48 protein-coding genes and 2 tRNA genes (1 of these 50 only partly in view) are annotated in these 57,671 nt (G+C 62.1%); 24 read left to right on the forward strand and 26 right to left on the reverse strand.

Translation table 11 applies throughout. The annotated features are described in order from the left end of the window. Positions 1-116 precede the first annotated feature (116 nt). Both DV707_RS13085 and DV707_RS13090 read left to right on the forward strand, forming a co-directional pair. Positions 117-1,742, forward strand: coding sequence for a BCCT family transporter (locus DV707_RS13085; protein ID WP_103992750.1), 1,626 nt, complete (start codon positions 117-119; stop codon positions 1,740-1,742). A gap of 132 nt (positions 1,743-1,874) precedes the next feature. Further along, positions 1,875-3,350, forward strand: a complete 1,476-nt coding sequence (locus DV707_RS13090) for an HAL/PAL/TAL family ammonia-lyase (protein WP_103992751.1) — start codon at positions 1,875-1,877, stop codon at positions 3,348-3,350. 203 nt (positions 3,351-3,553) lie between these two features. Here the strand turns inward: DV707_RS13090 and DV707_RS13095 are convergent, their stop codons facing one another. Then, the gene (locus DV707_RS13095) at positions 3,554-4,642 is read right to left on the reverse strand and encodes a tyrosine-type recombinase/integrase (protein ID WP_136361879.1); all 1,089 of its coding nucleotides are present in this window, start codon (positions 4,640-4,642) and stop codon (positions 3,554-3,556) included. 1,199 nt (positions 4,643-5,841) lie between these two features. On the opposite strand from DV707_RS13095, the gene DV707_RS13105 reads away from it, so the two are divergent. Continuing rightward, complete coding sequence (locus DV707_RS13105; protein WP_136361880.1) at positions 5,842-6,849, forward strand: DUF5797 family protein; 1,008 nt, start codon at positions 5,842-5,844, stop codon at positions 6,847-6,849. Between the two features lie 5 nt (positions 6,850-6,854). Here DV707_RS13105 and DV707_RS13110 read toward each other — a convergent pair whose 3' ends face one another. From DV707_RS13110 to DV707_RS13165, 12 genes are all read right to left on the reverse strand, one after another. Next, positions 6,855-7,337, reverse strand: a complete 483-nt coding sequence (locus DV707_RS13110; protein ID WP_136361881.1) for a hypothetical protein — start codon at positions 7,335-7,337, stop codon at positions 6,855-6,857. Next, positions 7,334-9,397, reverse strand: a complete 2,064-nt coding sequence (locus DV707_RS13115; protein ID WP_103992755.1) for an AAA family ATPase — start codon at positions 9,395-9,397, stop codon at positions 7,334-7,336. Before DV707_RS13115 ends, DV707_RS13110 begins: the two co-directional genes overlap by 4 nt. Positions 9,398-9,401: 4 nt before the next feature. After that, complete coding sequence (locus tag DV707_RS13120; RefSeq protein WP_103992756.1) at positions 9,402-9,611, reverse strand: DNA modification system-associated small protein; 210 nt, start codon at positions 9,609-9,611, stop codon at positions 9,402-9,404. Next, the gene (locus DV707_RS13125) at positions 9,608-11,764 is read right to left on the reverse strand and encodes a DEAD/DEAH box helicase family protein (protein WP_103992757.1); all 2,157 of its coding nucleotides are present in this window, start codon (positions 11,762-11,764) and stop codon (positions 9,608-9,610) included. Before DV707_RS13125 ends, DV707_RS13120 begins: the two co-directional genes overlap by 4 nt. 26 nt (positions 11,765-11,790) lie before the next feature. Beyond that, positions 11,791-12,972, reverse strand: coding sequence for a cysteine desulfurase family protein (locus DV707_RS13130; protein WP_103992758.1), 1,182 nt, complete (start codon positions 12,970-12,972; stop codon positions 11,791-11,793). Next, complete coding sequence (dndE, locus tag DV707_RS13135; protein WP_103992759.1) at positions 12,969-13,382, reverse strand: DNA sulfur modification protein DndE; 414 nt, start codon at positions 13,380-13,382, stop codon at positions 12,969-12,971. Before dndE ends, DV707_RS13130 begins: the two co-directional genes overlap by 4 nt. Next, on the reverse strand, positions 13,379-15,406 hold the full coding sequence (gene dndD, locus DV707_RS13140; protein ID WP_103992760.1) for a DNA sulfur modification protein DndD: 2,028 nt from the start codon (positions 15,404-15,406) through the stop codon (positions 13,379-13,381). Before dndD ends, dndE begins: the two co-directional genes overlap by 4 nt. A 17-nt stretch (positions 15,407-15,423) precedes the next feature. Continuing rightward, positions 15,424-16,905: a DNA phosphorothioation system sulfurtransferase DndC gene (dndC, locus tag DV707_RS13145; RefSeq protein WP_103992761.1), complete on the reverse strand. Its 1,482-nt coding sequence runs from the start codon at positions 16,903-16,905 to the stop codon at positions 15,424-15,426. Between the two features lie 72 nt (positions 16,906-16,977). Continuing rightward, positions 16,978-17,403: a hypothetical protein gene (locus DV707_RS13150; protein WP_103992762.1), complete on the reverse strand. Its 426-nt coding sequence runs from the start codon at positions 17,401-17,403 to the stop codon at positions 16,978-16,980. Between the two features lie 139 nt (positions 17,404-17,542). Next, a complete protein-coding gene (locus tag DV707_RS13155; protein ID WP_160113964.1) occupies positions 17,543-18,226 on the reverse strand; it encodes a rhomboid family intramembrane serine protease in 684 nt (227 codons plus the stop codon). 165 nt (positions 18,227-18,391) lie between these two features. Further along, entirely contained in the window at positions 18,392-19,360 is a 969-nt protein-coding gene (locus DV707_RS13160) for a hypothetical protein (RefSeq protein ID WP_136361882.1), read from the reverse strand. A 179-nt stretch (positions 19,361-19,539) separates the two neighbouring features. Further along, positions 19,540-20,262, reverse strand: a complete 723-nt coding sequence (locus DV707_RS13165; protein ID WP_235010839.1) for a hypothetical protein — start codon at positions 20,260-20,262, stop codon at positions 19,540-19,542. Between the two features lie 83 nt (positions 20,263-20,345). On the opposite strand from DV707_RS13165, the gene DV707_RS13170 reads away from it, so the two are divergent. Next, on the forward strand, positions 20,346-21,056 hold the full coding sequence (locus DV707_RS13170; protein ID WP_103992764.1) for a hypothetical protein: 711 nt from the start codon (positions 20,346-20,348) through the stop codon (positions 21,054-21,056). Between the two features lie 291 nt (positions 21,057-21,347). On the opposite strand, the gene DV707_RS13175 is transcribed toward DV707_RS13170, so the two are convergent. Then, a tRNA-Val gene (locus tag DV707_RS13175) sits at positions 21,348-21,420 on the reverse strand. A gap of 87 nt (positions 21,421-21,507) precedes the next feature. Here DV707_RS13175 and DV707_RS13180 point away from each other — a divergent pair. The 3 genes from DV707_RS13180 to DV707_RS13190 all read left to right on the forward strand — a co-directional run bounded on the left by DV707_RS13180 (position 21,508) and on the right by DV707_RS13190 (position 24,410). Then, positions 21,508-22,035, forward strand: a complete 528-nt coding sequence (locus tag DV707_RS13180) for a DUF192 domain-containing protein (protein ID WP_103992765.1) — start codon at positions 21,508-21,510, stop codon at positions 22,033-22,035. Positions 22,036-22,086: 51 nt separating this feature from the next. Beyond that, entirely contained in the window at positions 22,087-22,365 is a 279-nt protein-coding gene (locus tag DV707_RS13185) for a DUF7538 family protein (RefSeq protein ID WP_103992766.1), read from the forward strand. Between the two features lie 101 nt (positions 22,366-22,466). Then, positions 22,467-24,410, forward strand: coding sequence for an ABC transporter ATP-binding protein (locus DV707_RS13190; protein ID WP_103992767.1), 1,944 nt, complete (start codon positions 22,467-22,469; stop codon positions 24,408-24,410). Positions 24,411-24,571: 161 nt separating this feature from the next. Here DV707_RS13190 and DV707_RS13195 read toward each other — a convergent pair whose 3' ends face one another. Next, positions 24,572-25,378, reverse strand: coding sequence for a shikimate dehydrogenase (locus DV707_RS13195; RefSeq protein WP_103992768.1), 807 nt, complete (start codon positions 25,376-25,378; stop codon positions 24,572-24,574). Positions 25,379-25,525: 147 nt separating this feature from the next. Here DV707_RS13195 and DV707_RS13200 point away from each other — a divergent pair, with 147 nt between their 5' ends. From DV707_RS13200 to DV707_RS13220, 5 genes are all read left to right on the forward strand, one after another. After that, complete coding sequence (locus tag DV707_RS13200; protein WP_103992769.1) at positions 25,526-26,848, forward strand: sodium:calcium antiporter; 1,323 nt, start codon at positions 25,526-25,528, stop codon at positions 26,846-26,848. 156 nt (positions 26,849-27,004) lie between these two features. Further along, entirely contained in the window at positions 27,005-28,417 is a 1,413-nt protein-coding gene (locus DV707_RS13205) for a D-aminoacyl-tRNA deacylase (RefSeq protein ID WP_103992770.1), read from the forward strand. A gap of 118 nt (positions 28,418-28,535) precedes the next feature. Continuing rightward, positions 28,536-29,702: a cell division protein FtsZ gene (ftsZ, locus tag DV707_RS13210; protein WP_103992771.1), complete on the forward strand. Its 1,167-nt coding sequence runs from the start codon at positions 28,536-28,538 to the stop codon at positions 29,700-29,702. Between the two features lie 170 nt (positions 29,703-29,872). Then, on the forward strand, positions 29,873-30,046 hold the full coding sequence (locus DV707_RS13215; RefSeq protein WP_103992772.1) for a protein translocase SEC61 complex subunit gamma: 174 nt from the start codon (positions 29,873-29,875) through the stop codon (positions 30,044-30,046). Position 30,047: 1 nt separating this feature from the next. Then, on the forward strand, positions 30,048-30,500 hold the full coding sequence (locus DV707_RS13220; RefSeq protein WP_103992773.1) for a transcription elongation factor Spt5: 453 nt from the start codon (positions 30,048-30,050) through the stop codon (positions 30,498-30,500). A 232-nt stretch (positions 30,501-30,732) separates the two neighbouring features. On the opposite strand, the gene DV707_RS13225 is transcribed toward DV707_RS13220, so the two are convergent. Then, on the reverse strand, positions 30,733-31,035 hold the full coding sequence (locus tag DV707_RS13225) for a DUF7565 family protein (protein ID WP_103992774.1): 303 nt from the start codon (positions 31,033-31,035) through the stop codon (positions 30,733-30,735). Positions 31,036-31,277: 242 nt separating this feature from the next. Here DV707_RS13225 and DV707_RS13230 point away from each other — a divergent pair, with 242 nt between their 5' ends. Continuing rightward, a complete protein-coding gene (locus DV707_RS13230; RefSeq protein ID WP_235010844.1) occupies positions 31,278-32,006 on the forward strand; it encodes a PHP-associated domain-containing protein in 729 nt (242 codons plus the stop codon). A gap of 23 nt (positions 32,007-32,029) precedes the next feature. On the opposite strand, the gene DV707_RS13235 is transcribed toward DV707_RS13230, so the two are convergent. Continuing rightward, the gene (locus tag DV707_RS13235; protein ID WP_103992775.1) at positions 32,030-32,596 is read right to left on the reverse strand and encodes a metal-dependent hydrolase; all 567 of its coding nucleotides are present in this window, start codon (positions 32,594-32,596) and stop codon (positions 32,030-32,032) included. Positions 32,597-32,690: 94 nt separating this feature from the next. Then, the gene (locus DV707_RS13240) at positions 32,691-33,203 is read right to left on the reverse strand and encodes a CinA family protein (protein ID WP_103992902.1); all 513 of its coding nucleotides are present in this window, start codon (positions 33,201-33,203) and stop codon (positions 32,691-32,693) included. 159 nt (positions 33,204-33,362) lie between these two features. On the opposite strand from DV707_RS13240, the gene DV707_RS13245 reads away from it, so the two are divergent. Then, the gene (locus DV707_RS13245) at positions 33,363-34,484 is read left to right on the forward strand and encodes a pyridoxal phosphate-dependent aminotransferase (protein ID WP_103992776.1); all 1,122 of its coding nucleotides are present in this window, start codon (positions 33,363-33,365) and stop codon (positions 34,482-34,484) included. A 41-nt stretch (positions 34,485-34,525) separates the two neighbouring features. Here the strand turns inward: DV707_RS13245 and DV707_RS13250 are convergent, their stop codons facing one another. Beyond that, on the reverse strand, positions 34,526-35,083 hold the full coding sequence (locus DV707_RS13250; protein WP_103992777.1) for an HD domain-containing protein: 558 nt from the start codon (positions 35,081-35,083) through the stop codon (positions 34,526-34,528). Between the two features lie 82 nt (positions 35,084-35,165). On the opposite strand from DV707_RS13250, the gene DV707_RS13255 reads away from it, so the two are divergent. Then, positions 35,166-36,422: an ArsA family ATPase gene (locus tag DV707_RS13255; protein WP_103992778.1), complete on the forward strand. Its 1,257-nt coding sequence runs from the start codon at positions 35,166-35,168 to the stop codon at positions 36,420-36,422. A gap of 34 nt (positions 36,423-36,456) precedes the next feature. Here the strand turns inward: DV707_RS13255 and DV707_RS13260 are convergent, their stop codons facing one another. Further along, complete coding sequence (locus tag DV707_RS13260) at positions 36,457-37,344, reverse strand: SDR family oxidoreductase (protein WP_103992779.1); 888 nt, start codon at positions 37,342-37,344, stop codon at positions 36,457-36,459. Between the two features lie 171 nt (positions 37,345-37,515). On the opposite strand from DV707_RS13260, the gene malQ reads away from it, so the two are divergent. The 9 genes from malQ (at position 37,516) to DV707_RS13305 (ending at position 52,414) form a co-directional block, all read left to right on the forward strand. Further along, the gene (gene malQ / locus DV707_RS13265) at positions 37,516-39,042 is read left to right on the forward strand and encodes a 4-alpha-glucanotransferase (RefSeq protein ID WP_103992780.1); all 1,527 of its coding nucleotides are present in this window, start codon (positions 37,516-37,518) and stop codon (positions 39,040-39,042) included. 127 nt (positions 39,043-39,169) lie between these two features. Beyond that, positions 39,170-41,191 carry a type II/IV secretion system ATPase subunit gene (locus tag DV707_RS13270; RefSeq protein ID WP_394337415.1) on the forward strand — a complete coding sequence of 674 codons (2,022 nt, stop codon included), beginning with the start codon at positions 39,170-39,172 and terminating at the stop codon, positions 41,189-41,191. Beyond that, a complete protein-coding gene (locus tag DV707_RS13275; protein ID WP_103992782.1) occupies positions 41,178-43,379 on the forward strand; it encodes a type II secretion system F family protein in 2,202 nt (733 codons plus the stop codon). The genes DV707_RS13270 and DV707_RS13275 overlap by 14 nt, the downstream gene beginning before the upstream one ends. Before the next feature lie 172 nt (positions 43,380-43,551). Then, entirely contained in the window at positions 43,552-44,316 is a 765-nt protein-coding gene (locus tag DV707_RS13280; protein ID WP_103992783.1) for a class I SAM-dependent methyltransferase, read from the forward strand. Between the two features lie 170 nt (positions 44,317-44,486). Then, positions 44,487-45,551, forward strand: coding sequence for an NAD(P)/FAD-dependent oxidoreductase (locus DV707_RS13285; protein WP_103992784.1), 1,065 nt, complete (start codon positions 44,487-44,489; stop codon positions 45,549-45,551). 180 nt (positions 45,552-45,731) lie between these two features. Continuing rightward, a tRNA-Gly gene (locus DV707_RS13290) sits at positions 45,732-45,802 on the forward strand. Positions 45,803-46,353: 551 nt separating this feature from the next. After that, on the forward strand, positions 46,354-50,898 hold the full coding sequence (gene gltB / locus DV707_RS13295; protein WP_103992785.1) for a glutamate synthase large subunit: 4,545 nt from the start codon (positions 46,354-46,356) through the stop codon (positions 50,896-50,898). Positions 50,899-51,139: 241 nt separating this feature from the next. Beyond that, a complete protein-coding gene (locus DV707_RS13300; RefSeq protein ID WP_136361883.1) occupies positions 51,140-51,937 on the forward strand; it encodes a DUF7289 family protein in 798 nt (265 codons plus the stop codon). A gap of 99 nt (positions 51,938-52,036) precedes the next feature. Further along, complete coding sequence (locus DV707_RS13305) at positions 52,037-52,414, forward strand: hypothetical protein (RefSeq protein WP_103992787.1); 378 nt, start codon at positions 52,037-52,039, stop codon at positions 52,412-52,414. A 19-nt stretch (positions 52,415-52,433) separates the two neighbouring features. Here the strand turns inward: DV707_RS13305 and DV707_RS13310 are convergent, their stop codons facing one another. The 6 genes in view from DV707_RS13310 to DV707_RS13335 are tightly spaced (each overlapping or abutting the next) and all read right to left on the reverse strand, a layout consistent with a single transcriptional unit that may run on beyond the window. Beyond that, a complete protein-coding gene (locus DV707_RS13310) occupies positions 52,434-53,918 on the reverse strand; it encodes a DUF7289 family protein (protein ID WP_103992788.1) in 1,485 nt (494 codons plus the stop codon). Continuing rightward, positions 53,915-54,478, reverse strand: a complete 564-nt coding sequence (locus DV707_RS13315; RefSeq protein ID WP_103992789.1) for a DUF7266 family protein — start codon at positions 54,476-54,478, stop codon at positions 53,915-53,917. Before DV707_RS13315 ends, DV707_RS13310 begins: the two co-directional genes overlap by 4 nt. Continuing rightward, positions 54,475-55,449 carry a hypothetical protein gene (locus DV707_RS13320; RefSeq protein ID WP_136361884.1) on the reverse strand — a complete coding sequence of 325 codons (975 nt, stop codon included), beginning with the start codon at positions 55,447-55,449 and terminating at the stop codon, positions 54,475-54,477. The genes DV707_RS13315 and DV707_RS13320 overlap by 4 nt, the downstream gene beginning before the upstream one ends. Continuing rightward, complete coding sequence (locus DV707_RS13325; RefSeq protein WP_103992791.1) at positions 55,437-56,021, reverse strand: DUF7288 family protein; 585 nt, start codon at positions 56,019-56,021, stop codon at positions 55,437-55,439. The genes DV707_RS13320 and DV707_RS13325 overlap by 13 nt, the downstream gene beginning before the upstream one ends. Beyond that, complete coding sequence (locus DV707_RS13330) at positions 56,021-56,590, reverse strand: DUF7287 family protein (RefSeq protein WP_103992792.1); 570 nt, start codon at positions 56,588-56,590, stop codon at positions 56,021-56,023. The genes DV707_RS13325 and DV707_RS13330 overlap by 1 nt, the downstream gene beginning before the upstream one ends. Then, on the reverse strand, positions 56,587-57,671 hold the 3' portion of the coding sequence (locus DV707_RS13335) for a type II secretion system F family protein (RefSeq protein WP_103992793.1). 964 nt of this gene lie beyond the right edge of the window; 1,085 of the gene's 2,049 nt are visible here — the last part of the coding sequence; its start codon lies off the right edge, out of view — the gene reads right to left on this strand; it ends in the stop codon at positions 56,587-56,589. Before DV707_RS13335 ends, DV707_RS13330 begins: the two co-directional genes overlap by 4 nt.

Consider the following 57,671-nt stretch of genomic DNA (forward strand, 5'->3'; position numbering starts at 1 on the left):
GGATCCCGATGAGGAATTCAGATAAAGCAAACAATCAGGATCAGTTGTCGAGACGAATAGTCAGGAAGGCGGCGGAAGCAACACACCGTCTAGGATACATTCAGAGGTAATCACAAATGAGTACAGACGATAGAAACTATGTAGAAAAGTTCCGTTCTGAAACCAATCCCATAGTTTTCGCAGGGGGCGTATTACTGACAGTCGCGATAATCGCAGCACTGGGCGCAAAGCCGGCTGTCACCGGAGAATTCCTTTCATCGGCCAATTCTTGGGTTGTCTCGAACCTAGGTTGGTTCTATCTCTGGGTGATTTTCCTAGCCTTCGTGTTCGCAATATTCCTCCTCTTAGGTCCGTGGGGACAAATCAAGCTGGGGTCTCCAGATGAAGAACCGGAGTTCTCTTACTGGAAGTATTTCGTAATGATGTTTACAGCCGGAATGGCTGGCGGCCTCGCCTTCTGGGGACCAGGGGAAGGTCTCGTCCATTATAGTACAGCACCACCATTACTGGAGGCAGGTGCTGGGACACAGGAGATTATGCCCGGTGCGTTACAGTATGCGATCTTCCACACCGGCCTCTCTCCGTGGTCTGTATACGTGGTTTTTGGAGTAGTAATAGCGTTCTTCGCGTACCGCCGAGGAGCCTCACTCAGACCTGCAGTCCTCTTAGCACCATTCATCGGTGCTGATAATTTAGATGGCTTCCTCGGAAAATCCGTTGACATCCTAATCACGGTGATTTCTGTCGCTGGTATCACCGTATCATTCGGAGCGGGCATCACACAACTCCTGTCAGGACTCGGTTACAACTGGGGAATTGAGGTAGGAGACATCGGCACGGTCGTGATCACATTGTTAGCTACGATCGTTGTCACAACTTCGGCGTCGCTCGGCATCAGACGTGGCATCCGGCGATTAGCCACCTTCAACATCTACCTCTTCATCGGATTGATGCTCTCGGTGCTAATATTTGGTCCACTGACGTTCCTTCTAAACCTTGGAACACTAACAGTTTCAAGCTACTTTACCAACTTCATCGAAATGAGCCTATTTATCGGCTCCAGTCCAGAAGCGGTTCAATGGCTTAGCAGTTGGACGCTGTTCTTCTGGCCCTGGTGGCTCTCATTTGGGCCGATGATCGGGATATTCATCGCCCGCATCTCGCGTGGCAGAAAGATCCGGGAAGTCGTGTTCGCTGCGTTGGTCGTAGCGTTCGCTATAACTGTCCCGTGGTTCGTCACGATGAGTGGAACCTCTATATGGCTTCAATCAACCGGTCAGGCTGATCTAATGGCAGTTTTCGGCGAGTATGGTGTAGAAGCGATAGGATTCAGTCTGTTCGAGGCGTTGATGCCGTTCCCTCAAGTCTTCTCAGCGCTATTTCTTCTACTGGTGTTCAGCTTTTTAGCAACGACTATTGACTCGTCAACACTTAGCGTAGCGATGCTTACTGTCGACGGAAATGAAGATCCATCGACCATCAATCGAGTTATATGGGGTGTCTTGATTGGTCTGCTCACATCGATCTTGATGGTAGTTGGTGGGTTCGGAGCGCTTCAAGCCTTCATCATCCTTGTTGGCCTCCCGTCTGCTATTCTCTGTGCTGTTGCATTAATCGGAATGACAATCGAATTCGAACGAGAATTCCCGGTCATTCTGTCGAGTAAAACATGGGAAATGCAAAGTGAAGAAGTGAGTACAGAGGCAGGAGAACAGAAATTAGCTGGTGAGGCTGATGATTGAAGAGCTATATGTCTTGGAAAACCGAAAGGAGGCAGACCAAGCAAACTTATTTTCTATCTAAATTTCTGAACCACCACTTCATCCTCTCCACGAACAGCCCTATAAAACAATGAACCAGAGAATTAAATTACAATGATTACCGTAAACGGCAGTCTGACAATCCAAGACGTAGTTGCAGTAGCGCGTAATGAGGAACGGGTCAAATTAGCCTCCAAAGCAGTGGATCGGATGGCTAATTCTCGTAAGGCGGTTGACGATATCGTCAACTCGGATGACCGACGAGTGTACGGAGTGAATACGGGATACGGTGAGCTGAACGATAAAGAGATCTCACCGGAAATGATGACCCAGCATGAAGAAAACGTCATCAGATCCAACATCACAATCGGAGATCCGCTAGAAACTGACGTAGTTCGGGCAACAATGCTTGTCCGGGCAAACGCGTTTGCAGTGGGTCGATCTGGTGTCCGTCCAGTCGTTGCGGAACGGTTATTGGAATTATTGAACGCCGGAATCCATCCCATAGTTAGATCTCAAGGGAATACCGAAGATTACGGGTATTCGTCGGCGGTTGGTCGGGCTCTGATCGGTGAAGGTGAAGTGACGTACAAAGACGAGACAATGTCTGCAGGTGAGGCTCTATCCAAGGAGGGAATTGACACCTTGTCTCTCCAGCCTAGAGAGGGACTTGCTTTGATGAGCGGGACTTCCTATACTCCCGGCCGGCTCGCACTACTGGTCAAGGATGTCAGAAGACTAGTAGAAGCTGCCGATGTCGCAGGTGCACTTTCGTTTTCGCTCGTCGGAAAAGAACCGGGAGCATTCTCTAGTCGAATTGGTGAGGTTCGTCCTTACGAGGGGTTCAAAGAAAGTGCTAGCATCATTAGAGAAGTAACTGGTATTGATGCGACTAATCGCCGGCAGACCTCACAAGACCCCCTCTCACTCCGCTGTATGCCACAGGTCCACGGGTCTCTCCGCGAATTCTTGTCGACTGCCGAGTCATTGATTAGAACTGAACTTCAGAGTGCAACTGATAACCCCCTTATTTTCCCAGATGGTGCGGTTTTCTCTTGCGGGAATTTCAACGCCCAACACCTATCGACGGCCGCTGACTCGTTAGCGCAATCTGTCACGAAAGTCGGTCGAATCAGTGAACGGAGGGCTGGATTGCTTGTCGAAGGTAACGGAGATCTGCCGTCGGCACTAACCGACAACGTTGGTATTGGTCAGGGAATGGTACGAGCTCATTACTCTGCTGCATCACTGGCGGCAGAGGCATCGACAGTAGATACGGCGAGCACTCAAATCGCTGACGTACCAATGGGGAAGGAAGACATTCAGGGTTTAGGTGCATTAGCAGTCAATAATTTGGCTTCTGTCGTCGAAACTGTAACGTATATAATAGCAATTGAATTATTATTTATTATCCGAGCTCATAAAATGTTGCAGAAACAAAGAGATACAGACTCAACAATTCCAAGGGACTTCTTAGCAGAACTCGATAGAGACACAGTCGAACCCGACAATGAGTGTATTCACGCTATTGCAGAAAGAATCTTAGACGGAACACTACACCGAGTGAGAGATAATTCAAACAAAGTCTAATCACTTAATAATATAATATATTTTAGTTTACATATTATTGTCGGCTGTTAAATAAACGAAGAGGTGATTGAGCCCTTCGCACACTCGTTCTAATGAATGATTCACTAGCGGGTTCGTGAAAACGACACCAAAGATTCCATTCCAAAACAAGGCCAACAATATGACGGCAAGAGAACTATAATCCCTCTTCCGAAACCAACAAACTATTCTTTGGTATCTTCATTCACAGGGGACCCACCGTCCGTCATAGCATACTGGGTGAGGTTAGCTTCGAGAGCTTCCCGTCGACGGCGTGACTTCCGTTCCTCAGTTCGCTGGTCGTAGTGCTTGTCAAGCACGGGAACCGAGACGTCGACTCGGTCACTCAGCAATTCTTTCGGTACACCCTCATCCAACTGGTGCATAATCGACCACTTGCGCATCGGATGAGTGCTAAAACTCGATGGACACTTTGCTGCGCTCGAATTTTGCGTTGCATCACAGTCAGACAGCTCTCTATCGTGCGGACAGTCGTTCGAGTAACCACACGGTCGAGTCATTTTGTAGAAATCACGTCGTATGGTTGTTGTCGAAGGGCGACCAGAAGGCGTTGTGAATAGGGGCTTACGACCGTATTTGTCGACGACTTCGTGCCGTGTGTACTCGATGTAGTCGTCAATAAAGGCCCGTAGTCCGTCGGAGATGTTGACGATCCGTTCACCATCGGAACCGTTCTTGAGCGGCGTTCCGTACTCTTCACGGCTTTCCGGACGGTGGCGGAGGTGAATCACTCGGTTTTCAGGATCGAAATCGTCGAAATCGATAGCACGCACGGCACCCATACGAAGACCGATCTCAGCGATTAACTCGAACTCAACGTGCTGCCTCGATGCGTACTCGAATCGACGGAAGTAGGATCGAATCCCCTCTACTTCATCACTCTCAGGGACGAACTCGTTGACTTCCTCGTTCGGTGGTACGTTCGGCATCGGAACGCGCTCTGAAAGGTCGGCGTGGACCGCATCGATATCCTCACAGAACTGGAGGAAGACACTTAGGATGGCGAGGTTCCCGTTGAGACTGAGCGTATTCAACCCCGTATTGTTCTTCCGCCAAGTTTTGAATTTCATCAGCGTTCGACCGCTGATGTCGTTCATATTATCGACATCGACCTCTTCCGTCCAGTCGATGAACGTACCGAGAGCCGAGGCGTGCTTTCGTCGGGTCGCGGTTCGCAGGTCGTCCACTCGGTGTTCGAGATACCAATCGAGGGCTTCCTGCGGCGCGAGCGGTTTCAGTTCTCTGCCAGCCATCATCGCATCCGATTCAGCGTGGGTATAAATACGGCCCAATTAATTGGGATTGGTGATTGATCGAAATTGGTGGCTGTAATCTGAAAATTGGTGATGAGAGGAGAGCATTAGCTGTATTTTTCATTTCGGTCCTCTTTCAGACCTAGTCATAGTCTCGCGCGCGCTCCGCAGTCCCGTCACGAATTTCGAGCAACCCTTCTCACGAGCTCCAAATATTGATCCTCCTCTATTCTCGGGACAGCTTCATTGGTGGTTTCCCCATCTACAGTGATTGGTAATCCCGAAATAGTACTAATTGCGAATTCCCGTAGCAGACGAATTGGCAATCCCCCGTGTTTAACGAATTAGCCATCCTCAGTATAGCGAATTAGCAATCCCGGGATTGCCGACGTTAGCAATCATCGATTATATACACATTCGACAAGAGAGCGAATATATGGATCGAAGGCTAGAGCTGCGAATTAAAGGCCATCTCTACGAAATACGTGAGGTCAACGATCAAGTGCTCAGTTCGAGACAAGGGTTCCCGATGGCGGAGAAGGGATATCAAAAGACGCTCAAAAGTGTAGCTAGCTGCTCGAATTCTGAATTAGTGGATCGGGTTGCGAACAACATCAAGGAACAGATTCGCTCTCGCGAGGAGCGTCCCAGTAATCGATCTATCCGTCGGGACGCTCGGATGCTTCTCGCCGACGAAGGCATCGTTGCGGATAACTATCTCAACGCGGCCTAATCTCGAAGACAGACAGTCTCCAAACTGCTATTTTCTACCGTATGGAATAGCAGCCTTCGAGCGAGGTGTTGGTCCTTCCAACCTCAGGGCGGTGTGAGTTCGTCTGCGTTGAAGACACGGGTCAGGTCATCGATTATTGCTTTATCAACGGTAGTGATGTTGGTTACCTGGCCTTCGATATAGGGTGAACTGCTGAGATCGTTCAACGTATCATAGTTGACCAAGATGTCCAGATGGTCGGGTACGTTGTCGTATTGGAAGCCTGAAGCCGCTGTCGAGACAATCGGGTTCCACTATACCCAAGATTTTATACAGTTCTTCGACGAGTCGGTGTACAACGAGCCTTGATCAGTTGAGAGATCGAAGTCTGTCGGTCTGTTCCCCATTGCTTACCACAAAACACGATACACCTCGCTGTAATACGGAAGGTAACGAGATTATGCCGCCCTCGAATAATCAGGACTTGATGAGTTATAATGAAGATACGGGACGATTCCAATTTGGACCCGATCTGAAGGCCAATATCGAAGAGAAGCTTAGCGATCTCCCCGATGAGGCATATGATCGGCTGTTAGATCTTGTCCGTCTTGAGCCTACCAGTAACTCTAAGCTGAAGAATCAGTGGAATATGGCTTCGGGAAGCGAGGTCCACCAGTACCTGGAATCAGAACTGAATCCATTCTACTACAGGGGTGATAATAGCTACATCCGCGTGACAAAAGAGGCGAAAGATTTTGTCCGTCAAAATAGTGGTCTAAACCAGTACGTGACAGAAGAGTCAGGCAGCTCCGAGGATGTGTCAGAAAACATCCGCAACCGAGACCTCTTGATGGATCTGGTTACGGTAGCACAGAGCCTTGGCCATCTACCGGACGAAAAAGAAATTGAGGCTAATTCTAGCTACTCTTCTGACCGATTTCGTAATGAGTTTGGAGGCTTGTTTGAGGCTTGCCAGGAGGCAGGTATCGTTCCGGATTCAGTGACGAAGGACGACTATACGGCGGTAACAGAGAATAAAAAGGAGCAGGAGGCATCGCAAGCAGAAGACAGAGAATCGGAATATTCCACAAGTGATCCCTCGGCGGCGGAGCTGGTTGAGGAGTTACAATGGGTCAATCAAAATATTGAGACAGTTCCGTCTCCTAGTGATATGAACGAGTTGGGTATTTTTACTGGTCCTAAATATCAGGATCAGTTCGGGTCTTGGGATGAGGCACTTGATGCTGCGGGAATTGATAAGGGAGAAATGTTGCTACAGGATATGGATCGTGTAGCTGGCGAGGTCGCCAAAGACTTGACCCAGTCAGAAATGAATGAATACGGACGACACAGCTCAACGATGATAGCCCGTTACTTTGGGGGGTGGACTGAAGCTAAGGAGAGACTTCAAGAGTGGCGAAAAGAGAAGGAAAACGATTCATCGGAGGAATTTGATAATATGGTCAACGACCGTTTGGACGATATCCTGGGATAGCCTTCTTACTGGTCTACAAGGACGTCTTCTAAACGGTCTTCCCACTTCTGATCAGCTTCGTCGATGAAAGCGAGGAGGTCGAACTCGTCTTTCAAACTAATGTCCTGGTTTATTGCTTCTACGCCAGCATCGGCGTACTGCAGAGCCAGTTCCCAGAGCTCGCTGTCATCCGGGTCCTCGTCGCTGTGTTCCAGTTCGATGAGTTTGTAAATAAACTCGATTCCTTCCCGGTATTCGTTTTCTGAAGAACCGCCGACCCGGTTCACCTGAATGAAGTCTTGGGAGTAGCTGCCTTCGGACTCTGTACGCGGATCGTCTCGTAGAAAACCGAGGACTAGGCCTGCTGTGAAAAGTTCGTAGTTCGTGTCGAAGGGGTAGTCGTTCTTGTCGGTTACTTTGACGTTGTCGTTTTTGCGGGCGGTCCGAAGCACCATATTCCGGTAGATGTCGAATCGGGCTGTTTTGAGCCGTCTAGCAGTAGTACTCATTTGGCAAGCACCCGCTTGAGCTCGGTTTCTGATTCAATAGGGCTAATTTCAGAGGATTCGGGGTCGTCTTTTCGCTGGTGGATCTCTAGGTGGCTGGAGATGTTGTCGCCCATTTGCTCGATATCCTCTTTATCAAGTTCCCCGGGCTGGTAGAGGATGATAACTTGGTCACGGAAGTTGGGGAAGTAGTCGATCAGGTTCTCTTTGTGTTCTGGGTCGAGCCTGCCGATTGGCGTGTCGATGACGACCGGTGCTTCCCGAGCAGTGAACTTGTTGAGTCCAGCTATGAAGGAGTAGGCAATAATCTGACGAGCGCCTTTGCTGGGGTTCTGTTCTTCGATGTCTCGGTTGCCGGAGATTGTCTTAACGTCGAGTTCGTAGTCTTTGCTAATGGTAAGACCTTCGTAGACGTCGTTTTTGTTGGTGAGTTCTTGGAAGATTTTGGAGGCGTGTTTTTCGACGCTTTCACGTTGGGTTTCAACGTATTTGTCCCGAATTTCTTCCCAGGCATCAGCGCACTCGTCGGAGAGTTTCATCAGGGTGCGGTAGCGCTGTTCCTCTTCGTCGGCGGCTTCCATCGAGTTGACTGTCTGTTCCAATTCTCGCTTCTCTTCCTCAAGCTCGCTGATATCGTCTTCCAGGGTATCGATTGTGGTCTTCAGACCGCCGATCTCTTCGTCGAGAGTCTCCTTCATGTCTCGCAGAGATTCAGCTTCTTTGGCAGTGACGGTTGCTTTCTCGATATCGTCTTCCAGAGATTCTTTTTCGTCTTTGAGGGCGGTGATATCCTCTTTCAGGCTCTCGATATCCTCTTGAATGGAGACGTACTCGCTCTTAGCCTGGTTGACGTTCAGGTTCTCTGGGTAGTCGCCAGAGGTGAGACACTCAAGGTGGTCTGAGGCGAATCCTTGGAGTTCGGAGATGGTACTCATCTCGTCGTTCCGCAGCTGTTCAAGAGTGTGTTCTAAGGTCTCCTCGGCTTCTTCATCGATATCGGCTCCGCAGAGGCAGTTGTCCCGGCCAATAAGGTACTCAATGGTATCTTCCATCCCGGAGACGATGGAGACATCGTAGTTATCGATGGTGTGTTTTGCACCGATACCGATCATTAGTGGGCCGAGACGGGAGTGGAGTTCACGGCGTTCCCCACGTTTCTCGTCCAGTTTGTCCTGTAGCCCGTCTTCTTGATCGGTGCCTTCGATTTCTTCTTTGATTTCGTTAACTCGATCCTGTTTGCCGGCTACACCAGAGGCTTCTGCAAGATCATCTTCGATTTGACTGCGGCGTTTCTCCTTCTGGCGAAGTTCGGTTTCGGCTGAGTCCTTCTCGGTCTTCTTCGCCTCGATGTCGCTCTTGACGCTACTGATATCCTCTGAAAGGCCTTGCAGTTCCTCTACGTCCTCTGCTTTGTCCTTCCATTCATCCTGGTAGTAGTCCTTCCCATCATCCCTGAGGTCGTGAATCGCGTTCTGAATCTCCCGAATCCCGAGAACAGTTTCAATTGCTTCTCGGACATCGGCTTCGGAGTCATTGTAGGATCCGGCGTATCGGTCGAGTTCCTCGCCGTCGAAGAAGAAGAAATCTGAGGCGCTTTCTGGGAGGATGCCATTGATGAACCGGTTGTACTTCTTGGCAGGGTCTTCGTTCGGTGCCTGATCGATTACTGTTTCCTTGCCTTCGCTGACGCTGGGCTTTTTGACGTTGACGTAGCAGGAGTTCCAATCCCGCTGATCAGGGTCATCGACTTGGTCGAACTCGATAACCCGCTCAATTTCGTAGACGTTCTGGTTATGGGTGAATTCGAGAGTGACGCTGGCTTCTCCTAATCCTTCTTTTGCGGCTTTCCGGTTGATTGCTTGCCGGCGTTTCTCTGATTTCTCTGCGTTACCGCCCTCGAATCCGTAAAGGCAGAAACGCATCGCAGTGAAAAACGCAGTCTTCCCTCGGTCGTTTTTCGCTCCCATAAGGATTAGAGGAGAGTCACTGCTGGTTTGGAGGTCGACGGTGACCTCCTTGTAGAAGGGCATAAAGTTCTTGATAATCGCTTTCTGAACTTTCATAGTGCTAATCCTCCATACTCCACCCGTTGTCGACGTAGTTCTCTAGTATCTGTCTTAATTCCGATGGAAGCCCCGCCCTCCGGTCCATCGTCACCATTTCTTTTTCGAGGACGTAGATCTCTTTCAGTAAACCCTCAGGGATATTCCGCTCGTCGGCCTGTTCAGCGATTAGTTTCTCAATCTCTGGGTCGATTTCCTCTTCGTCAGTACTCATATTAGTGCTAGATGCCCCAGTCCGTACGGCTCAAGTTGTTCTCTAAGCATCTGTCGGATCTTTTCTTGATTGTCGGCAGAGTCCATAAGAACTCGACTTCGATGGAGTTCCTTCTTCACAAATTCCCTGGCCATGTTGTTACCCTGCTCTGCGATGAGGCCAGGCAACGTGATCATATCATAGACCGATGCTTTCGATTTATCTTCACTTTTTCGAAGAACACGTCCCCGTCGTTGAATGAATTGTCTCTCATTACTTGAACTGGCGATGATAATCGCTGTCGGACAATCGGGTACATCTACCCCTTCATCCAGGCAGTTAATTGCCAGCAGGTAGTCTACCATCCCATTATTGAACTGGTGGAAGGCACTGGCTTTCTTGTCATCGTCCATATCGGAGACGAACACTGCGTAGGAGTCCTCGCCCTTCTTCCGGTTCAGCTGGTCTTTGATTTGGTCAACCTGCTGATTGTCCTCGCAGAAGATGATGGCAGGGGTGGGATGGTATGTCTCAAGGAAGCGACCGAATCGGTGAGGCTTGTTCTCTGCTTTCTTCAGAATCTTGGCCCTATCTCTGGAGAGTCGTTCTTGTTTCTCCCTAAGTTTTTGAACCGACTTACTCGGGTTGTTGCTGTTTAGTTCGCTGGTGACTTGGCCGATTCGCTGGCTGTAGCTTTTGTATCTCTCGTATTCTTCCTCGTTGAGATCGCAGATTATGGGGTAGTAGTCGTAGCTGGATAGGTAGTTGTTCTCGATGGCTTCGGCGGTTTCGAACCGGAAGATGATATCGTCAAAGTAGTTCATAATCTTCCGGTTGCCTGCGTCGTCGAATCTGCGTTCAGGAGTCGCGGAGAGGCCGATACGTCGTCCTGCGTCTATTTCGAAGAGTTGGCTGAAGGTGTCTGCTCCGTATCGGTGGACTTCGTCAGCGACTATTTGCAGGCGGTTGGGGGGGACTCCGCGGAGGAAGCTTCGGAATGCGTCTCCGACTGCTGTGTGGATTGTCGTTAGAATGAACTGCTTAGGCCGGTCGTGGATTACATCCGTGCTTTCGGTTCGGTATGGATTGACCAGGCCAAGCATCTCTTGTCGCCAGTCCGTTTCTCCGCTGCAGACGAGGATTTCGGAATCTTCGATCAACTCTTCGATGTCCTCTTTCCATTGATTGAGTAGAGTGGTTGTGGGGACAACGACCAGAGTTACTCTATTGTCGGCATCGAGATTGGCGGCCGCTATTGCAGCTCGGGTCTTTCCAGTCCCAGTCGCTAATGCGAAGATACCGTGATAGTCGTTTGCGATCCATTCGTCTATGGATTGTTCCTGGTGTTCCCAGAGCGGGATTTCCTCTTCTTCGCTTTCCCCGGTGTCCTCCTTGTTGAACAGCTCGAGGTCTGGACGACCATCGACGGTTTCTGGACTGTGTTCTTTCAGCCCAGATTCTACTGCGTCAGGTAGCTCTTTGACGGTTACTCGGGATTCCTCGTTGTTCCAAAGTTTGTTGAAGGATTCCCGTTTCTCGGAGGTCCGCATGTCGAGGCCAGGCCACCAGTTGGTGTAGACGTCGAAGGACTCGAAGTTGTCTGTCCAAGCTAATTCGGTCTCGTTGATGGAACCAAAGAAGGCCACCTGGTTACCGTGGTCGTCTGAAAAAACTCCCAATTTCTCGTGGTAGTGGCTGAACGGGTTGAGATCATCCGCATCGGTCATATAGGCAATACGGATTTCCAGCATCTCTTCTTCGAGCATCCAGGCGAGGCATTTGAAACGATCCCGTTTCAGGTAGTCCTCGAATTGTTCAGTTGAAAGCCCTCGGTGGAGGGCGTTCTCTATGACTTCGTTCTCGTCGAGATCGGTTTCTGGTTCTGAGGCTTGCTCCAGTACTTCGATGTCTTCGGGTTTGAGACGAGGGCTGACGATCAGCCGCATTTTACCATCGTTCAGAACCAGTTTGGATATCCCCTGAGCTGCGAGGACTAGTGATTTGCTGTCAAAGTAGCCAGCTGCCCGGTCGTATTGGTTCGCATTTCTAAGGCAGGGGATGTAGAAATCGTTCAGGATATCGTCGTTACCCGACCGATAGCTGTTTTGGAGGGAAAGAACTCTAAGACCTTGTTTTTCTTCCTCGGTCTGCTCAGAAGTTGTTCCGTCACCCATTGCTTGGATATGTGTAGGAATGTTTGTCAGCTTATTTGTAGCTTCCGCAGGCGGGAGACGCTCTGAATAACCTGATCTGTGGCGTGCTCGATTTCTTCCTTGGTGTTGTCTTTCCCAAGGCCGAACCGGACTGCTGAGTGCCAGCGTTCTTCGTCGCCGCCTATGGCTTGGAGTACGTGTGAGGCTTCGACCTTGCCGGTTGTACAGGCTGAGCCGGCTGAGACGGCTAGCTCTGGTTGTAGATTCTGAACGAGAGCTTTGTTTTCGACGCCGAGGAAGCTGACGTTCAGGTTGTTGGGGATCCGCTTCTCCGGGTGGCCGTTGAGCACGACATCGTCGAGTTTGCTGTTGAAGCGGTCCCACATATAGGACGTGAGTTCGTCGACGTGCTGACGGCGTTCATCCATCTCTTTGTCGGCCAGCTGTACAGCCTTCCCAAGTCCGACAATGGAGGGGACATTCAGGGTGCCGGAGCGCCAGCCTCGTTCGTGGCCACCGCCGTGGATGAGTGGGTCGAGTTTGACTTTGGGGTTGCGTCGGCGGACATAGAGAGCTCCGATGCCTTTTGGTCCGTAGATCTTGTGGGCAGAGATCGACATCAGGTCAATCCCCATCTCTTCGACGTCGATGGGGACGTAGCCCACTGCTTGGACTGCGTCAGTGTGGAAGAAGACCTCGTTGTCTTTGGCGACTTTCCCGATTTCTTTGAGAGGTGCGATAGTTCCGATCTCGTTGTTGGCGGCCATTATCGAGATCAGGAGTGTATCGTCTCGGATGGCCTCTTCCACGTCATCAGGGTTGATCAGTCCGTTTTCGTCGACGGGGAGGTAGGTAACGTCGAAGCCACGTTCTTCTAACACCTCACAGGCTTCGAGAACAGCTTCGTGCTCGGTTTCTCCGGTGATGATGTGGTTGCCTTTGTCTTTTCTCTCAGCGTAGTCAGCGACGCCCTTGGTAGCTAAGTTGTCGGACTCTGTTGCGCCGCTTGTGAAGATGATTTCTTCCTTTCGACAGTTGAGCACCTCCGAGATCTGTTCCCTGGCCTGTTCGACGCCTTCCTTTGCTTTGGCTCCGTAGAGATGATCGTCGCTGGCTGGGTTTCCGAAGTTCTCCGTGAGGTACGGCGTCATCTCTTCGGCTACCCGCTCATCTACCGGTGTAGTGGCGTGATGATCGAGGTACACCGCGTCGTCAAGAGCCGGAGTCATGGTAGCCCACTATCCGGTTCCACATCGGTATCTTCTTTCAAGCTATTGGGGATCAAGGCTTGGAAGTCGCTGAGGTCGCTGATGTTTCCGTGAACACGGATCACTCCACGGTTCAGATGGGCTACGAACTCGTCGTATAGATCTTCCTCCGGGTCTTTGTCCTCCTGAATCAGCCGCTCTTTCAGGAGGGCCATATAGAGTGCGTCGTGTTCTCCCAGTAGGGTGTACCGGTTGAACGTCTGACCGTCGTTATCGTATTCCTGTGGGTTTGGCGGCCGTGGTTCGTTCAGGGAGTAGCAGAGGCCGATTCTGCAGAGGTAGTTCGGTGTGAGTCCGGTATTCCCTTTCAGCATTCGTAGCCGATTCGTGGCGTCTGTCCCGATCTGGATCCGGTTGAACTCTTTGCTCATTGGGGAACACCTTCTAAGTCGATTTCCTCGGCTTGGTCAGGGCTTGACCAGAAGTAACCTCGACTGACGGACGTGTAGCCTTCTTGCTGGTTGTAGTCCAGGTGGTAGGACTGAGTAACGTCGTCGTTCAGCTGGTCGTAGTATTCGTCGTCGATTTCCGTGTCGGTGGAGAAGACTAGGACTTGGTGTGCTGCTTCCGGGAAGAAGTTCTCCACGAGGTTTTCTCGGTGTGCTTTGTCGAGGCGTCCGAGCGGAGTGTCGACGATGAAAGGAAGTGGTCTGCCAGAGATCTCTGCCAGTGCCCAGAGCAGAGCAGTTGCGAAGATCTGGCGTTCGCCGGCGGAGAGTTCCGACTGGGGTTTGTGGTTCCCGTGTTTGGTTTTGACCTGAATGTTGAGTTCTTCTTCGTCGACTTCGATACCTTCGTAGAAGTCGCTCTTGTTAGACAGGGCAAGATATCGTTCAGTAAGGGCGTCCTCCAGATTTCGGAGTTTTTCCTTAGCCAGGTCTTCCCGGTATTCGCTCAGAACATCTTGAACGTCGGAGGCAAGGTCAGCCCGTTCTGAAATGGTTTCCTCGTCTTCCTTACGGTCGAGTTTGTTGTCGATTTGGTTCCCAAGGCGGGAGGTCCGGGTTTCGAGTGTACTCAGTTCCTCTTCGATATCCTCGAGATCGGATTTGAGGGATTCTTTCTCTTCTATCAGTTCGTTCAGTTCTTCGATTAGAGGGGAGATGTCCTCTTCTTCGGGAGCACGTCCGAGCTGTGATTCGATATCCTGCAGCTCTCGAACCATGCTCTCGAGTTCACTGGATTTGGAGCCGAGGTTTTCAGGTACTTCGTTCAGTGCTTGGTCGACGACACCATACATCTCTCGGCGCTGGGATTCAGAGAATTGGTGGAGGAGTTGAGTGTCCTCATCGTCGACTTGGAATCGGTTCTTGATCTCTGACTGAAGTCGCGTCTTGATCTCTTCAGCTTGGTCGTCAGGGACATCAAGGTCACTGAAGACTTCGCCATTCAGTGCTTCGTCAAGTTCGCTGTCCAGTCGTTCGCGGGCGGCAGCAGTTTCCTGCTTCTCGCTTTCTTCTTTCAACCGGTTAACTACGCTTTTGCAGAGGTCAGGTGCTAGTGCGAAGGGGTATGCATCGGTGGCGATTTCACGGATGTCTTCTTCGACGTTCTCGATTTTCGCGTTGAGTTCTGCTCTACGTTCTTTCAGCTCTTCGCGTTTGTCGGCGTAGGCACCTCCCTCTTGGGCGATATCTGCTTCCTTGCTGTCAATCTCTGTTTCCAGTTCAGCAAGGCGGCCTTCTTTGTCCTCTTTTTCATCTTTTAGCTCCTGACGGCGGTTTTCCAGTTCTTCTTTTTCTTTACGGAGCTCTTTGATCTCATCGTTGAGGCCTTCAAGACCGCTTTCGTCGAGTTTTCTGGAGCGGTAGATGGAGAGGTCAGCGTCAAGTCGGTCAACGAGATCGAGGCCGAGCAGGGAGAAGAGTGAGTCCTCGAAGCTTTCGTCATCTTCGATAGCGGTAGCCAGCTCTTGGACTTTCTCCCCGTCGAAGAAGAATAGTTGGGATACTCCCGGCGGGATCAGCTCTTTCAGGAAGTCTTCCCACTGGTCTTTGTCTAGGTCGGACGGAAGTTTTCCGTTTCGCCGTACCTCAAGGTTCTCGACGATGCTCTTGCCGCGGTCGCGCCAAGATCGTTCTACGCTGTAGTGGTCGACCTCGCCCATGTAGGCGTACTCAAATTCGAGGCGGATCGATGCTTCATCAGCAGAGTGGTCCGAGTATTCGTGGAGTTTCCCTCTGATGTGTTCTTTGTAGTCCGATTCGCTGACTCGTCGACCTAACGCGCTTCGACCGTGTAGACAGATCTGGATTCCTCGGAACAGGGTGGTTTTCCCGGCTCCGTTTGAACCGCCGAAAAGGATGATCGGGGATTCCTGTGAGGTAGAAAGTTGGAACTCGTTTCTGCCGCGATATGGTCCGAAATCGTTGATGACCAGCTTTGTCAGTTTCATTGATGAGAGGTGGGGGATCAGGTCTGCGACTCAGACGTATACTGCCAGTTTTCAACGTTCTCTTCGCCTTCGATATCAGCTACGATCTCTTCCATCGGACGCCAGTCCTCTCGCATAACCTTGTCAATCTCGTTGTAGATAGAGGCCCGGCGCTTCATACCATGGTGCTGAAGCTCAGTGTCCAGGAGGCGCTGCACCAGTTCGGGAGGAACGTCGTGCTTGTCTGCGATTTCTTTGAGCAGTTTAGCTTCAGTTTCTCCGAACGCTCCGTAGTCGTCTTGGACCCAGCCGATGTCCTCTTCCATCGCCTCTCTGTAGATTTTGGGAACGGAGTCTTCCCAGTCTGCTCGTTCCTCTCTCCAAATCCGGCGGATTTCCCGTAGTTCCTCATCCCGGATCAGATCCATCTCTTCGTCGTCCGGGATCTGTTCGTTGACCTCTTTCTGGGTTTCCAGCAGCTTTCTCAGTAGGTCTTTGCAGAACTCAAACTTGTGGGCTCGGGGGATGATCCCGTTGTCGCCGTTGGTTTTGGTTTTGACGTAGCCGTGTTGCCGGCCTTTGACCTGCCTGTATTTTGGTTTCTCGTCAGGGTCTTGAGTAGATTTCAGGAAGTCTCGGAACTCGAGGAGTGGTTCCATCCACTCATCGCCTTCGTCGATCATATTCTGCATCGCCTTGTCTTCGGAGACGACGGTGCAGGTCCAGCAACCGAATCGGCTGTTACCGCAGGACGGTGTTTTTGTGTCGATGACCATCGGGCATTCGTCGTCGGCCTCTTGGTACAGGGCTGCGAGGTCGCGGTTTTCCTTGCCCCAGGGACATTCGACTTGGAGGAGGTAGGACCAGACGTCGTCGACGATCCAGTCTTCGATTGGTGTGTAGACGAAGGCGTTGGCGAATTTGTTGTGGCGGGAGAGGATGCTGCCGTCGATGCTGTGCAGATCCATAACCTGCTCTCTCGTTGCACTTTCTGCTTTTCGGACTCCGAGGACGACGATTACTTCGCCGTGTTCTGAGACTTTGTTCTCGATGAAGCGGTCAGCTGGGTCGATTTTTAGGCGTTCGGTACACCAGCGGAAGGTCTGGTTGGGTGCTGGGTAGCCTCGACCGATTAGGTTGACCCAGAATGAGTCGTCAACCTTCGGGGTTACTTTGTGGGCTTCGAAGGGAAGATCTTCTTTCTCGGCGTATTCGTTGATGTTTTCAAGTGTACTGGTGATGTGGTTTACAATCTTGGGAGTTTCAACGAGTGTGTCGCTAGAGATGACGTGTATAGGTTTAGTTTGCTGCTCATCTGGGATTTCTTTGATAGCGTACCAGATGAGTTGTAGGGCGGTGGTCGAGTCTTTACCGCCGCTGTACCCGATTACCCAAGGACGCTCGTCCGCGAGATAGGCTTCCCGAATTTCCTCATAGATATCCTCGAGAGAGCGACTGTCGAATACGGACTCACCTTTCTCCTGACCCGTATTTGAAACGTCGAGATTGTCAGTACTCATTACTTAGACTCTTGTTTATAGTTCCCTCATAGAAGCCACTTGTATCTACCGTTGCGGCACCCACCGGTTCCACTACGATCCGTCGATTTTCCATTGTATACTCACCATATCGAGGTCTGTTTTTTTGAGTGATGACGCACCTTTTTCGATTGCCTGTCGAACTGATATCTCGTCCTTCATCAGGAAGATATCGTAGTTCTTTCTGCGTTGATGTGCTAGTGAGTTTCTGAGTATGTCTGATGAATCTACCTTCTTGTTTTGGACAACGCAGTATTCCTGTGGTTGGTCAGCGACCTCCAGGTCGTAGAAGAAATTATTCAAGATTTGTCTCACTTCCGATAGCTCTTCTCCCGGCACTTCGAACCGGTACTTGTCAGAGTCATAGTATTTGTCGAGTTGCTGGAAGAGGTCATCTTTATCGAAGTACTGTTTGAACAGGTACGTCTGGCCGAACTCAAAGACAGTGATCCGCTCTTGTTCTACATCGAAGGTGGGCATATCTGAATGGGCGGCTGGCGTGTTTGAGTGTAGCACGTCTACTCTCTAATAGTTCATCTAAGCGAAGTGAAAGTGAAATATAAGGAAAACTGTACGGTGAACCCATTGTACGGTAAGGAAGAGATTTTGCCTTGGGTTATTACAGATCGAGGAGTTGGATGTCGTGGTAGTCTAGTACGAACTTCAGTCCGAGGAGTAGTCCGATGAAGGCACCTAGGAAGTGGGTGACGTCGTCAGCACCGGACACCATTCCAAGGATTACAACTGTTTCTCGAGCTTTGACCAAGCCGAAGAAGACGGCAGCCGCGTGGAGAGTTCTCAGGTCGAGCACCCTGTCGTATCCCACCTCCAGCAATCGGCTGATGGAGTGGACGAGCAGCCAGGATGTGAGGCCGAATGTGGCTCCGCTTGCTCCGACTGATCCTACAGATCCTATTGCCAGTGGTGCCCAGGCAGCGAGGTATCCGACTCCAAGGTAGAAGGTGTAGAGGAAGCTGCGGTCGTACTGGTATTCTAGATAGGTCCCAGCGACGAGGAGGACGCCGAGATTATCGGTCAGGTGTCTTGGTCCTTGGTGGATGAACGGCCCAATTGTTGCGGCGAGGAAGATCTTCGCTTCTCTGGAAAGCGATGTAAGCAGTGCCCGTGATGTGGAGTAGTCCAGGGCGTTGGCGGCGATCATTTCTGCTTGGAAGATTGCAACCAAGAGAGCAGTAAGAGTGATCGTTCCGATAACCTGATTTCGGAGCTGGGTGGCCGAGCTTAGAACTTGGAAGAAGAATCTTGTGAGCTGAGATCTGGTTTTTTGATGGTCGGCGGGCATTCTTGTCCTTGTATTGTGGCTTCTGCCGGACCTATTTAAACAGATTTCATCCACCATTTGATATGTGGTGAAACAGTTTGACCTGTAAAGTCGATACTAAGGACGGTTTATTGATCCTGTAGATTGGTCTGATACTTCAACTAATTTCATCTGGACGCTATTGTATCAGAAGTCATCCAATGCCCGTTGGTATATTTTATATCGGTCTGCTACGTGAGCAGCACCTTCTGAAACACCTTCTTCACAGGACTCCTGATAGTACCTAAGCTCTCGCCCAAACTTATCAATACCAAACGCGCAAATGAGTGCGACTTCTGCAGTAGAGATTGCAGAGTAGGCTAACAGTCGGACTGCCCTGTCGATGAACTTGATGTAGCCCGGCCCGTACAGCCGGCTGAATATTCCGCCATGTTCGTAGTTGGCCCATTCTCGGAGTAGCTTGAATACGTGGTAGAAAGTAGAGGTGTCACGCCCATTATCCCATGTGCTGATATTTTTTGCTTTGCTATATACCGCATTCATCTGACGCTCATAGTGATTTGAATATTTTTCCTCACGCTGATTACGGATTTCAGGAATCCATTCTTCGTCTTCAACGCCAATAAAGTACGGAAATGGTTTCCTGAAGTCGAAGAATTGCCCAGAAGAGGGAGCAAAATTAAACGGATACCCATAAAGACCACGGGTTCGTGAGGACATAAACTGATTAGAGTGTTTTCTTAACGTAGCTTGATGCGAATTGGATAACTCAGAATCATCTTTAGTACGGATGATTGCTGAGGCAGACTTGTATAGTGCGTAATAGCACATCGTGATTCGCCATTCAGCAGTTTTCATCCTCTCTTCGGGTCCAGCATCAACCGGGTCACTCAAACAATATTCATCCCTCCAAGCATTAGTCAAATTCCGGAAAGCTTTCTCGGCATAGATTCTATCTGAACCAGAGCGATTGCGAAAAAACCCCAGAAGTTGACCTCGATTTTCCACAGCGAATTCAAGAGTTGCATAAATAATGTGCTCCTTCAGCCGTTCAACGTCACTATCGTTACTTGCCTCAGCTAAATTCAAACCCCAGACGCTCTGCTCATCTGAATTGATTTCAGAGGTCGGTGCAACAGAGTTGTCCAGGCCCATATTCTGGTCTCGACCATACTCATAGGCCCAATAATATCCGTTTGCTATTGTTTTAAAAAATTGACCTACGGGTATCGCCTGCTCCGTAAATCTCCGAGCAGTATGCGACATTTCTCTATACTGTATCCGTACATAACTAATTACTTCCCTTTGTATCTGGAGCTATACTGAATACCAATCTAGGCCGAAATACTCAGTTCTCGTGCCTCCTCGGGATTCGTCTTTATTCGTTTAATACGCTCTGCAGATTCGAGATTTTTTGTTAATGTGAGTAGTTCTCGTCCCCGCAATTCAAGCCACGTCGTGCCAAAATTACTCCGCTCCGCCTCAGTTGCAGGAATCCAATAACAGTCTCCGATGAATTCCTTGCTTCCCTTGGACGCGAACGCGAATGCTGTCGTCTCTTTCGGTATCGAGGTCAACGCGTCCTGAGCAGCAATCAGATACTTGCTCCCTAATACGACGAAGACCAAGTGGTAGCCCTTGGCAAGGATTTGCCGGAGGTCCTGAGGGATATTCTTCTCCCGGCCAACAGCCGCTACTAACTCGTTGTTGGTCATCGCATCTACGTCGAGGTTCATCCGTTCTGCCCGTTGACGAACCTGCTCAATCTCGTTGAATGTACATTCATAGGGCGGAATCTCTGTTCCAGCAGAGAGGACACCAAACCCGGCAGAGATGATACGCCAATCCACATTGGCGAACTTCGAAAGCTGTTGTACAGCTGATTCGATATGTTCGTGTTCGCGTCCCGTGTACATCTCAGCCGCCGAAGCGACAGCACCGGGATACTCTTTCAGTAACTCTGTCCGCTCCCGCGAATCTATCTCTTCGGGGCCGATAACGGCATCAAATCGCTTCGTTCCGGAGCAAGGCGAAATAACGAGAACATCAGTTCCCATTGGTGTATTCTTGTTTCGAATGACTACTCAGAGAACGAAACTCTTTGTGGACGTACCGGAGTAGCATATGTTAAGAGACAACGATGGCACGACGTGAGGATATTGACCGGCTCTATGCACTCCTTGACGAATTAGAGCAGACAGTCGGCGGAAAACAGAAGCTCAAGGACTGCACCGGCTATATGGATTGGCCCGACCGAGGCGTCTACTTCTTCTTTGCATCTGACGAACGCGCCGACGCCGGCGACCAACTTCGAATTACTCGTATCGGGACTCACGCTGTCTCCGAGGGAAGCAGAACTTCACTCTGGGACCGACTCAGAACGCATCGCGGAGCAAATCGGGGAACCTACGAAGGTGGCGGGAACCATCGAGGCTCCGTCTTCCGGAAACGAGTCGGTGAGGCCTTCCTGGCGCGTGATTCCCTGGATGATGAGTATCCCCACTGGGGGGAAGGGTCGAGCGCGAAACGGGACCGACGACGCAGGGAATTGGAGTTGGAGCGCCGAGTGAGCGACTACATCCGGGACCTGCCGTTCCTCTGGCTGAACGTCGACGACGAACCGAGCGCCGAGAGCCGGCGAGCGTATATCGAGCAGAACACGATCGCGCTCCTGAGTAACTACCAGCGAGAGGCCGTCGATGCTCGTTCAGATGGTTGGCTCGGTAACCACAGTCGAAGCGAGAAGATCCGCAAATCGGGACTGTGGAACGTCAACCACGTCGACGAAGAGTACGACGCTGCGTTCCTCGACGACTTCGCAGATGCAGTCGAGGAGACGACTCCTCCGTGACTCACGCAACTCGGTAATTGGTCGACCTCGGCACTCATAGGCAATTCCTCGCTCTAGAAACCAAGTGTTCGCCGTCCAGGCAGCTAACCTGAACACTACCTAGCCGATACCTTGATACGCCAGCGCGCGGTCGGATAACGCAGAACCCCAGACGGAGGCGAGGGCCAGTCGACAACCGATTGGGTTCGGGAAAATCGAACCGCGTCGCTACGCGGACAAAAATTGGGAAAATTGGGCTACATCGCTTCTACGCGATGAAATCGGTGCCTTAGGAACCGTGCGTGATTCGTATGGGCTCGGGCGGATTCGAACCACCGATCTCTTCCTTGTAAGGGAAGCGTCATAACCACTAGACCACGAGCCCGCACGTCGTAGAAATCCGCACGCGGGTAAAACGGTTTCCAATCCCGAACGGCGGAATCCTTACCTCCGCGCGTCCGAACTGCGGGGTATGGTCGATCGGTCGCGACTCGGGGCCGCCGTCCTCGCCGTCGCCCTCCTCCTGGCGGTCGGCATCGTCGCGGTCGCGATAAATCCGGGGCTCCTCCCGACCGGCGAGTACGAGCGAACGACGGTGGACGTCGTCGATGCCGAGGACGGCGAACCGTTGGCGACGGTGACCGTCCGCGTCGCCGACACGCGGTCGAAGCGCTACACCGGGCTCAGCGACACCGACTCCCTCGGCCCGGACGAGGGAATGCTGTTCGTCCACGACGAGGAGGACGAGTACGCCTACGTGATGCGCGAGATGGCGTTCCCGATCGACATCGTCTTCGTCGACGCCGAGGGGAGGATCACGACGATTCACCGCGCGGAACTCCCGTCGGAGGGGACGTCCGGCGACGACCTCGAACGCTACCGCGGCCGCGGGAGGTACGTCCTCGAAGTGCCGTACAACTACACCGACGACCACGGCATCGAGGTCGGCGATCGGGTCCGAATCGACGGCGAATGGGGGCCGCCGTCGAACGGGTCGTGAGACCGTCCCGAAACCGAAAGCCCGAGGGTCCACGCGCGCGTCTCGCGACGTATGAGCGACCAGACCGCCGCGGTCGACGCCCTCGATGTCCTCGACGGCTGGCACGCCGAGGAGTACGCCGCCCGGGCGCACTACCGCGGCGCGGGCGATCGCTACAGCATCGAGTTCTACGGGCCCTCCGAGTGCGTCCTCTACTGGAAGGTGAAGGGCGACGGCGAGACCGCCGTCCCCGTCGGCCGCGACACCGTCCCGGACCCGCTCCGGAGGCGCATCCGCGAGGACCTCGACGACGCCGGCATCGATCCCGCGATAGAGGAGCGATCGGTGTAGCCGTGGGCAGGTGATCGTGTCGCTCGAACAGACGGATCGGCCCGCTCGCACGGCCTGCTTCGATGGAACCCTTTAGTACCGACGAGGCCTGAGACACGGTGATGGACAGTCCCCTCCGGGAGGACGACCCCTTCGAGCGCCAGCGCGAGCGCGCGGAGAACCCGATGCGGCGGCTCTTCGACGAGTACGGCCGGGAGAACGCGTTCGCCTTCGTCGTCGGGCTGACGTCCAGCGTCGTCGCTCGCCTGCTCGACCTCCTCCCGCCGGTCCTCCTGACGGTCGCAGTCGACTCGATCTTCTTCGACGAGCGGCCGTTCTCGCTGTGGATCGTCCCCGACGCGTGGCTGCCGGCGACGGGGGCCGAACAGCTCTTCCTCTCGGTGGGACTGATCGTGCTCGCCTTCTTCGGCGGGGCGGCGTTCCACTGGACGCGGAACTGGGGGTGGAACTCCTTCGCCCAGCACATCCAGCACGCGGTCCGGACCGACACCTACGACAAGATGCAGCGGCTGAATATGGACTTCTTCGCCGACAAGCAGACCGGCGAGATGATGTCGATCCTCTCGAACGACGTGAACAGATTAGAGCGCTTTCTCAACGACGGGATGAACTCGGCGTTCCGCCTCGGCGTGATGGTGCTCGGCATCGCCGCGATCCTCCTCTACTGGAACTGGCAACTGGCGGTCGTCACGCTGACGGTCGTCCCGCTGATCGGCTACTTCACCTACCGGTTCGTCAGAACGATCCAGCCGAAGTACGCCGACGTGCGCTCCTCCGTGGGACAGCTGAACTCCCGGCTGGAGAACAACCTCGGCGGCATCCAGGTGATCAAGTCCTCGAACACCGAGGACTTCGAGTCCGACCGCGTCGACGACGTCTCCCAGGAGTACTTCGACGCCAACTGGGACGCGATCGGCACGCGGATCAAGTTCTTCCCGGGCCTGCGACTCCTCTCGGGGATCGGGTTCATCCTCACCTTCTTCCTCGGCGGAATCTGGGTCCTGACCTACCAGCAGACCGGCAGCGCGCCGCTGTTTTTCACCGGGCGGCTGACCCCCGGGGAGTTCGTCGGCTTCATCCTCCTCACCCAGCGGTTCATCTGGCCGATGGCGCAGTTCGGACAGATCATCAATATGTACCAGCGCGCGTACGCCTCCGCCGCCCGCATCTTCGGGCTGATGGACGAACCCGCCCAGATCGCCGAGGACCCCGACGCCGAGGACCTCGTCGTCGAGGAGGGACGCGTCGTCTACGACGACGTGCACTTCGGCTACGACGAGGACGAGACGATAATCGAGGACGTCTCGTTCACCGTCGAGGGCGGCGAGACGCTCGCGCTCGTCGGTCCCACGGGCGCGGGGAAGTCGACGGTGCTCAAACTCCTCCTCCGGATGTACGACGTGGACGAGGGCTCGATCTCGATCGACGGCACCGACATCCGCGACGTGACGGTGCCGAGCCTCCGGCGGTCGATCGGGTACGTCAGCCAGGACACGTTTATGTTCTACGGCACGGTCGAGGAGAACATCCGCTACGGGACGTTCGGCGCGACTCACGAGGAGGTCGTCGAGGCCGCGAAGGCCGCCGAGGCCCACGAGTTCATCACGAACCTCCCCGACGGCTACGACACCGAGATCGGCGAGCGCGGCGTGAAGCTCTCGGGCGGCCAGCGCCAGCGGCTCTCGATCGCCCGCGCGGTCCTCCGCGACCCCGACATCCTCGTGCTCGACGAGGCGACCTCCGACGTCGACACCGAGACGGAGATGCTCATCCAGCGGTCGCTGGACCGCCTGACCGAGGACCGCACGACGTTCAGTATCGCACATCGCCTCTCGACGATCAAGGACGCCGACGGGATCGTCGTCCTGGAGGACGGCCGAATCGTCGAGCGGGGTACTCACGACGAACTGATCGCGAACGACGGCCTCTACGCACACCTGTGGGGCGTGCAGGCGGGGGAGATCGACGAACTCCCCGACGAGTTCGTCGAACGCGCCAGTCGGCGGGCCTCGCGGACGGAGGTCGAGTCCGACGCCGACGACTGAACGTCGAAATCAATGATCGAGTACCGACGCCGACCACTGAACGCCGACGTCGATGATTGAGTACCGACATCGACCACTAAACGCCGACGCCGACAGTTGAGTACCGACGCCGACGACCGAGTCGTCTTCCGTGTTCGCTCCCAGCCGGTGCGGCACCTCCGCTAGTCGAGTTCCGCCCGGAGCGCCTCGTTCATCGCGTCGACGGGGCCGTCCCGTCCGGTCCACAGCTCGAACGCCTGGACGCCCTGGAACAGCAGCATCCAGGCCCCGTCGATAGTGGTCGCACCCGCCGCCGCGGCCTCTCGCAGGAGCCGGGTCTCGATCGGCGTGTAGACGGCGTCGAGGACCGCGAGGTCGCCGTGGAGATGGTCGGCCGGGACCGGCGTCTCGTCGACGTCGGGTTCCATCCCGACGCTCGTCGCGTTGACCAGGAGGTCGGCGTCGGCGACCCGATCGAGCGTGTCGAGGCCGCCGGCGGTCGCGCCGGGGACGTCGGCGGCGAGCGACTCCGCCCGTTCGACCGTGCGGTTCGCGACGTGGACCGACGCGCCGGCGTCGGCGAGGGCGAACGCGGCCGCCCGTCCCGCGCCGCCGGCACCGACGAGGACGGCGTCGCGGCCGTCGATGGAGACGTCGTGGTGGGCGAACGACCGCTCGACGCCGGCGACGTCGGTGTTGTGCCCCGTCGGTGTCTCGCCGGAGAAGTCGATCGTGTTCACCGCGCCGACGCGCCGGGCGACGTCGTCGAGGTCGACCGCGTCGAGGACGTCCCGCTTGAACGGGATCGTGACGTTCAGTCCCGCGATGCCGAGCGTGTCCGCGGCGGCCACCGCGTCGGCGGCGGCGTCGCGGTCGGGCTCGAAGGTGACGTAGCGCGCGTCGACGTCGAGCGCCTCGTAGGCGGCCTCGTGCATCGGCGGCGACAGCGAGTGTTCGACCGGGTTGCCGAGGAGTCCGTAGACCTGCATACGAACGCGTCGCCCCGCGAGCGAATTAAATGGTGGTTCGGCGGCCAGTCTCGCCCGCCGGTCGGGGAAGCGGTCCGGGACCGCTCTCTCGCCGCCCGCTCGCACCGAACCGCAAGAGATAGGCCGGTCAGTGAGCCACATCGGACAATGACTTCTCGCTTGCGCCACCCGCTCACCGCCGCGGGCGGAGCGCTCCTCCTGACGCTCCCGTGGGTCGTCTCGTGGGCGACGGGGGCGTCCGACGGGTTCGCGCCGCTGACTATCGTGAGCGTCGCCGGGCTCGCCGTCCTCGGCGCGTCGTTCCTCCTGGCGTGGGGCGCGGAGACGGCCGAGAAGGACGTCCCGCGGGCGTTCGCCATCGCCGTCCTCGCCGTGCTCGCGGTCGCGCCGGAGTACGCCGTCGACGCGCTCTACGCGTGGCAGGCGGCGACCGATCCGTCGAAGGCGAACCTCGCGGTCGCGAACATGACCGGCGCGAACCGCATCCTCATCGGCCTGGGCTGGTCGGGGATCGCGCTGTTCTCGATCTACAAGGCCACGTCCGGGTCGCGGGCGGACACGAGCGTCGTGAACCGCGAGGGGCGGTTCCGCGACGCGGTGAGACTCGACCCGAGCATCTCGACGGAGATCCTCTTTCTCTTCCTCGCGACGGTCTTCGCCTTCTTCGTCCCGCTCAACGGCGGCATCGACATCATCGACACGGTCGTTCTCGTGGGGTTGTACGTCACCTACATCGCGATCATCATCCGCGGCGACGTCGAGGACCACGACGAGCAGATCGGCGTCCCCGCGTACTTCCAGGCGAAGCCGCGGGGCGTCCGGGTCCCGATTGTCCTCGCGCTGTTCGTCTACTCGGGCTTCCTGATCTTCACCGCGGTCGAGCCGTTCGCCCACGGCCTGGAGTCGCTGGGACTGCGGTTCGGCATCCCCGAGTTCTTCATGATCCAGTGGATCGCGCCGCTGGCCTCCGAGAGCCCGGAGCTGATCGTGACCGCCTACCTGGTGAACAAGGCGCGCTCGACCGCCGCGTTCAACGCGCTCATCTCCTCGAAGCTGAACCAGTGGACGCTCCTGATCGGGACGCTCTCGGTGGTCTACAGCCTCTCGCTCGGCGCGTACGGCGTCCTCCCGTTCGACTTCAAGCAGGCCGCCGAGATCTGGCTCACCGCGGCGCAGAGCTTCTTCGCGCTCGCCATCCTCGTGAACTTCCGGATCAGCGTCCGCGAGGCGGTGACGCTTCTCGTCCTCTTCGTCTCGCAGGTCGCCATCGAGTTCGTCCTCATCCAGACGTTCCCGGCGGCGCTCGCCGAGCAGTACTCGATCTACCTCTTGCTCGCCTACTCCGCGGTCTACATCGCCCTCGGGGCGGGCCTCCTCGTCAGCCGTCGCGGCGACCTCCGCCTGCTCGCGAAGCACACCGTCGCCAACGTCCGCGGGACCCCGCTGCCGGAGCCCGAGCGGGCCGATTGATGCGGGGCCGTCCGCTCGGATTCGCCACTGCGGGGGTCGCTGCCGAGTCCGACGCGGCGCTCGGGTAGCGTCGCCGACGAACGGCGGTCGAGCGGCGCCGCCGACGGACGTCCGTGCTCCGAGACTCTTTATACCGAGAAGGGCCCACTCCCGGTCGTGATCGGACTGGTCGTCAGCCGCGCGGACTCGGCATCGGTCAACATCGGGGAGGCGCTGCGGTCGCTCGCGGAGTGGGAGCGCCGCGAGGACCCAACGCGGAGCGACGCCGACGGCGGCGGGACGTACTACCGCCACGGCGACTTCGAGCTCCGCGAGTTCGACGAGTGGCACCTCGAACTCGGCGGCGTCGCCGACGCGTTCTCGGAACGCCCCGAGTTCGTCGCCTTCCTCTCCCGGCACGCGGGCGAGACGGGGCCGCTCCTGACGGCGCACTTCACCGGCAACTTCGGCCCGGCGGAGTACGGGGGCGAGCCGGGCGAACTCTCGCGCGCCTGCCCGAACGTCCAGCGCGCGGTCGTCGAGGCGTTCGACCGCCACGCGCCCGACGGCTACGAGGTCGGCATCGAGTGCACGCACCACGGCCCGAGCGACGTGGGCGCGCCCTCGCTGTTCGTCGAACTCGGGAGCAGCGAGTCCGAGTGGGAGGACCTCGACGGCGCGCGGGCGGTGGCCCGCGCCGTGCTGGAACTCTCGGGCGTCGCCGCCGACGCGTCCGAGTCGGTCTCCGGCGTCGCCGACGGCGCACCCGCCGCCGGGTCGACCGGACGACGTCGACAGATCGTCGGGTTCGGCGGCGGCCACTACGCGCCGCAGTTCGAGCGGATCGTCCGCGAGACGGACTGGGCCGTCGGCCACGTCGGGGCCGACTGGGTCCTGAACTCGATGGGGGACCCGTCGGCGAACGCCGACGTCGTCGCCCGCGCGTTCGAGCGGTCGGCGGCCGAGCGGGCGCTCGTCGTCGGCGACCGTCCGGATCTGGAAGCCGTCGTCGAGGACCTCGGCCACCGCGTCGTGGGGGAGCGGTACCTCCGCGAGACCACCGGCGTCCCCCTCGACCTCGCCGCGTCGCTCGAACGCGACCTCGCGTCGATCGACGACGGGCTACGGTTCGGAGCGGACGCGGAGGCAGTCGGAGCGGCCGACACCGAAGGCGGTCTCGGGGCGTCCTACGAGGTCGTCTCCCTCCCCGATGACCTCCTCGCGGAGGCGTCGGGGATCAACCGCGACGCGGCGTTCGAGGCCGTCGAGTCGCACGCAATCGCGTTCGAGACGGTCGAGGGGGGCACAAAGCCGCGCGGGCGGGCCGCCGTCGTCGACGGCGACGCCCGCGACGCGCTCGTCGACGCCGTCGCCGCGGTCCTCGAAGCGAAGTACGACGACGTCGAGCGCGGCGACGGCGAGGTGGTCGCGACGCGGGAGGCGTTCGATCCGGCAGCGGCGGCCGCCGCGGGCGTCCCCGAGGGGCCGGCGTTCGGTCGGTTGTCGTCGGGCGAGCCGGTCGAGGTCGACGGCGACGAGGTGACGCCCGAGGAGGTCACCGCCGAGGAGACGGCTCGGTTTCCGGTGTGAACGCGGTCGCGGCCCCGAATATCGTGAATCCCGCCCGCAAACCGCACGCAGCGTCAGACGCCCGTCAGACGAAAGGGGGAACAATAATGAGGCTGTATTCGGTACGAACGGTCATACTATGGACTCCATCGTCGACGATGCGATTGACGAGGCCGAGGAGACGGGGGATGGGAACACCGTCGACGGAACCGAGGGCGGGGAGATGCCCCGCACCGGGACGATGACCGACGAGGAACTGGAGGAGGTCCTCGTCGACCTACAGACCGACATCACCGTCGTCGGCTGCGGCGGCGCCGGCGGCAACACCGTCAACCGGATGCACGAGGAGGGAATCGAGGGCGCGACGCTCGTCGCCGCCAACACCGACGTTCAACACCTCGTCGAGATCGAGGCCGACACGAAGATCCTGATGGGCGAGCAAAAGACGCAGGGCCGCGGTGCGGGGTCGCTCCCGCAGGTGGGCGAGGAAGCGGCGCTGGAGTCCCAAGAGGAGATCTACGACTCGATCGACGGCTCGGATATGGTGTTCGTCACGGCCGGTCTCGGCGGCGGAACCGGGACCGGTTCGGCACCGGTCGTCGCGAAGGCCGCCCGGGAAGCGGGCGCGCTCACGATCGCGATCGTCACGACGCCGTTCACCGCGGAGGGCGAGGTCCGCCGAACCAACGCCGAAGCGGGCCTCGAACGCCTCCGCGACGTCGCCGACACCGTCATCGTCGTCCCGAACGACCGGCTGCTCGACGCGGTCGGCAAACTGCCGGTCCGGCAGGCGTTCAAGGTGAGCGACGAGGTGCTGATGCGCTCTGTGAAGGGGATCACCGAACTCATCACCAAGCCCGGCCTCGTGAATCTGGACTTCGCCGACGTGAAGACCGTGATGGAGCGCGGCGGCGTCGCGATGATCGGGCTCGGCGAATCGGACTCCGAATCGAAGGCGCAGGATTCGGTCAAGAGCGCCCTCCGTTCTCCCCTCTTGGACGTCGACATCTCCGGAGCCAACTCCGCGCTGGTGAACGTCACCGGCGGGTCGGACATGAGCATCGAGGAGGCCGAGGGCGTCGTCGAGGAGATCTACGACCGGATCGACCCCGACGCCCGCATCATCTGGGGCACCTCCGTCGACGAGGAGATCGACGGCACGATGCGGACGATGATCGTCGTCACGGGCGTCGAGTCGCCGCAGATCTACGGCCGCTCGGACGACGACGAGGCTCAGCCGCAGCCCCAACCGGAACCGCAGGCGCCGCCGCAGGGGCAGGGCACCGAGATCGACTACGTCGAATAGCTCACCGCCGGTCCTCTCCGAACATCCATCGACTCTCAGGAGCCGGAACCGCCGTTCGCGTCGCCGCCGCGGCCGGTCGCGCCGGCCGCGCTCGTCGGAATCGCTGTCTCGTCGCCGACGGGCCCGGTATCAATAGATAGAAAAAGCCCGGCGAACTATCCACACGCAAGATGGACGTCAAGTACGACCTGACCAGCTACGTGCGGGTGCTGAAGCTGGCCAGCACCCCCTCGTGGGAGGAGTTCTCACAGATCGGTCTCATAGCCGGTGCCGGCATCGTTCTCGTCGGCTTCCTCGGCTTTCTCATCTACGCGGTGATGAGCTTCCTCCCGGGAGGTGTCTGACGTGCCGATATTCTCGGTGAAGACGACGGCCAGCCAGGAGCGAACCGTCGCCGACATGATCGCGAACCGCGAGGAGCCGGAGATCCACGCGGTGTTGGCTCCGGACTCGCTGACGAGCTACGTGATGGTGGAATCGGACAACGACGCCGTGATAACGCGAGTCCTCGAGGAGATCCCGCACGCGCGCGGCCTCGTCAAGAGCGGCGGCGAGGCCGGCCGATCGTCGATGGCGGAGGTCGAGCACTTCCTCTCGCCGACGCCCGACGTCGAAGGCATCGCCGAGGGCGACATCGTCGAACTGATCGCCGGGCCGTTCAAGGGCGAGAAGGCCCGCGTCCAGCGGATCGACGAGACGAAAGACCAGGTCACCGTCGAACTGTACGAGGCGACCGTCCCGATTCCGGTCACCGTCCGCGGCGACCAGATCCGCGTCCTCGACAGCGACGAGCGTTGACAGGCGAGCGAAGCGCCTAGACACAGAGCGGCGCCGTTTTTTCGCATGAATCGTGGCGTGGCCCGCGTTGCCGTCCGCGAGCGCGCTCGCTGTTCGTCGAGTGCGAGCGCCGACGGGTCGTGGCAGACTCGACGGCACGAGCGGAGGGGCGGCGGACGGCGGCATCGAAACTGACAGCCGAGCGGAGGGCGGCGGACGGCGGCGTCGAAACTGACGGCAGAGCGGGCGGCGGTTACAGCGCGTCGCGGCGCTTGAGTTCCTCGACGACGGCCCTGAGGTCGGCCTCGTCCTCGATGGCGGCCTTGATGTCCTCGCGGACGCGGACGGCAGTCGAGTCGGCGTCGTAGGCGCGGACGTACTCCGCGCGGGAGTGTTCCTCGAAGGCGTGGCGGATCGCGAAGTAGCCGTCGGGGACGATGCTGCCGCAGACCGTGCACTCGTGGCGGTCGTGTTCGACCGTCTGGTGGATGATCGCGGATTCGACGTCCTCGAAGCGCTCCGCGCAGCCGTCGATGCCGCACTTCCACAGGGACATACCGCAAGCCACGGCCACCGGCGACAAAACCGTTCCGCAGCCGACGGCGAATAGAAATCACTAACAGAACGCCGATCAAACCGGCGGACGTGACCGACACGGCCGCGTCCGGACCGGGATCGGAAGCCGACGCCGAGTCGAGCGAGGCGGTCTCGGCGCCCGGGGACGACACCGTGCCGGGCGAGGCGGTCTCGGCGTCCACGGACGACGCCGTTCCGGGGGAGACCCACGTCGACCTCCACGTGAAGGTGCTGAACGACCGGGTCGTCGACCACGCGAAGGCCCGCGGCCTCGACGTGCTCGTGTACGCACCGCATTTCACCCGGCTCCCGGAGATCCGCGCCCGCGCGGAGTCCTTCTCGGACGAGGACCTGCTCGTCGTCCCCGGTCGCGAGGTCTTCACCGGCACGTGGCGGAACCGACGGCACGTCCTCGCCGTCGGGCTCTCCGAACCGGTCCCCGACTTCATCTCGCTTTTGGGGGCCCTCGACGCCTTCGAGCGACAGGGCGCGGCCGTGCTCGTCCCTCACCCCGAGTTTCTCAACGTCAGCCTCGGCGCCGACGACCTCCGGGCCCACGTAGACCGGGTCGACGCGGTGGAGACGCACAACCTGAAGCTCTTCGCGTATCAGAACCGACGGGCGCGCCGCCTCGCCCGAGAGGCGGACCGCCCGGGGTTCGGCTCCTCCTACGCGCACCTCGGCGGCAGCGTCGGAGAGGTGTGGACGGCATTCGACCGGGAGATCGACTCCGAGGCCGACCTCGTCGCGGCCCTGCGCGAGGGCGCTTCGCGTCGGATCCTGCGACGGAACGGGGCCCGACACACCGCCCGGAAGCTCGCCGAGTTCGCCCACCTGGGCTATGAGAACTCCTGGAGCAAGATCGATCGGCTGTTCCTCTCGGGGATGGAGCCGACGCATCCGGACCACGTCGCCTACCGCGGTCGGTTCGACGACGTCAAAACGTACTGAGAGCCGACGGCCCGGACGGTCAATCAGACCCCGACGAGCGTCCCGATCAGATTCGCCGCGTCCGGCAGCGGCGTGTTGAGCGCGACCAGGTAGTTGTGGACGAGAAACAGGACGAAAAGCTCCATCGCCGTCACGACCACGGTCACCCTCGTCGCCCACTTGCTCGAGGTCGCGACGCCGGTCGGGAACCCGTACTCCGTCGAGGAGAGCGGATACCAGAGGGCGATCCCGCGCTTCGAGCCGACGACGTCGAGGAGGTAGTGCGTCCCGACGCCGATCCAGACGAACTGGAGGTTCCCGAAGAGATACGGGAACGCGAGGAAGATCCCGAGCACCGGGAGGTTGTGAAGCGTCTTGCGGTGCCGACCGAACGCGGTGTCGACGTCGGGGAACAGCGCCCCCAGAATGACCGGCAGCGACAGCGCCGCGACCGAGCGGGCGACCTCACCCGCGAGCGCCGCGACGCCGTCGATCGTGACCCCGCCGCCCTGTCCGCCGACGATCGGACCGGCCGTCGGATCGATCGACAGGATGACCCCCAGTCCGATAGCCAGAAGCGCCCCGTTCAACACGTGCCCGTCTTTGTTCATCGAGTGAGACTGTGGGGGTCAGCCCTACAAACGTTGTGCCTGCGGACGGCGTCGCCGTCGCGGGATCTGTGCCGCGTCGGAAGCGTGGAACCCGTCACCCGTCGACGGCGTCGTACAGCGTCGAGAGCGCCTCCCGGGCGATCCGCTCTTTGATCTGGGTGCGGTCGCCCTCGAACTCGTGGCGTTCGACCCGGGTGTAGGACTCGCCGGACCCCCACTCGCCGCGGTACGCGAGGCCGACGTAGACGGTTCCGACCGGCTTCTCCGGCGTGCCACCCTCGGGGCCGGCGATCCCGGTCGTCGAGACGCCCCAGTCGGTGCCGGCGACGTCGCGGACGCCGGCGGCCATCTCGCGGGCGACCGGTTCCGAGACCGCGCCGTGCTCGTCGAGCGACTCGCGGGCGACGCCGAGCGCGGTCAGTTTCGCGTCGTAGGAGTAGGTGACGAGCGAGCGGTCGAAGTAGTCCGACGATCCGGGCACGTCCGTCAGGAGCGACCCGATCAGGCCGCCGGTGCAGGACTCGGCGACGGCGACGGTCGCGTCCGCGTCGCGAAGCGCGTCGCCGACGCGGGACTCGATCGGCGGGTCGGAGGCGAACTCTCGCATAGTCGTCGGGACGGCGTCCGGCGATAAAAGTCTCGTCGCCACCGCGTCCCGTCTCGCGGCCGCGAACCGCACCGGACGTCGAGCACCGCTCCGTCTATGCGAAAGCCACACCGCCCAGTGCGAAAGACACACCTCCCCGGCGGCCGACGCTGGGGACGAATGACAGACGCGGACGACGCGTACGACGAACCGGTCTTTCAGCGCGTCATCGGGTACGCCGCGGCCGCCGACCGCGACGTCGTGGACATGGTGTCGGGCCACCCCGACTGGGAGCCGCCGACCGCGCTCCGGGAGGGCCTTCGCACCTACGCCGACGGCGACCCCCCGGAGTTCCAGTACCCGCCGAGCGAGGGGCTCAGAGGGCTCCGCGAGGAGATCGCGGCGCGGCGAAACGTCGAGCGGTCGCGCGTGGTCGTCACAAACGGCGCGGGCGAGGCGAACTACCTCGCGATGGCGCGGGCGATAGAGCGCGACGTCGGCTCGGAGTTTCTCCTCACCGACCCCGTCTACCCGTACTACCCCGGGAAAGCGGAGTTACTCGACGCGGACGCCACCCGCGTGCCGGTCCGCGAGGACGGGCACGTCGACGTCGACGCGATGCGCGCGGCAGCGAGCGACGAGACCGCGGCCGTCGTGCTCAACACGCCGAACAACCCGACCGGCGCGGTCTACGACCGCGAGTCGGTCGCGGCGCTGGCCGACGTCGCGAGCGAGGTCGACGCGCTCCTCGTCGTCGACGAGGTGTACGACCACTTCGACTTTTCGGGCGAATTCGAGAGCGCGCTCACGCTCGACCGCGACAACGTCGTCGTCACCACGGCGTTCTCGAAGTCGATGGGGATCACGGGCCTCCGCGTCGGCTACGCCGTCTTCCCCGAGCACCTGATCGAGGGCGCGCTGACACGGCACACCCTTGTCAACGTCGCGACGAGTCGGCCCGCACAGGCCGCGGTCGCGAATGCGCTGAAGGAGACGCCGCCGTCGTACTACGAGTCCGTCCGCGACACCCTCCGCGAGCGGATCGACTCGTTCACCGACGCCCTCGACGACGCCGGCGCGGCGTACACCACGCCGGAGGGCGCGTTCTACGTCCTCGCGCGCTTCGAGGACTTCCCCGGAACGATGGCGAACGTCGAGCGCCTGATCGACGAGGCCGGCGTCGCGGGGATGCCCGGCGAGGTATTCGGCGACGCCTACGGCGAGTGGATCCGCTTTTCGCTCTGTACCGACCGCGCCGACGAGGCGGCCGATCGGCTCGCGGCGTACTTCGAGGGGCGCTGAGAGAGTCGATGTGAGACCGTCCGAACCGGACCGAGTCGACCTCAGACCGTCCGGAGGTCGTCGGTCGCCCGCCACCGGATCGCGGCCGAGGCGACCTCGTCGGCGCGTCTGATGATCTCCGCCTCGATCGTCGCCGGTTCGACCGCCGTCCGGTCGGTGTGCGAGAGGACCACGTGTGCGAGTTCGATCGGGAGACCCGCCCGGGCGACGACGTGGACGCCGTAGTAGGGGTGGCCGAGCAGGTCGTAGACGGCCGTCTCCTCCATCCCGGCGAACTCCGCGAGTTTGCTCACGTCGTGGACGAGCGCTCCCGCGACGAGGGTGTCGACGTCGAGCGCGAGCCTGTCGGATCGCCGCTCGCCCAGCGTCTCCGCGAGCGCGACGGCGCAGGTCGTCACGTCGCGGACGTGGTCGACCAGTCCCTCGTCGTCTAGCCCCAGTTCGCGCTGGGTCGGCGGCAGCCACGGCACGGCGGAGAGGTCCTCGACCTCGTTCTCGGCCGCGGCCGTCGCCCACGCGTCGGCGACGCCCGCGCGCAGGTCGTCGTCCTCGATCGCGTCGACCTCCGGAAACGTCGCTCGGATTGCGTCCGCGTCCATACTCGCGGACAGGCCGTCCCGACAGTATAGCGCTCCGGTTCCGACCGAGAAGTACACAAGTCCCCGTCTCGTCGTGCCGCGTATGTCGAGCACCGACGTCGACGCCGCCGACAGCGACCACGAGCGCGGGGGAGAGACGGGGACGACAGAGGACGACCACGCGGTCGACGTCGAACCGGTCGAGAGCGTCGATTCCGGGGCGGCGGACGGCGAACCGATCGAGGGCGTCGACGCCGCCGGACTCCCCGAGTCCGTCGACGCGCCCGACTACGTCCTCTACGGCGGGAAGGGCGGCGTCGGCAAGACGACGATGGCGGCCGCGACGGCGCTGGCGTCGGCCGCGGCGGGCACCGCGACGCTCGTCGTCTCCACCGATCCGGCGCACTCGCTGTCGGACACCCTCGGCGTCGACGTCCCCGCGGAACCGACGCGGATCAGGGACGACTGGCCGCTGTACGCCGCCGAGATCGATCCCGACGCGGCCGTCGGCCCGTTCGCCGGCGGTCCGGGAGACGAATCGACGGTCACGGAGGACGGCGGGGGCGGCTTCGACCCCGACGCCGACGTGGACGAGAACCCCTTCACGGGGGGCGACGGGGCGGGCGCCGCCGGCGACGACGCAGGCGCCTCGCCGTTCGGCGACCTCGGCGGGATGGAGGACCTCCTCGGCGGCGCGATGGGGCCCGGATCGATGCCCGGGGCCGACGAGGCGGCGGCGATGCAGCAGTTGCTCGAATACCTCGACGACCCGCGGTTCGACCGCGTCGTCGTCGACACCGCGCCGACCGGGCACACGCTCAGACTGCTCGAACTGCCCGAGATGATGGACTCGATGCTCGGGCGGATCGCGAAGATGCGCCAGCAGTTCTCGGGGATGATGGAGGGCGTCAAGGGGATGTTCGGGATGGGGAGCGACGACGCCGCGACGCCCGACCTCGACGAGCTCCGCGAGCGGATCGAGCGGCTGCGGACGGTCCTGCGCGACCCGGCGAAGACCGACTTCCGGGTCGTGATGATCCCCGAGGAGATGAGCGTCGTCGAGACCGAGCGGCTGGTCGAACGGCTCGACGGCTACGGCATCCCCGTCCAGACGCTCGTCGTCAACCGCGTGATGGAGGACCTCGCGGACGTGACGGCGACCGAGGTGGACGAGCGGTGGGTCGTCTCGCCGGACCTGGACAACTGCGAGTTCTGCCAGCGCCGCTGGGGCGTCCAGCAGGACGCCATCGGCCGCGCGACGGAACTGTTCCGGGGCCGAGACGTCAAGCGCGTGCCGCTCCTGGCCGAGGAGGTCCGCGGCGAGGAGGCGCTGCGGGTCGTCGCCGCGTGTCTGGAGTAGGCCTCACCCGGCCGGCACACCCGGCGGCCGGCGACTACAATTTTCGCAGGTACCGGTACGCCGTGTCGAGCCACCGCGCGGGCAGGTGCCGCGCCAGCACGGTGACGCGCGCGGCGGTCCCGGGCTGGTACCGCGCTCGGGGCTTCGTCGAGGAGGCGGCGTCGACGACGTCCTCGGCGACGCGCTCCGGGGAGACGGCGCCGAGTCCGCCGCCGCCGATGAGTTTCGTGTCCGAGAAGAGTTCGTAGAACGACTCGTAGGCGCCCGAGCGCTCCAGTCCGGGGATGTCGCCGTCGTCGCCGTCTCCGCCCTCCGCGGCGTCCCGTGACGCGCTCCCCTCGCTCCCGTTGACCTCGCGCTCTACGCGGTCGGAGAACTGGGTCTCGACGGGGCCGGGTTCGACCACGACGACGTCGACGCCGTACTCGTCGACCTCGTTTCTGAGCGCGTCGCTCATCGCCTCCAAGGCGAACTTCGACCCGGCGTAGACGCCGCCGCCGGGGAAGGACACGCGGCCGGCGGCGCTGGAGAGGTTCACGATGGTCCCCTCCTCCTGCTCGCGCATGTGCGGCAGGACGGCGCGGATCAGCCGGTGCGGCCCGTAGACGTTCACGTCGAACTGCCGGTGGACCTGCGCCGTCGGCACGTCTTCGAGCGGCCCCATCTGTCCGAACCCGGCGTTGTTGACGAGACAGGTGAGGTGGCCCTCCTCGTCGATGATCCGGTCGACCACCCGGTCGACGTCGTCCCCGTCGGTGACGTCGAGCGTCGCGATGCGGCAGCCCTTCTCGCCGAGCGTCTCGACGTCGGCGGGGTTTCTGGCCGTCGCGTAGACGCGCCAGTCCTCCTCGAGGAAGGCGAGCGCCGTGGCGCGGCCGATGCCGGACGAGCAGCCGGTGATGAGGACCGTCTTCGGATGCACAGCTACGGGAACGGTCCGCGCGGTGTTAACTGTGGGCGATTCGTCACCGCGAGATGGCTCCGAGGTCCGCGGCGGGACGCGTCGGGCCGTCCGGTCGGCCCTATGGCAGAGGGTATCGAGCTCCCGCCTCCCGGACCACACGCTTAACTTCCGTCCACGGGTGCATCGAGTATGCGATTCGACCGACGATCAGGCGTCTTCCTCCACCTCACGTCGCTTCCCGGACCGCACGGAATCGGGGACCTCGGCGGCGGCGCGCGGGCGTTCGTCGACTGGCTCGACGCCGCAGAGCAGTCCTACTGGCAGTTCTGTCCCCTCGGGCCGACGGCTCCGGTCCACGGCGACTCGCCGTATCAGGCCTACTCCGCGTTCGCCGGCAACCCGCTCCTCGTGAGCCTCGACCGGCTCGTCGAGGCGGGCTATCTCGACGCGGCGGATCTGGAACCGGTCCCCGACTTCTCCGAACACGAAGTCGACTACGACCGCGTCCGCGAGTACAAGACCGACCGGCTCCGGACCGCCGCGGAGCGGTTCCGGTCGGCGGACGGCGACGACGGCAGCGCGCGGGCGTCCGGAAGCGCCACCGAAGCCGACCGCGAGGCCTTCGAGGCGTTCCGCGAGCGCGAGTCGGGATGGCTCGACGACTACGCGCTGTTTATGGCGCTGCGGACGCGGTACGACGGCGCGTGGACGTCGTGGCCGGAGCCGATCCGGGCCCGCGATCCCGACGCCCTCGACGCCCACCGCGAGGAGTTGGCGCCGGAGGTGCACTACCGCGAGTTCGTCCAGTTCGTCTTCGACCGGCAGTGGCGCGACCTCCGGGAGTACGCGCACGAACGCGGGGTCGACCTCGTCGGCGACCTCCCGATCTACGTCGCTCTCGACAGCGCCGACGTCTGGGCGAGTCCCGAGGCGTTCGATCTCACGCCCGACCGCGAGCCGGCCGCCGTCGCCGGCGTCCCGCCGAACCCGCAGGACGACGGCCAGCGGTGGGGCAACCCCGTCTACGACTGGGAGACCCTCCGCGAGGCCGACTACGACTGGTGGCTCGCGCGCCTCGATCGCCTGTTCGACCTCGTCGACGTCACCCGGATCGACCACTTCAAGGGATTCGACGAGTTCTGGGCGATCCCCGCCGACTCCGACTCGCCGGCCGACGGCGAGTGGCGCGACGCGCCGGGCGCGGACTTCTTCGAGACCGTCGGCGAGCGACTGGGCGAACTCCCGTTCGTCGTCGAGGACCTCGGCTTCCTCGACCAGTCGCTCGTCGACCTCCGCGAGCGCTTCGGCTTCCCCTCGATGCGGGTGCCCCACTACGCGGACTGGTGCCAGGAGGGCGATATGTACCAGCCGATGCACTACCCCGAGAACAGCGTCGCGTACTCGTCGACTCACGACACGAACACCCTCGTCGGGTACTGCGAGAACCTCTCGGACAGACAGCGGAGCTGTCTGGAGTATAACATCGGCGCCGACGGCTCGGAGCTCCACTGGTCGATGATCGAGGCGGTCTGGCGCGCCGATTCCGTCCTCGCGTTCACGACGATGCAGGACGTCCTCGGGCTCGACGAGCACGCCCGGTTCAACCGCCCCGGGACGACCTCGGGCAACTGGTCGTGGCGCTGTACGGTCGAGGCGTTCTCCGAGGCGTTGGCCGATCGGCTCGCACGGCTGACCGACGAGCACATCAGGAACTGACCGGCGGCGGCCGACAGTATAAGTCGCTCCGAACAGAAGGGCCGACAACGCGTCCGAGAACGTAGCTATGGGGGAGCCGAATTCCGAGTCGGAGACGGGGGGTACGTCGGGAGCCGGAGCGGCGGCCGTGCCCGGAGGAGAAACGGAACACACACCGGACGGTGACGAACCGGCCACCGACGGCGGCACCGTCGCCGGCGACGACGCGGCGAGTGACTACGGAGACGACCGCGCGGGGACAGACGACGAAGCCGACCGCACGAGGACGGGCAGCGAAGCCGACCGCACGAAGACGGACAGCGAGGCCGACGGCGACGCGGTCGGGAACGGGGCCGCAGCGGGGAACGGAGCCGCCGGCGAAGACGCGATCGACCGCCTCAGACGGCGGATCCGCCGCGCGATCGAGGTCCTCAGGGGGTCCTCGATCGACGTTCGGCCGTACCGTCCCGGCGACGGCGTCTTCGCCGAGTTCGAGGTGCCGGACGGGGAGGAACTCGTCGACCGCTACTGGGTGAACGCGCCGTACGCCTACGTCGTGATCACCTACGCCGACGAGGAGAGCGAACACTACTACTACGCGGTCGAGCCCGAACTCGACGACTTCGAGGCCGAGCTCCTCGCCAGGACCAGAGTCGACATCCGCGATCCGCTCCTGTACGCGACCGACGCGGAACCGACCGCCGAGGAGACGCTTCGCGACGAGCTCCGGAGCCTGCTCGAACAGTACGGCGTCGACGTCTCGATGCGGACGTTCCACGCGCTCTTGTACTACCTCGCCCGCGACTTCCGCGGGTTCGACCGCATCGATCCGCTGATGCACGACCCGCACATCGAGGACATCTCCTGCGACGGCTACGACCTCCCGATCTTCGTCTACCACGACGAGTACACCGACATCGAGACGAACGTCGCCTACGCCGCCGACGACCTCGACGACTTCGTCATCCGCCTCGCCCAGGAGTCCGGCCGGCACGTGAGCGTCGGCGATCCCGTCGTGGGGACGACGCTCCCCGACGGCTCGCGCGTCGAACTCGCGCTCGGCGAGGAGGTGACGCCGCGGGGGTCGGCGTTCACCATCCGGAAGTACGCCGACGAGCCGTTCACGCCGATCGACCTCATCGACTACGGGACGTTCTCGATCGAGGAGATGGCCTACCTGTGGCTCTGCATCGAGAACAACAAGAGCCTCATCTTCGCCGGCGGGACGGCGTCGGGAAAGACGACGTCGATGAACGCCGTCTCGATGTTCATCCCGCCGCGCGCGAAGGTCCTGACCATCGAGGACACCCGCGAGCTGTCGCTGTATCACGACAACTGGCTCTCGTCTGTCACGCGTGAGCGCCTCCACGAGGGCAGCGACATCGACATGTACGACCTCCTCAGGTCCGCGCTCCGACACCGCCCGGAGTTCATCATCGTCGGCGAGGTCCGCGGAAACGAGGCCGTCACGCTGTTCCAGGCGATGAACACGGGGCACACGACGTTCTCGACGATGCACGCCGACAGCATCGAGACGGTGATCAACCGCTTGGAGAACGAACCGATCAACGTCCCGCGGGCGATGGTCCAGTCACTCGATCTCCTGTGCGTCCAGACGCTGACGCGCGTCGAGGGCGAGCGCGTCCGCCGCTCGAAGACGATCGGCGAGATCGGCGAGATCGACCAGCGGACCGGCGAACTCGACTACTCGCGGGCGTTCAGGTGGAACCCCGGAACGGACTCCTTCGAGGGGGGCGACTCGAACCTCCTCGAGGAGATCCAGCGGGATCGCGGGTGGAGCCGGACGGAGCGAAAGCGCGAGATGAACCGGCGAGAGCGCTTTCTGGAACTGCTCTCGGAACTCGGGACGACCGACTACCGACAGTTCACCGCGCTCGTCAACGAGTACTACGCCGACCCCGAGCGCGTGATGGAACGGCTCGAAGCCGCGCGGGAGGAGGCCTCCGACGACGTGAGAAGTACCGACGGCGCGTCCCCCGATCTCACCGAGGCCGGCGAAGCCGAAGTCGACGGCGGCGGGGGCGTCACGGGCGATCGCGACGGGGAAGACAGCGGCGAGGGCGTCACGGGCGATCGCGGCGGGAAAGATGGCGACGAGAACTCGGAAACGAGAGCCGACGAAGGGGATAGGGCCGATGGCAGCCGTTGAGCTGCTCGGGTACGTGCCGCTGCTACTCGTGACGGTCCTGGCGCTTCCGGTGGCGCTCGTCCCCGTCAGCGACCGCGCGCGGTTGCTCGTCTCCCGGCTCGCGCTCCCGATCTTCGGGCGGTACGTCGCCGAAGACAGCCCGACCCGTCGCCGACAGCGCGAACGGATGCGCGCGGCGTTCGTCGGCGAGAGCCACCGGGTGTTCGCCTCCCAGACGCTCTTTATCGCCGGCGTCGCCGGCGTCGCCGGGAGCGTCTACGGCGTCTACGCGGGAGCGGCGATCCTCCGCTCGCTGGCCGTCGACGTCGACGAACTCCGCGCGTTGCTTCCGACGCCGCTCGAGTTCCTCGCCGCGATCGTCCAGGTGCCGAACCTCTCGCTCCTCCAACTGTTCGGCCTGCTACTCGTCGCGGGCGCGACGGTCGGATCCGCGCTCGCGCTCGGAACCTACTGGGCCCGCTGGGAGTTTCTCGATCAGCGCGCGCGGACCCGCGGAATCGAGATCGACGCGACGCTGCCGCGGACGGTCGCGTTCGTCTACGCGCTCTCGCGGTCCGGCATCCCGTTCCAGGAGGTGCTGCGAACGCTCTCCCGCAATCAGGACGTCTACGGCGAGGCGGCACGGGAACTCGGTGTCGCCGTCCGCGACATGGACACCTTCGGAACCGACATCCTGACCGCCCTCCAGGGGACCGCGAGCCGTACGCCGAGTGAGAACCTCGAGGAGTTCACCGAGAACCTCGCGAGCGTGCTCTCGTCGGGGCAGAGCGTCTCGTCGTTCCTGCGGGACCAGTACGAGCGGTTCCAGGAGGAGGCGCAGGAACAGCAGCGGCAGTATCTGGACCTGCTCTCGACGTTCGCGGAGGTGTACGTCACCGTCCTCGTCGCCGGACCGCTGTTCTTCATCACCGTCCTCGTCGTGGTCGGGCTCGTGATCCAGAACACGCTCACGCTGGTTCGAATCGTGAGTTACGTCGGGATCCCGCTGGCGACGTTCGGGTTCGTGGTCTACGTCGACAGCATGACCGAGGGACTGAACCTCCCGAATCGGGGCGGCGACGACCAGTCGCGACTGGCGTCCGACAGGGGAAGCGAGGACGACGCGAGCGGCACGCAGCCGGTCGCCAGCGCCGGCGAGGCGGCGGGGGTGACCGACGGCGGGATCGTTTACCGGGAGGCTGTCGAGCAGGACGCCCACGCCGAAAACCGGGCACGACTGGCGGTCTACGATCGGATCGGTGCGTTCCGCGAGACGCTCTCGCACCCGCTCGAAACGGTCCTTCGGGCGCCGGCGTACTCGCTGGTGCTGACCGGCCCGATCGGACTCCTCCTGATCGGGCTGTCGATCGGCGGAGACGCCCGGGACGCGATCGGACGGCTGACGCAGCCGTCGACCGATCCCGCCGCCGCGGTCGCGGACCTGGTCGCGGTGGTCGACGGGCCGATCGTGCTCGCGACGATCCTCGCACTCGCCGGGGTCGCCGCCGCACACGAGGTGCAGAAGCGGCGGATACGCGCGATCGAGGCGGACATGCCCGACTTCCTCAGTCGGATGGCGAGCATCAACGAGGCGGGCGTCACCGTCGTCGGCTCGCTGGGTCGGCTCGCCGACGCCGAACTCGGGCGGCTCGGTGACGAGATCGCCCGCGTGTGGCGGGACATCCGGTGGGGGGCGAGCGTCAGCGACGCGCTCACGAGGATGGAGCGGCGAACGAACGCCCCGACGGTGTCCCGGGCGGTGACGCTCGTCCGGAACGCGATGGCCGCCAGCGGCGACATCAGCCCGGTGCTCCACATCGCGGCCGACGAGGCCCAGGAGATCCGACGGCTCCGCCGCGAGCGGCGACAGGAGATGCTCACCTACCTCGTCGTCATCTACGTCTCCTTCTTCGTCTTCCTCGGGATCATCGTCGCGCTGACGGTGTCGTTCATCCCGGCGATCGAGGCGGCGGGACGGTCGACCGGTGGCGCCGTCGGCGGCGTCGGCGGCGTCAACGCCGGCGTGCTCGGGGGGCTGCAGTCGGTCAACACCGGCGCTTACGAACTGCTCTTCTTCCACACCGCGGCGATCCAGGGCGTCTGTTCGGGGATCGTCGCCGGACAGTTGGGGGAGGGCAGCGTCGCGGACGGGCTGAAGCACGCGACGGTCCTCCTGGTCGCGACGTACCTGGTTTTCGCGCTGCTGTGAGCGGAAGATCCGACCGATCGACTTCTCGGACTCGGCCGGTCCGGCCGTCCCCAGGGCGGACGGGTCCGGCCGTCTCGGAATCGACCGTCCCCGGACCGACCGAACAACGGACCGCGCGAGCGATACCACCACGGACCACCGGGGCTTTGTGTCGCGGCCGCCAGCCTCGACTATGGACGACGAGCGGGCGAGTCCGGTCAGAGAGACCTACGACCGGATCGCCGAGCACTTCGCGGCGACGCGTGAGTACCCCTGGCCAGAGGTGACGGCGTTTCTCGGCGGCGACCCCGCCGACGCTGACGACGGCGCTCCCGCGGACGTTCCCTCGGCCCTCGCTGGCGGGGCCGCATCGGCACTCGGCGGCGAACCGGACACCGCAGACGGGCCGGCAGGCCGGTTCGGTCTCGACCTCGGGTGTGGCAACGGTCGCCACGCCGAGTCGCTCTCGGCGGTCGTCGGGCGCGTCGTCGGCGTCGACGTGAGCGCCGGACTCCTCCGGACGGCGGAGAGACGGTCGAGAGAGCGGGGCTTCGCCGACTCGCTCGAACTCGTCCGGGGCGACGCCGCGTCGCTGCCGCTTCGGGCGGACGCCGTCGACGTCGCCGTCTACGTCGCGACGCTGCATCACCTCCGGTCTCGGGAACGGCGAGTGGCCAGCCTCTCGGAACTGGCGCGCGTGCTCGCGCCCGGCGGTCGCGCCCTCGTGAGCGCCTGGTCGACCGCTCACGACCGCTTCGACGAGACGTCGGGCTTCGATACGACCGTCGCGTGGACGCTGCCGGGCGGCGAGCGCGTCCCGCGGTTCTACCACATCTACGATCCCGACGAGTTCGAGGCGGACCTGGCGGCGAGCGACCTCGACGTGGTCGCGAACACGGTCTCCAGCGGCAACTGCTACGCCGTCGTCACGCCCGATACGGCGGGGGCGAGTGACTGATACTGATTACTCTCGTCTCTTCCCGCCGAGCACCGTCAGCGGAGGTGGCGCTCAGCGGGACAAGGTGGGGGCAATCGGTGTGAGAGAGGCGTGGTACCGTTTCCCGGGTGGTCGCTCCCGGCGCACGCGAACTCTGCGTTTAAGTCGTCGCAACTGATATAAAGAGACGAATGAGCGAAACAGCGGAGGTAAACGACTACGAGGTAGTCGTCGTGGGGGGCGGTCCGGCGGGACTCCAGACCGCGCTGTACACGACGCGACTGGGGCACGACACCGCCGTCGTCGACCGCGGCGGCGGCCGCGCGGCGATGATGCTGGAGACGCATAACGTGATCGGCGTGCCGGAGGACACCTCGGGGAACGAGTTCCTCCAGACCGCACAGGAGCAGGTCGAAGCCTACGGTGCGGACGTGGTCCGCGACTTCATCGTCGAGGTCGAGCGGACCGAGGACGGTCGGTTCCGTCTGGTCGGCAACGACGGCGAGTTCCGCGCAGAGCGCGTTGTCCTCGGCGTCGGCTTCAACGACGAACGGCCGGATCCGCCCGTCCCGCGGACGGGGCGCGGACTGCACTACTGTCTGCACTGCGACGCCTACATGTTCGTCGACCGGCCGGTCTACGTGATGGGGACCGGCGAAGCCGCCGCCCACGTCGCGATGATTATGCTCAACTTCACCGACGACGTGGACGTCCTGCTCCGCGGTGAGACGCCCGAGTGGAGCGACGAGACCGACGAACAGCTCCGCGGGCACCCCATCGACGTCGTCGAGGCGGAGATCACCGGGATGCAGAAGGGCGAAGACGGGTGGCTGGAGGCCTTCGAGTTCGACGACGGCTCGGTGCGAAAGTACCGCGGCGGGTTCCCGATGTACGGCTCGAACTACAACACCGCGCTCGCAGAGCAGCTGGGCTGTAAGTTGAACGACGACGGCACCGTCGTCGTCGACGAGAGCATGGAGACGACCGTCGACGGCGTCTACGCCGTCGGCGACATCACGCCGGGGCACAACCAGATCCCGGTCGCGATGGGCAAGGGCGCACAGGCCGGCCTCGACATCCACTACGGCCTCCGGGAGTTCCCGCGGGACCTCGAATCCATTCGGGAAGACGGGCCCGTCTCCCCCGACGAACTGCCGGGGATGGGCGATCGCGTCCGCGCCGCCGCCGCGGAGTTCGAGGAGGCGCGCGCGCCGCCGCTGGAGACGCCCCGGGCGGAAACCGCGGACGACGACTGAATCGACCGAGCCCGGTACACACTTCTCGAAACGGTGTCACGGCACCAACGTCGCGGTTCTCGAAGGGGGACGACCCCAGAGAACGGGTTCGAGTCGAAAGGGTAACACCCTTATTCGGGGACCGGGAACAGGCGAGTGAGGTCGGTGCCGCGTGACTGCGGTGACGACCGGAACGAACGAGCGCCGGTGGTCTAGTGGTAGGACCTGAGCCTTCCAAGCTCATGGCCCGGGTTCAAATCCCGGCCGGCGCACTCCCTACAGTCGTGCTCCGGCCGACGTCCCACTCGTTTCGCTCGCGGGACTCCCGGCCGACGCATTTCTGCTCCGAACGAAGTGAGCAGAGAAATCGCAACGGTGGGATTTGAATCAGGGAGCGGCGCGAGCGCAGCGAGCAGAGCGACCGTGGTTCACAATCCCGGCCGGCGCACTCCCTACAGTCGTGCCCCGCCCGACGTCCCACTCGCTTCGTCGCCGGCGCTACGCGACGCCTTCCAGCGGGACCATCGGTCCCGCCCGGCTCGCGGGACTCCCGGCCGGCGCATTCCTGCCCCGAACGAGGTCTCAAGGGTACCACTGCGGAGGGACTCGTCAGGCCGAGCGGTGACCCGGCCGCGACAGATCAAGTCACTCACCGTCATCACGGGCACCGACGACATCGGACCATCATCTTCGTTCTCGTCGTTCGTCGAACGTCGAATGAGGATTCACTCGGATTTGTATAATATATATTACCTTATATGTGGTTAGTGAACCCTTATGCTTACAGGAGAAAGTCCTTTAGGGGGTAGGCCTAGGGGGACGTATGACCAAGCCACACGAACACACGACTGGCGAGTCCGTCGGACTCGCGGACCCGACGGACGAGCGGTCGAACTGCGGCGTCGGTGCCGTCATCGACCTCGATGGCGGTCGGTCGCACGAAACCGTCGCCGACGGGATCGAGTTGCTGGAGAACCTCGAACACCGCGGCACGACCGGCGCCGAGGAGAACACCGGCGACGGCGCGGGGATCATGATCCAGCGGCCCGACGAGTTCTTCGACGCCGTCGTCGATGCCGACCTCCCCGAGGAGTACGCGGTCGGCTCGATCTTTATGCCGCAGGACGACGCCGCGCGCGAGGGCCTCGTCGCGATCTTCGAACGCGTCCTCGCCGAACACGACCTCGACGTCGTTCACTGGCGCGACGTCCCGACCGACAACGCCGACCTGGGCGCGACCGCGCTCGAATCCGAACCCGACGTCTGGCAGGCGTTCGTCGTTCCCGAGGGCGACCTCGACGACGACGCCTTCGACCGGGCGCTCTACGTCGCCCGCCGCGCCGTCGAGAACGAGGTCGAGAAGCTCGACTCCGAGGGCGCCGCGCGGTTCTACATCTGCTCGCTCTCCCGCCGGACGCTCGTCTACAAGGGGCTGCTGAAGGGCGAACAGCTCGCCGACTACTACCCCGACCTCGACGACGAGCGGCTGCGGACGACGCTGACGCTGGTTCACGCGCGGTTCTCGACGAACACTCTGGGCGCGTGGCACCTCGCGCACCCGTACCGACACATCGTCCACAACGGCGAGATCAACACGATTCAGGGGAACATCAACTGGATGCGGAGCCGGGAGACGGACTTAGAACACCCCGAGTTCGGCGACGACCTCGAGACGCTGAAGCCCGTCATCAACGACCCCGATCAGTCCGACACAGCCTCCGTCGACAACGCGGTCGAACTCCTCCTGCAGGGCGGTCGCGACCTCCCGCACGTCCTCCGGATGCTGATCCCCGAGGCGTACCGCGGGGACGACCGGATGAGCGAGGAACGCCGTGAGTGGTACGACTACCACGCGTCGCTGATCGAGCCGTGGGACGGCCCCGCGCTCGTCGCCGCGACCGACGGCGACCGCGTCGCGGCCGTCCTCGACCGAAACGGGCTGCGGCCCTGCCGCTACGACGTCACGACCGACGACACGCTCGTGATGGCCAGCGAGGTCGGCGCGCTCGACACCGACCCCAGCGAGATCAAAGAGCGCGGCCGGCTCCAGCCCGGCCAGCTGTTCGTCGCCGACCCCGAGGAGGGTCGCGTCATCCCCGACGAGGAGGTCTTCGAGTCGCTCACCGACGAGAAGTACGGCGAGTGGGTCGACGAGGAGCAGCGCCAACTCGACGCGCTCGTCGACGCCGACGACTACGAGCCGCGCGAGGACGTCGACCACCTCCGCGCCTCGCAGGCGGCGTTCGGCTACACGCACGACCAGCTGAGTCACCTGATCGAACCGATGGCGAAAGACGGCAAGGACCCCGTCGGATCGATGGGCGACGACACGCCGCTGTCGGTACTCTCGGATTTCAACCGACCGCTCTTCACCTACTTCAAACAGCTGTTCGCGCAGGTCACGAACCCGCCGCTGGACTACATCCGCGAGGAGCTCGTCACCTCGCTTGAGTCCCGGCTCGGCGCACAGCGGAACCTGCTCGACGAGACGGCCGAACACGCCCGACAGCTCGTCCTCGACTCCCCCGTCCTGACGGACGCCCAGACGGCGGGCATCAAGTCCCTCGGCGAGGAGGCGACGGACGCGATGGATTCGACGATCGTCGATATCACGTACGAGCGTGAGCGCTCGCTCGAAGCCGCCGTCGAGCGCGTTCGCGAGGACGCCGCAGAAGCCATCGAGTCCGGATCGGACGTCGTCGTCCTCTCCGATCGGAACCTGAACCCCGATCGGATCGCCATCCCGAGTCTGCTCGTCACCGGCGCGGTCCACCACAGCCTCGTCCGGAACGGCCTCCGGAACCACGCGGGTCTCGTCGTCGAGTCCGGCGACCCCCGCGAGGTGCACCACCTCGCGACGCTGGTCGGCTACGGCGCGGACGCGGTGAACCCCTATCTCGCCTACCAGACGATCTCGGACGTCGTCGCCGGTCCCGACGGCGCGGACGAGAGCGAGGCGATCGCCGCCTACAAGAAGGCGCTCGAGGACGGCCTGCTGAAGACGATGGCCAAGATGGGCATCTCGACGGTCGAGTCCTACCAGGGGGCGCAGATCTTCGAGGCGGTCGGACTCGACTCAGAGTTCGTCGCCGAGTACTTCGAGGGGACGGAGATCCGCACCGAGGGGATCGGCATCGACGTGATCGAAGAGGACGTCCGGACGCGACACACGGTCGCGTTCGGCGAGGACCCCGACCTCGACCGGCAGGGCGAGTACGAGCACCGCTCGGACGGCATCCACCACCAGTGGAACCCACAGACGGTGGGGACGCTCCAGCAGGCGGTCCGCTCGGGCGACTACGAGAAGTACCAGGAGTTCGCCGACCTCATCAACGATCAGTCCGAGGAGCTACAGACGCTCCGCGGGCTGCTGGAGTTCGATTCCGACCGGGATCCGGTATCGATCGAGGAGGTCGAGCCCGTCGAGGAGATCGTCGAGCGCTTCTCGACGGCGGCGATGTCGCTCGGCAGCCTCTCGCCGGAGGCCCACGAGAACAACTCGATCGCGATGAACCGCCTCGGCGCGAAGTCCAACACCGGCGAGGGCGGCGAACCGCCCGAGCGGTTCGGCACCGAGAAGGAGTGCAACGTCAAACAGGTCGCCTCCGGCCGCTTCGGCGTCACCTCCGAGTACCTCACGAACGCCGAGGAGATCCAGATCAAGATGGCGCAGGGCTCGAAGCCCGGCGAGGGCGGTCACCTCCCGGGCAAGAAGGTCAACGAGATGATCGCTCACGTCCGCTTCGCGACGCCGGGCGTCGGGCTCATCTCGCCGCCGCCGCTGCACGACATCTACTCGATTGAGGACCTGAAGCAGCTGATCCACGACCTGAAGGCGGCCAATCCGGAGGCGGACATCAACGTGAAGCTGGTCTCGGAGGCCGGCATCGGCACCATCGCCGCGGGCGTCGCGAAGGCCAACTCCGACGTGGTCCACATCTCCGGACACGACGGCGGGACCGGCGCGTCGCCGAAGACGTCGATCAAGAACGCCGGCCTCCCGTGGGAACTCGGTCTCGCGGAGGCGAACCAGATGCTGCGGGCGACCGACCTCAGATCCAGGATCCGCGTCACCGTCGACGGCGGGATGAAGACCGGCCGCGACGTCGCCGTCGCGGCGCTGCTGGGCGGCGAGGAGTACGTCTTCGGCACGGCGTCGCTCGTCACCTCCGGTTGCGTGATGGCGCGACAGTGCCACGAGAACACCTGTCCGGTCGGCGTCGCCACCCAGCGCGAGAACCTCCGGAACCGGTTCCCCGGCCAGCCGGAGCACGTCATCAACTACATGACGTTCATCGCCCAGGAGCTCCGGGAGATTATGGCCGACCTCGGCTTCACCTCGCTGGACGAGATGATCGGTCGCCCGTCGCTTCTCACCCAGCGCGAGACCGACCACGAGAAGGCCAGACACCTGGACCTCTCGGACGTCATCGCCGAACCCGCCGGCGGCGCTCGCCACAAGACCGAATCGCAGACTCACGCGGGCGTGGACGCACAGCTCGACCACCAGCTGATCGAGCGCGCAGAGCCGGCGCTCGAAGAGGGCGAACCCGTCGCCATCGACTCGCCCATCTCGAACGTCGACCGCGCGGTCGGCGCGATGCTGTCGAACCGCATTTCGAGCGCGCACGGCGGTGCGGGCCTCCCGGACGACACGATCCGGTGTGACTTCGACGGCGTCGCCGGCCAGTCCTTCGGCGCGTTCCTCGCGAACGGGGTGACGATGGAACTCACCGGCGCGGCGAACGACTACGTCGGCAAGGGGCTCTCCGGCGGGAAGGTGATCGTCGAGACGCCCGACAACGCCGCCTACGAACCCGACGAGAACGTCCTCATCGGCAACGTCGCGCTCTACGGCGCGACCCAGGGCGAACTGTACGTCAACGGCGTCGCCGGCGAGCGCTTCGCCGTCCGCAACTCCGGCGTGAAGGCCGTCGTCGAGGGCGTCGGCGATCACGGCTGCGAGTACATGACCGGCGGCGTCGTCGCAGTGCTGGGCGACACCGGCCGCAACTTCGCCGCGGGGATGTCCGGCGGCGTGGCGTACGTCTACGACCCCGACGACGAGTTCGCGGCGAAGACGAACAAGGGGATGGTGTCGCTGGAGGACGCGCTCGACGAGTCCGACCGGCAGATGCTTCGGCGCCTGGTCGAGAACCACGCGACGTACACCGACAGCGACCGCGCGGCGTGGATGCTCGACGACTGGGGCGAGGTCATCTCGGACTTCGTGAAGGTGATGCCCGACGCCTACGCCGAGGTCATCGAAGAGCGCGCCCGCGACGACGTCCGCAAGGAACTGCCGCCGGCCGCGGCGGCGACGGCCGCCGGCGACAGCGACGCGGTCGCTCAGACCAGCGACGACTGACGCGCTTTTTTGAATACCGTCCGTCGCGGCTCCGCGGCGAACGGATCCGAAGTGGCGAACAGTCGGCACGCTCGCGACGCTTCTCGCGCCGGCGTGCCGAACACCCGCGACCCGGCGCGAGGTCGCTCTCAGATCACGGGGGTTGTGGTCCCGTCATCGTTCATAAACCCTCGCGCCGGCGACGCGTCCCGCAGGGGCGCGCGACAGCACACTTAACTCCGCGACGGTGAAATCCAGGGGTATGCGAGTCGGGGGGGAAAGGAGCGAATCGCGGCGGGGGCGGGAGCGCGACCGGGCGGTGAGCGAGACGATCAGTTTCGTCCTCGTCTTCTCGCTGGTCATCGCCTCCGTCGGGACGGTCTACGCGGTCGGTGTCTCGGAGCTGGAGGCGACGCGCGACGCGGAGCGCGTCGAGAACGCCCAGCGAGCGTTCGACGTCCTCGCCGACAACCTCCGCGACGTGATCGGAGGTGCGCCGAGCCGCGGCACCGAAGTGAAACTCGCCGACGCGACGGTCCGTTCGACCGAGGGCGCCGCGATGAACGTGACGGTCGATCCGGCGGACGGGCCGCCGCAGTTCTGGGCGTTCTCGTCGTCGCCGCTCGTCTACGACGCCGCCACCGGCGGAGAGATTCGACTCAGCCACGGGGCGGTGCTCCGCGACAGCGACCGGGGCGGCGCGTCGGTCGTGCGCGGTCCGCCGCTCGTCGTCGACGACGACCGTATGCACATCACGCTGATCAGACAGGAGCACGTGGGGACCGCCGCGGTCGGCGGATCTCAGACCGTCCGCATCCGGACCGCCGGGAGCAGGACGCGACGCTTCTACGACGACGCCGGCGTCGCTCACGACGTCAGGTTGAACCTCACGACCCCCTACACCGACGCGTGGGCCCGGCAGTACGAGTCCGCCGGATTCGACGACTGCGACACGGTCACCGAGCCGAGTCCCGGTTCGCCCGGGCGGATATCCTGCACCGTCTCGGACGTCGACCGCGTGACGGTCGTCTGGATCCGCGTCACGACCTCCTTCGAGTGAGCGGCGTCGGACGCGAAACTGGAGTGTCACTCGGACCACACTCAAACGCGGATTTGAGCCTTAGGTGGGTATATGTCGACTCGGGACCACGTCTCGTGTATGGTCCCCGAACGAGCGACCCGAGCGCGCCCTCCACGCGCGAGCGGTTCCGCGACTCCCAGCGACAGCGACGCATCGGCGCACAGCGAAGACGTCCACGTCCGAAGCTACGCCCATCAGGTGGGTTACGATCTGGAACTCGAAGTCGTCGATCCCGACGGGTCGGTGGCGTTCGAGGGGCGATACTACCTCCAGCCGGGCGCGATCGAGAGTGAGGTAGACGTCGTCCCCGAGGGCGAGTACGAGGTCCGTGCGGTCCTCGACGGCGATCGGGAGACCGTCAGCCGCTGTCGGATCGGTTCGGACCCCGAGGAGACGGTCGTCGTCGAGGTCGGGAACGGGATTCTCAGCCTCACGCAGGGCCTTCGGACGCGGTGAACGCCGACTTCGGTCCGATTCAGTCCAGTTCGACGGTCACGTTGTTCTCGGTGACGTGGAGGTAGGTGATGTAGGAACCGCCCTCGATCGTGTCGTAGCGGAGCACGCCGCCGGACCCGCTCGTGTCGATCTGTGTGGTCCCCCTGTCTCCGGGCCCGTGATCGACGCGGAGTTTGAACTCCTGACCGAACATCGCGAAGTAGTGTCGAGTGAGTATCCGAAGCGTCTGTTCGTCGTCGTAGTGGTACGTCGTGTTCTCGCCGTCGTCCCCCTCGTGAGCGAACTTGGTGGGATCCGGCTTCTCCGTCGCGGACTCGTTGCGTTCGTCCCAGTCGATGGCAGTGTCTTCGTCGACGTTGCTCTCGCCGTACGTGAGGTTCTGCTCGGAACTGGTGAAGTCGATCCGGATCACCGTGTCGCCGTCGTCGCAGTCGAGTTGGACGCCCCCGGAGTCGGAGGGGATGCTGTCGTTCGACCAGCGGTGGACCCCCTCCGAGGTCGACTGATCGTCGTAGTAGACGTCCATCGTCAGCGTTTCCGAGCCGGGCTCGTCGCCGTCGCAGTAGTTGTTGCCGATGCCGCTCGGGACCTCGACTGCGGCCTCGTACGCGCGGTCGCCCTTCTCGACGTAATAGGAGACGTAGAGGTTGTTGAACGTCCCGCTGTCTTTCTTTATCGACGTCTCGAAGTCGGTCACCGAGTGGCCCTCGGCGATGCCGCGGACGGGGACGCTCCCGCCCTTCTCGGGGTACGGGAACGATCCGACGATGTCGGTCGTTTCCAGGACGACCGTCGCGGTCCGGTTGTCCTCGTCGACGGAGACGTTGCCGGTGGTCCGGGTGCGGAAGTAGTCGGCCCACCCCTCGTAGTACCGGCTGTGGACCGTGACGGAGGCGGTCCCGTTCCTGACGGGGTTGACGTACGGCTCGCCCGTCGCGTCGTACGTATCGGACTCGTTGGGGAACACCCGGACCAACTCGTCGGACTGCCGGATCGTCGCCGTCGTGTCGCCGCTGGCGGCGTCGGTCGACCGGATGCGGAGGACGGGCAGCGTGAGCGTCGTGCCGCGGTAGTGGAACTCCGGCGGCGACACCATCGACGTCCCGCCGGCCTGCTGCCGCCAGACGCCGCCGCCCTGGTAGGCGACGGTCGTCCCGCCCCGTCGGTACGTGACGGAGCCGAGCGACGCGTTGTATATCTCCTCGGTCTCGCCGTCGGTGTAGTTGGCGTGGTCGATCCGGAGCCACCCGCTCTCGGACTCGACGGCGTAATCGCCGTCGCCCCGGCCGAGCCGAACGGTCTGAACGGACCCCTCGCCGAGACCCACGACCGCGGTCCGGGCGTCGAGCATCGTCATCGCGTGCTCGGCGCGATCGGTCGACGTCTGGTCCTGGACGTCCGCAAGCGCCGAGGACCCGAACGCGACGACGACGCCCGCGCCGGTGATCGTCAGCGCCAAGAGTAAGACGAGCCCGATGTTCGACGACTGCGCGCGGTTCGTCATATTCGTGTTCCCCCCGGCCGCGACAGCGACAGCGTCTCCGATGGGTCGCCGTCGGAAACCTTGAGCGCGTCCGTCCCCCCGGTATCGAGTTCGACGACGACCCAGCCGCCGTTCACGGACGTTTCGTTCATCGCTTCGAGGGTGGAGAGGGTAAGTGTGACGCTCACGCCGGACCCCGCAGACCGGAGCCGAAGTTCGTAGCGCTCCGGTTGCGGTTCGGGTGCGGACAGATTGACGATTTCGATTCGGTAGGACTCGCCGGCGACCCGCCGCGGGAGGTCGACGCCGACTCGGACGGTCGGGTCCTCGGCCGTCCGGGCGAGGCGGTCGGCGTCGCCGATGCCGGCGGCGAGCTGTTCGGCGACGACGGTCAGTTCCTCGCGAACCACCTGATCGCGCTCGTTCTCGACGTACGTCCCGGCCCCGACGAGGAGTCCCGAAACCAGAACGGCGGTGATGCTCAGCGCGATGACGTAGTTGACCGTGATCGAGACGGCGCGATCGGACCGAGACTCCCGACCGACACCTCGCCAGCCGGTCAGTCCACGACGCCGGCTCACTCCGGCTTCACCTCGATTCGCGCCTCGTAGTCGAGCTCGGAGGTCCGGTAGGTGACCTCGAACGTCGCGCCGTGGATCGCCGGCGTCCAGTAGGGCTGGCCCGAGTCGTCGTCGACGAGGCCCGGCAGGCTCAGGTCCGACTCCGGTTCGTCGAGGACCATCGTGTACGTGCCCTCGGCCGCGTTCCCGTACCGGTACTCGATCTCGGTGCCAGCGCCGACGTCGAGTAGCGTTCGCAGTTCCGGATACGCCGTCCCCTCGACGGAGCCGTTCGAGACGTCGACGACGAGTGTGCCGTCGGCACCGGGATCGAACGAGCGCGACGCGAGTTCGGTGCCGTCGTCGACGACGCGAACCTCCGTATCGTCTCCCCCGTTCTCGTAGACGTAGAGGCTCCGCGTCACCCCGCCGGAGGTGACGTTCACGTGGAACGCGTCGGACGGACCGCTCGCGAGTTCCGACGCATTGACGGCGAAGCGCATCGCGCGGACGCCCGAGAGGTCCGAGCCCGACGCGACGGTCCAGTTCTCGGATTCGCCGGCGCTCGTGAAGTTCCGCGCGGCGTCGTCCTGCTCGATCCGCGTCCCGTTCGTGACGGCCGCGACCTCCGCCGCCGCGAGGTCGCCGGCGACGGCCCTGTGGTGGGTCGCGAGGCCGTCCCAGCGCCCCACCGTCCCGCGGAACGCCGCGTTCAGTTCGGGATAGGTGGTGTTGTTGCGGTAGTTCACCGACCGGACGGCCTCGGCGCCGGCCGCGCGGGAGTCGGCGGCGTACTCGATCGCCGGTGCGGCGTCGACGCCGGCGTCTCTGGTCGCTAAGTTCCCCGTGTAGATGGCGGTGTTCAGGAGCAGCGCGAGTGCGACGAACAGCACCGCGAGCGCGAGCGCACCGACGAGGAGCAACTGGCCGCGGTCGCGGCTGCTCCCGCGGCGTGCACGCCGAGCATCCGAGCGGGGGTTCACATCCGCCATACGACGAGCTCCACCTCCACGACCGAGTACAGCGTCTGTTCGGGGTCGCTGTCGTCGACGACGTACGAGGCGTCCCCGAGCGCCGTCGACGACGGCGACTCGTCCGGTTCGCGCAGCCGGTCGCCGTCCGAGAGCGTGACGAGTCGGCGCGCCGTCGACGCGTGATCGCTGGGGGTTCCGAGGTCGACGATCGGCACCCGCTGGCGGTCGCCGTCCTCGTCGACGTAGTACAGCGTGAGGTCGAACGCGATCCCCCGGTCGAGGAACGCCGCTTCGAGGACGTCCCCGAACCGCGTCGGCGGCGGGCCGCGGACGTAGCCGTCGTTCGTGGCGTCGTGCCAGTTGCCCGCCGTCTCGTTCCAGTACAGGAGCGTCGGGACGAGCGTCCCGTTCTCCTCGGCGGTCGCGAGGACGCCCTCGGCGACGGCCGCCTGCTGGTTCTCGATGTGCTGGCTGGAGGTGCTGCCGGTCAGCGGCGTCACCGCCGTCACCTGCAGGGCGAAGACGAGACTGGAGACGAGGATCATCGCGGCGGTGATCGCCTCCAGCGTGTGGGCCTGTCCGCGGTCCATCACCACACCCTCACGAGCAGTTGGTACGGCTCGCCCTCGATGGAGACGACGCGGCGCGCCGAGGTGACAGAGCGCGTCTCCGGCAGCGACGGGCCCGCCGAGAGCCGCGTCCCGTCGAGCGTTTCGACGTCGCCGTCGTCCAGGGTCCGGATCGAGACGTTGGCGTTTCGGGTCTCATCGAGCGTGAACAGCGCCCTCGTCGTCGTCGCGCTCGTGTTGAACTGACACCCCGACGGCGCGGGGCCGTCGCCGTCCAGTTGCGCGAAGAACCCCTCGGTGCACGTTCGATTGAGGACGAACGGCTCTCCGGGATCGCCGAGGCGGTCCGCCGCCAGCGACGTCCCGATCCGGTCGGCCGTCTGCGGCCCCTCCGCGCTCTCGAACGGGGTGAAGATCGTGGGCACGAACGCGACGACGAACGCGACGACGAGCAGGAACAGCCCGATCCCGATCGCGAAGTCGATCGTCGTCTGTGCGCGCCGGTCGCCGTCGCTGCCGTCGTTGCCGCCGCCGTCGCGTTCGCGGCCCGCTCGGAACCCGGACGGCCCCGCCGTCGTCGCCCGGCTCATCCCACCACCATCCAGACGAACAGCGCGACCGTCTGCAGCACGACGACGAACTTCACTCCCGAGACGATGTCGGCGTCGCGGATGTAGCCGCTTATGAACCCCGACAGCGCCGCCTGCAGCGTCACGGCGTGGAAGAAGAGCACCGACAGCACGTCGGTATCGACGCCGCCGCCGAAGCTGAGTCCCTGCCCGGAGAGTTCGCTGCCGCCACCGCTCGCTTGCGACGACAGCCCGGCCATCACGTCGAGGAACTGCGTCTTGAGGATCGCCATCACGCCGAGCAGCGTCAGGTACGTCATCAGGATGATCGCCACCTGCATCCGCGTGCGGGACTTGCGTTCGCGCTCGATGTCGTCTTGGTTCTCGGAGGCCTGCGCCGCGGTCGTCAGCACCTCGGTGATCTGACTGGAGGCCTCCTGGGCCTTCGAGATGAGCTTGACCGTCCGCGCGAGCCGCGGGATGTGGTACTTGTTGTTGAACTCCACGAGCGCGCTGCGGAGGCTCATCCCGTAGTTCACCTTCGCGTGCATCACCTCGAACTCCTCGGCGAGCTTTCCAGAGGAGGTCGACGCCACGGTCTCGACCGATTCTAAGAGCGTCTGCCCGGTGTCGTTCGCGCTGGAGAGCTTCCGGAGGTTATCCGAGAGCTTCCCGACCACCGCGTTCCGCGAGCGGACGTTCCAGGTGTGAAACGCCGCGAGCGGGACGCCGATGACGTACACCGGGACGTACCACCAGACGAACGTCCCCCAGACGGGGTTGTCGAGCATCCCCTGCCACGCGAGCGGCGCGGCGCCGTTGGCGACGGCGACGGCGAGCAGCGCGCCCGCGGCCGGAACCGTCAGCAGGAGCGAGTACATCGGGTGATCGCGGAAGAACAGGTGCGGCCGCCGAAGCAGTTGGCCCGTCTTGTAGGTCCCCTCCCGCGAGCGGATCCGCTCGAAGATGCGGAACTCGCCGACGAAGCTCTCGATCAGGCCCATGTGGATCAGTCCCTCGCGGTTGACCTGCCGGAGCCGGTCGGAGCCGTTCGAGGGCTGGAGGTAGCCGTCGCCGGGTTCGTCCTGCTTGACCGTCGAGA

The sequence above is a fragment of the Halobellus limi genome (assembly GCF_004799685.1).
Taxonomy (GTDB): domain Archaea; phylum Halobacteriota; class Halobacteria; order Halobacteriales; family Haloferacaceae; genus Haloquadratum; species Haloquadratum limi.

Coding starts and splice junctions, on each gene's coding strand:
- DV707_RS13150 (WP_103992762.1), bottom strand. CDS start 17,403: ATGCCCACCTTCGATGTAGAACAAGAGCGGATCACTGTCTTTGAGTTC.
- DV707_RS13130 (WP_103992758.1), bottom strand. CDS start 12,972: ATGACTCCGGCTCTTGACGACGCGGTGTACCTCGATCATCACGCCACT.
- DV707_RS13240 (WP_103992902.1), bottom strand. CDS start 33,203: ATGCGAGAGTTCGCCTCCGACCCGCCGATCGAGTCCCGCGTCGGCGAC.
- DV707_RS13275 (WP_103992782.1), top strand. CDS start 41,178: ATGGCAGCCGTTGAGCTGCTCGGGTACGTGCCGCTGCTACTCGTGACG.
- DV707_RS13330 (WP_103992792.1), bottom strand. CDS start 56,590: ATGAGCCGGGCGACGACGGCGGGGCCGTCCGGGTTCCGAGCGGGCCGC.
- DV707_RS13125 (WP_103992757.1), bottom strand. CDS start 11,764: ATGGGTGACGGAACAACTTCTGAGCAGACCGAGGAAGAAAAACAAGGT.
- DV707_RS13085 (WP_103992750.1), top strand. CDS start 117: ATGAGTACAGACGATAGAAACTATGTAGAAAAGTTCCGTTCTGAAACC.
- DV707_RS13235 (WP_103992775.1), bottom strand. CDS start 32,596: ATGAACAAAGACGGGCACGTGTTGAACGGGGCGCTTCTGGCTATCGGA.
- DV707_RS13245 (WP_103992776.1), top strand. CDS start 33,363: ATGACAGACGCGGACGACGCGTACGACGAACCGGTCTTTCAGCGCGTC.
- dndC (WP_103992761.1), bottom strand. CDS start 16,905: ATGAGTACTGACAATCTCGACGTTTCAAATACGGGTCAGGAGAAAGGT.
- DV707_RS13285 (WP_103992784.1), top strand. CDS start 44,487: ATGAGCGAAACAGCGGAGGTAAACGACTACGAGGTAGTCGTCGTGGGG.
- DV707_RS13110 (WP_136361881.1), bottom strand. CDS start 7,337: ATGAGTACTACTGCTAGACGGCTCAAAACAGCCCGATTCGACATCTAC.
- DV707_RS13115 (WP_103992755.1), bottom strand. CDS start 9,397: ATGAAAGTTCAGAAAGCGATTATCAAGAACTTTATGCCCTTCTACAAG.
- DV707_RS13180 (WP_103992765.1), top strand. CDS start 21,508: ATGGTCGATCGGTCGCGACTCGGGGCCGCCGTCCTCGCCGTCGCCCTC.
- DV707_RS13155 (WP_160113964.1), bottom strand. CDS start 18,226: ATGCCCGCCGACCATCAAAAAACCAGATCTCAGCTCACAAGATTCTTC.
- gltB (WP_103992785.1), top strand. CDS start 46,354: ATGACCAAGCCACACGAACACACGACTGGCGAGTCCGTCGGACTCGCG.
- dndD (WP_103992760.1), bottom strand. CDS start 15,406: ATGAAACTGACAAAGCTGGTCATCAACGATTTCGGACCATATCGCGGC.
- DV707_RS13320 (WP_136361884.1), bottom strand. CDS start 55,449: ATGGCGGATGTGAACCCCCGCTCGGATGCTCGGCGTGCACGCCGCGGG.
- DV707_RS13225 (WP_103992774.1), bottom strand. CDS start 31,035: ATGTCCCTGTGGAAGTGCGGCATCGACGGCTGCGCGGAGCGCTTCGAG.
- DV707_RS13255 (WP_103992778.1), top strand. CDS start 35,166: ATGTCGAGCACCGACGTCGACGCCGCCGACAGCGACCACGAGCGCGGG.
- DV707_RS13185 (WP_103992766.1), top strand. CDS start 22,087: ATGAGCGACCAGACCGCCGCGGTCGACGCCCTCGATGTCCTCGACGGC.
- DV707_RS13170 (WP_103992764.1), top strand. CDS start 20,346: ATGGCACGACGTGAGGATATTGACCGGCTCTATGCACTCCTTGACGAA.
- DV707_RS13215 (WP_103992772.1), top strand. CDS start 29,873: ATGGACGTCAAGTACGACCTGACCAGCTACGTGCGGGTGCTGAAGCTG.
- DV707_RS13305 (WP_103992787.1), top strand. CDS start 52,037: ATGGTCCCCGAACGAGCGACCCGAGCGCGCCCTCCACGCGCGAGCGGT.
- DV707_RS13105 (WP_136361880.1), top strand. CDS start 5,842: ATGAGTTATAATGAAGATACGGGACGATTCCAATTTGGACCCGATCTG.
- DV707_RS13200 (WP_103992769.1), top strand. CDS start 25,526: ATGACTTCTCGCTTGCGCCACCCGCTCACCGCCGCGGGCGGAGCGCTC.
- DV707_RS13120 (WP_103992756.1), bottom strand. CDS start 9,611: ATGAGTACTGACGAAGAGGAAATCGACCCAGAGATTGAGAAACTAATC.
- DV707_RS13095 (WP_136361879.1), bottom strand. CDS start 4,642: ATGGCTGGCAGAGAACTGAAACCGCTCGCGCCGCAGGAAGCCCTCGAT.
- ftsZ (WP_103992771.1), top strand. CDS start 28,536: ATGGACTCCATCGTCGACGATGCGATTGACGAGGCCGAGGAGACGGGG.
- DV707_RS13195 (WP_103992768.1), bottom strand. CDS start 25,378: ATGCAGGTCTACGGACTCCTCGGCAACCCGGTCGAACACTCGCTGTCG.
- DV707_RS13250 (WP_103992777.1), bottom strand. CDS start 35,083: ATGGACGCGGACGCAATCCGAGCGACGTTTCCGGAGGTCGACGCGATC.
- malQ (WP_103992780.1), top strand. CDS start 37,516: ATGCGATTCGACCGACGATCAGGCGTCTTCCTCCACCTCACGTCGCTT.
- DV707_RS13325 (WP_103992791.1), bottom strand. CDS start 56,021: ATGGACCGCGGACAGGCCCACACGCTGGAGGCGATCACCGCCGCGATG.
- DV707_RS13165 (WP_235010839.1), bottom strand. CDS start 20,262: ATGGGAACTGATGTTCTCGTTATTTCGCCTTGCTCCGGAACGAAGCGA.
- DV707_RS13280 (WP_103992783.1), top strand. CDS start 43,552: ATGGACGACGAGCGGGCGAGTCCGGTCAGAGAGACCTACGACCGGATC.
- dndE (WP_103992759.1), bottom strand. CDS start 13,382: ATGAGCAAAGAGTTCAACCGGATCCAGATCGGGACAGACGCCACGAAT.
- DV707_RS13190 (WP_103992767.1), top strand. CDS start 22,467: ATGGACAGTCCCCTCCGGGAGGACGACCCCTTCGAGCGCCAGCGCGAG.
- DV707_RS13090 (WP_103992751.1), top strand. CDS start 1,875: ATGATTACCGTAAACGGCAGTCTGACAATCCAAGACGTAGTTGCAGTA.
- DV707_RS13300 (WP_136361883.1), top strand. CDS start 51,140: ATGCGAGTCGGGGGGGAAAGGAGCGAATCGCGGCGGGGGCGGGAGCGC.
- DV707_RS13310 (WP_103992788.1), bottom strand. CDS start 53,918: ATGACGAACCGCGCGCAGTCGTCGAACATCGGGCTCGTCTTACTCTTG.
- DV707_RS13160 (WP_136361882.1), bottom strand. CDS start 19,360: ATGGGCCTGGACAACTCTGTTGCACCGACCTCTGAAATCAATTCAGAT.